We start from the raw sequence: 57,671 nt of genomic DNA on the forward strand, positions 1-57,671 counted from the left end.
GTACCAATCATGGTGTCTGACGAGAAGATCGAGAAACTCCATGACCTGATCGATGAAGCGTGGTCCCGCCGGCCAAGTGAGGATATGGCTAGGTTGAACAGCTTGACATGGCGGGTATTGCTCCTCGCTACGGAGTGGGTCGGAGCACCGAATAAGGCCACACTTGATGCGTTTGAAACGGTGGTTCGAACACTCCAATCAACCATTCGGGCAGAGCGAGCTTGGATGAGAGCGAGCGTTCGAAATGCCCTTGAGCGCGCTCTCGATATCGCCACAGACCTACTTGCGATCCGCGAATCGGGTGTGGATAAGGGAAACGCACTTCTCGCCCATCTCGAAGAAGAGAGCGACACGGCGATTGTCGCCCGGAACACCGTGGCCAAGAATCAGGTAGGATGGTTCTTGGATACGGCGGACATTGAGTGTCCCGTATATCTGCCGTACAAGATGTCACACGAGACGTACGATTCCATCGTATTGTGCTCGTGGCCGGGAAGGAGTCGTATGTCGAGAATCGTGGCGCAGTATCCGAGTCGACGCATTGCTGTCCTATGCTATCCCTTCGAAGAACGCTGGCTATCTCTATATGCTAACCGGTGGATCAAGGAATGGAAGAGATTCCGAAGACCAGTGCGAGAGATCACTCGGATGACCGGACTGAACGGATGGTCAACGGCTAAGGAATTCGACCGGCCGAAAAGTGTACCAAGGGTACAGGACGGCGACAGACATCGAACTGATCCCGTATCGTCTCTCTTGGCGAGTCGCAAGAAGACGAGTCATGAAAAAGTCGAACATTATCAGGTCCGGGAAGCACGGTACGTCGGATTCGAAGGGGATGGCTACTCGTATCTCACCGATGCACACAAGGTGCCGCTTCTGACAGACTTGATCCTGGGTTACAGGCCCGACGTGCACCGCATTCCACTGGTATCGGCCAAGGAACTCGTGGTAGGCGACTTCGTGTTGTTCAGGGAGCGTGGCGACCGTGACATGATTGCCGCGGTAGCGGAGCAAGAGATCGGAACTGGGGCCTACGCCTCTCTCCGCAACCTGGCGAAGCGTTGGCGACCAGCGGTAGCGTCACTCGGTCACAACTTCGAGGACATTTACACGGTCTTGCGTCGCGCTGGGCTCCGTCGTCAGCCGGCTACGGTACGCACTTGGTTGTACGATGATGACCGGATCGGTCCTCAGGACAAGGCAGACTTGGAGACGATCGCAAGGGCGAGCGGGAGGAAGCAACTCCTCGGCGGGTTGGAGGACACTTGGAACGCCATCGTCAGACTGCGAACGGAACACCGCCAAGCGGGATCAACACTGAGTAGACTCCTACTGTCAGAGTTGCCTTCCTACATCGAGACCACCCTGTCAACACCCTGCCGGATCAAGCTGACTCTGGGCAACGCATGGGTCGTTGAGGTAGAGGAGGTCGCCGCTGCGATGGAGAGTCGCCCTCAATGGGAGGTGAACAGTTTCCTGTTGGACGACGAACACTAGAGGACGCTATGAGCCGCATGATCCCCCCAAGGGTGCATCCGGACACCCCTTCCTCGGAACACCAAGTCTACCGTCGCCTGAGGAACGACCCCGGCACAGAGGAGTGGACCGTGCTCCACTCACTGGGCCTAGCTCGTCGCGGGGAGAAGCCCTTTGGCGAAATCGATTTCGTGGCTCTTATCCCCGGATCGGGCGTTGTTTGCTTGGAAGTAAAGGGTGGAGGAGTGCGTTGCCAAGATGGAATGTGGTATACTCGTGACCGGTACGGACGTGAACACCGCCTCTCGCGTTCCCCAATCGCTCAAGTGCGCGATGCCGTCTTCGGACTTCGCTCCGCGGTACGACAACAGTTCGGCAACTGGTCGGAGCTAGCTTCCCTCCTCTACAGTTCAGCGGTCGTTCTTCCTGATGTCAGCAGGTTTCCTGACAGTCCCGATCATGATTCCGAGGAAGTGATCGATGTCGACGCCCTCAGAGAACCGATCTCGCGATCGATCATGACAGCGGTCGCGAATGATGCGAGACGCCTCAAGAAGACCAAGCAAATGCGTTTGGCCACGCCGAAGAATCTCAGACTGCTACGCAACTACTTGCGTCCCAATTTCGACGTCGCGCTTGCTCGCTCCACTGTGATTCGGCGATCCGAGGAACGCATCGTGCAGCTAACGGAAGAGCAGTACGATGCACTCGACCTCCTTGAGCGCAATCCTCGTTGCGTCGTAGAGGGAGCTGCCGGCACAGGTAAGACTCTTCTTGCTCTCGAGTTGGCTCGCCGGGTCGTTTCAGATGTGAACAAGATTCTGCTGGTTTGCTACAACCGTCTCTTGGGTGAGTGGCTCTCGCAAAGGGTTGGCGAGATATGTCCGGAACGCACCGTGGCGGCAGGAAGCTACCATCGTCACATGAAAGACCTGATCCTGAGCAGCGCTGTGGCAGAGGAGTTTCGTGAGGCGGAGCGATCTGCAGGACAGAATAGCGAGGACCTTTTTGATCTTGTATATCCACTCTATGGGCAACTCGCGCTGTCAGAATCACTTGGGTTATGGGATCTCTGTATCATGGATGAAGCGCAAGACCTAGTGACTGAACCCGTACTTGACGTCATCGATGAGGGCCTGACCGGTGGCCTGCGAGAGGGACGATGGGTAATGCTCGGTGACTTCAACCGGCAGGCAATTTATTCGAGATCACACGACGACTGGGGCGAAACCCTATCGAAATATGTAGCGCCAGGGCGCTACACGATCGCACCACTTACACGCAATTGCAGAAATACCTACAGGATTGGGGAAGAGACGGCCTTGCTGTCCGGATTTGACACCTTGCCCTATAGACTAGACGATTCGGACTGTCTTCCGGTAGACTACCGCTACTGGCGGAATCGGAAACACCAAGTATCTCGTCTGAGGGAAGTCTTGGAGGCACTCGCGAGGGACGGGGTTCCCTTGGTGGACATCGTAGTCCTTTCTCCTCGCAAGTTCGAGAATTCAGTTGCTTCAGAGCTCGGTCAACGGATCACACCCGTCGACCATCTCGGGAAGAAGAGGGATCGGATCGCATTCTCTACAATCCACGCGTTCAAGGGTCTTGAGAGTCCCGTAACGGTGGTATGCGACGTAGAGGAGATTGAGGGAGATCGCAACCGATCTCTCCTGTACGTTGGGATGTCCCGGGCGCGAAGCTACCTCATCGTCCTACTACACGAACGCCTCAAGGGCACTGCGGCCGAGGCCATGGATCGAAGGCTGAGAGGACCATTCGGATGACAGACACGGCTACGGGATCGGAGGAAGTACGGAGATTCATAATTGACTCTCTAAGGGCGGAGTTGGTCGGACCGGACCCGGGTTTGCCAGCGGTCCAGACGGGAGTCGGGACCAACAGCGTCAAGGGTGAGGAGATCTTGAGATCGGAAGACCCGCCCAGAATGCGGTACGGCGCCGGGATACTCTTCCCGCGCCAGAGTAGCATCCAAGAACAGGACGATACAGAAGTAGCTGAAGGTGAATCGGCGAAACAAGAAGATCAAGAGTATTTGGGTGGCGATTCCCGCCGGCCATCGTCGGCTCGAGAACTTAGGTCAGAAGCAGACACGGAACAGGAAATCAACAGGGCAAACGAATACCTCCCGAGTGGACTGGGATTGACGGCGGTGGTACGTCTGCCTCCCAAGCTTGTGGTCGAGATCCAAGCTGGCCGGTATGAGCCTGAGATACTGCGCGGGCAGAAGGGACGGCGAGACAAAGACGGCAACGAGCGCCCGTACCAGGCATGGCGGCGTATCCCCATCTGCCAGACCGTCTCCTTCACCCGTGATCAACTGCTTTCCAAGAAGATACACGAGGAGAATGTCGAGACAGGGTCCGCGGTCGTCAAGATGAAATTGCACGTCTTCGTCCGAGATCCTGGTATTCACCGTACGCCACCAGACTCGCACATGATCACCTTTACCTTGATCAACGCTACAACAGCTTACGGGACGAGAAGGAACGACACGTGCCTATTCCAGTGCAGCTTTTCTGTGAGCGGTGAGGGTGACACTTGCTTCCTGGAGTATCCGGATCGTGTCGACTCGACCCCGACAGATCCGTCCTCGTCACGCACGCCGCACGCTGCTGACTTGGAGCGGCACACGATGCGTCTGCTGTATCGCGGACGGAGAGTCTTCGCTGTCGGCCATGGATGCGCCCCTGAATGGAACGAGACGAACTCTGACGCCACCGATCGAATTCGAACGGAGGTGATGCCCGGTTTCGAAATCAAGCCCATCTACCCAACGGAACTCTCGTCCGTTGACCTGAATATGGAGAGACTCGCGGAGGATGAGCGGTTGTCGATTCGAAGTGGCGAACGCTTGGCGAAACTCTATGCCGCTTGGATTGATGATCTCGAACACGCGGTCGATCAAGACGACAGCATTCCGCCGGACTTGCTGCCCGCCGCAAGAACAAACATCTCCCGAGCCAACGCGTGTCTTCGTCGAATGCTCACTGGAATACAATACCTCCGAAAGAGCCGGAACGTGCGCCGTGCCTTTGCAATCATGAACCGAGCAATGCTGATGCAGCAGCTCCACTATCGCCTGTCGACGAGCCCGCGCGGTTGGAAACAACGAGGCAGAAATTTGAAATTGACTCAGCCATATGAGCCCCCTGAATACAAGGACACGACCAACAAGTGGCGCCCCTTTCAGTTTGCCTTCGTCCTTTTGAACATAGCCTCATTCTTGGACCCATCTGACGATCACCGTGCCGTTGTCGATGTCATCTGGTTTCCCACCGGTGGTGGCAAGACGGAAGCTTACCTCGGGCTCAGTGCATTTGCTATCCTCTGGCGCAGATTGCAAAGACCGAAGACCTCGGGGACGGCAGTACTGATGCGGTATACGCTCCGTCTCTTGACGACACAGCAATATCAAAGGGCATCATCACTCATCTGCGCTCTCGAGTACTTGCGTCGGCAACAGCCTCACTACTTGGGTGCCACCCCAGTGACCATTGGCCTTTGGGTCGGAGGAAGCGTAACACCAAACAACGATGCCCAAGCTAAAGCTGCGCTTTCTAGAATGGAGAGGAAGGGGAACAACGAAAACCGCTTTGTATTGGTAGCATGTCCCTGGTGCGGCGCAGGTATGGGAGCGTACCGCTTTAACAAGGTATTTCGCGTTGTCGGCTACCAGAAGGTTCCTTCGTTGCAACGGGTCGGACATGTCTGCGCCGATCCCGACTGCGATTTTCATAACGCGCCGGGTTTGCCTGTTCTCGTCACAGATGACGCCATCTACAAGACCCCGCCCACCCTTCTCATTGGCACCGTCGACAAATTCGCCCTTCTCCCTTGGTATCCAGACGCATCAGCGATCTTTGGACTCCGAAACGGGCATCGGGAAAACCCTCCGCCCGACTTAATCGTCCAAGACGAACTTCATCTCATCTCGGGTCCGCTTGGCTCCATGGTCGGGCACTACGAAACCGTTATCGGCGAACTCTGTACTTCAAACGCCGGGCGTACCCCGAAGATCGTCGCGTCCACCGCAACCATCGCCCGTGCACCAGATCAAGTGAGATCCTTGTACGCACGGGAGTCGTTTCTCTTTCCACCACAGGGACTTGAATGGGGTAATTCCTTCTTCGCCGAAGAGCGCCGCGATCTCTATGGGCGGTACTACTTGGGCGTTTTCGCGACCGGATTATCTTCCCAGCAGACGGCCATGGTCCGAGTCATGTCTGCTTTGCTGCAAGCTCCGCGCTTGTCTCGACCAGCCAGCATCCCCGCTGTGGATCCCTACTGGACACTCATCACCTACTTCAACTCGATCAGGGAACTGGGCTCCGCCGCGACGCTCGTAAGCGCGGACATCAGAGAGTACATGAGGGTTCTTCATCGTCGGATGGGCCTTACAAGACAGTGGAATGCGAAAGGGACGGATGATGATCGACGTCGTTGGATTACTTCACCAACTTTAGAGCTCACTAGCAGAGTGCCGAGTGGAGAAATATCTTCGACACTTCAACGACTCTTCGATTCCTATACCGGTAACCCGGGGTCTGCCGTCGACATCTGCCTTGCAACCAATATGATTCAGGTCGGTTTGGATGTTGGCCGCTTGGGCCTTATGATGGTCGCTGGCCAACCAAAAACGACCGCCGAGTATATTCAAGCCACTAGTCGTGTCGGGCGTCGGCGGGGGCAGCCAGGGTTGGTCGTTGTACTTCTGAATCCCTCCAAGCCACGCGATCGCTCTCACTACGAACATTTTCGCGCATACCACGAGCAACTGGACAGTGCGGTAGAGCCGACCAGCGTTACGCCTTTTGCTGTGCCGGTACGCGATCGTGCGTTGCATGCTTTGATCGTTACCTTGATCCGCTATTGGGGAGACAATAACCTCCGCCGACGCCCGGACGCGCCGCTGCAGGAAGATCTCGTTGATCGCGTTCGGTCGGTCATCCGAAAGCGGATAGAGGAAGTCGATCCAGAGGAGCTGGACGCTGCGCTAGATGATTTTTCCTATATTATTGGTCGGTGGCATGCCACCCAACCAGGACGATACGGGAGGTTTGGTCCACAGGATGAAGAGACACCACTGATGTACCCTTTTGGGACGGAACCACTGCCAGGGTGGGATGCCGCGGCTTGTGAGCCTCCATGGCCCACCGCTTCTTCGATGAGAAGCGTTGATGCGGATTGCGAGTTGGGCGTGATTGGTTACTACTACGATTAATGCGCAAGGGAGTTTTGAAAAATGAGCGGCTATCGACCTGTTCGACGAGCACAACTAATCGGTACCTTCGGTGTTGGAGCGATGGTTGATCTGCCGAATGATGAATCACTGATGGTGGCGGGTCTTGATGTTTGGCCATTCGCGAACGAGACGGTTCCCCCACAATGGGCCGTCATGGAGGAGCGCTTGGCGACTCGACTCGGCGTGAAGGAACTTCGATTGCCACCGGACTATCGGACCGGGAAGGGAACCGCGTACCGGGAAAAGCGCATTCCATCGGTGCGCTTTCCAGGATGGCACTATTGCCCAAGATGCGGTGACATGAAGCGCCTTCCTCTTTTTGCGATGGGACCTAGGCGATGTTCAGGAATCGGAGATTCCGCGTGTTCCAAGATCGTCGAAAAACGGCGGCCATTCTTGATTCCAGTGCGGATAGTATCGGCCTGCGTGCAGGGGCACATTCAAGATTTTCCGTTCGATGAATGGGCGCATGGCGGTGATACGACGGGTCATCGTCTCCGGTATCAGGCTTTCGGGTCATCCGCGTCGCTGAGTGGCGTGCAGATTCGGTGCCTCGAGTGTGGCAAAAAGCGGAGCTTGGCGGGGTCCTTTGAGTACGCATCGGCGTCGGGGGGCGCCTTGAGTGAGATGGGTCAACTCTGTCGGCGTGGTCGTCCTTGGCTGGGGGAAACAGGGAGGAAGGGAGCGTGTGGCCTACACCTGAGGACACTCCAACGGGGCGCCTCCAACGTGTACTTTCCGTACACCGTGAGTTCGATTTATCTACCGCTGTGGGGGAAGGGAGCGGGAAGGCAGGTGATGCGGGTATTGGAAGACTCCTTCTACTGGGAGCTCCTGACCGGAGGTCTCATTGATGGGAAGCGCATTGACCCGTTGCGAGTCGACACAATCGCCAAACGTACCGGCGTCGATCCGGTAGCGTTGCGCCAAGCCGCGGAACAGAAACTCCAAAACAATGCACCGGCGGTACCGACGGAGGAAGATTACCGTAGGGCGGAATACGACGCCTTCATCGCCGGGGAGGGCGGGCGAGATCGCGACCTACTCGTGGACGTTCTCGACGACGCCCTCCTTTCTAACTGGTGTAAGCGGTACATCCGCCGGGTGTGTCTGGTCCGAAAGCTAAGGGAGACACGAGCTCTCGCGGGCTTCACTCGTGTTCTTCCCGCAGAAGGCGGGACAGATCCCAGGCTACAACGTCCCAGCGCGTCGGCTAGGCGATGGCTTCCGGCCACCGTCGTGAGAGGAGAGGGGATCTTCCTAGAGATTCGGCGACGCTCTATCAAGGAATGGCTTGACCGAAAGCCGGAAGCGGAGGAGCGAGCTAAACGATTGGCGGATGCTTACAACGCAAAACGGTTGGAACGAGGGCAGGCTCCTAGAGTGATTTCGGCCAAGTATCTCTTTCTACACACTCTTGCTCATCTCTTGATCAAGCAGTTGAGCTTCGACTGTGGCTATGGAAGCGCATCGCTTAGGGAAAGACTCTATTGTGAAACCGCGGAGGGATCAAGACCGATGCAAGGCTTACTGATATATACAGCATCGGGTGATTCCGAGGGAACTATGGGGGGACTTGTACGCCAAGGTAAACCAGACCGACTCGAACCGGTACTCCTCGAGACAGTTCGCACAGCTTCTTGGTGCTCTGCCGACCCGGTGTGCATCGAGAGTCCAGGGCAGGGTACAGACAGTTCGAACTTGGCGGCTTGCCACAGCTGCGCACTAGTTTCGGAGACCTCATGCGAAGAGGGAAATCGGTTACTGGACAGAGGCATGGTTGTTGGCACCATCAGCGACCCTTCCTTGGGACTGCTTTCCTCTCTTGTTGGCCTGGGGACACCGAACGACATACAGAGGCGAGATGGCTCCTGACCACGGGACACAGGATGGCTGATATATTCGACGCTGAAAAAAGAAGTGAAATCATGTCCAGCATTCGCGGCCGTGACACCAAACCCGAGCTAGTCGTTCGTCGGATCGCCCACAGGCTTGGGTTTCGGTTCAGGCTTCACCGGAAGGATCTCCCCGGTTGTCCCGACATCGTGTTTCCTAGGTATCAAGCTGTGATCATGGTACACGGATGTTTCTGGCACCGACACCAGAATTGCAAATTCGCCTACAGCCCCAAGTCCCGTATTCAATTCTGGGAGAAGAAGTTCGAAGACAACGTTTCCAGGGACCGCCGGAATGAGGGGGCCTTGAATGATCTCGGCTGGAGGACGCTGGTAATCTGGGAATGCGAAACCAAGGATCCAGCGGCCGTGGCGGCACGAATCGTAGCCTACTTGCGGGAATCGAACCGTTGACGGCTAGGCGTCAACTATCTCGGAACATCCCTCAGGCGGCTGGTTGCCCGGTGGAAATATCAATCGACTTCGCTTCCGTCACTGTTGGATCAACGGGGCCACCCGTTACTTGTTGCAAACCGCTTTGCTGACCTGCGGCATTCGTCAAATACCGCCGATACCCTTCCAGCAATCTGCTGTGCAAGATACGGTGGTACCGCATTCCCGACCTGCACATATTGCTGCGTCCGTCCGCCGCAGAAGAAGTAGTTGTCCGGAAAAGTCTGCAGACGAGCAGCCTCTCGAACCGTGAGGCTGCGGCATTGAGCGGGATCTGGGTGAATGAAGTAGTGGCCATCCTTCGAGATGTGACTCGTGACGGTCCGGGAAGGCAGTTCGCGGACCTGCACTCGGAACCGATCAGCGAACTTCCCGGTTGCCCAGTTGACGTGATTGGGCGCAAGCTCCATCGGGAAATCCGCGGACTTCGGTGATCGCCCCTTCGCTCGTGCGAAAGCTGCGGCGAAAAGATAGCGTGCCAAGTCCTCGGCCATATGTCCCCTGGCTTGGTTGTTTGGAAGCCTGCATAGCTTAGTATCGACAATCCAATCGCGAAGACTGCTCGGGCACGACAAGGACTCCGTATCTCCAACCGCGTCACCGTACGGTGGCAGTGGCCCTCGTGTCGTTCTGAGTGCGCTCGCGAGCGCATCATCGAACAGCGACTCATGCTCCTTTGTCATGGCCGGCCAAGGAATGCTCCGAATCAATCTGCACGCCGATGCCACGGCAGCCTTCCATCCCTCACCACTATCACCACGGCTGAGACGGCTGCGAAGTACAGGCATGCCGCCGATCACATCGTCCACCGGAACAGTTCTCGTACCTTTCTGGAGGCGTAGGAGATCAGTCGGAAAAAGGTCCGCGACATCTCTCCTGACACACACTACGAAGACCCGATGTCGCGCCTGCGGCACCCCGTGTTCTTCGGCACGAACGAGGAAGTCCTTGGGATCTTGGTCCTGTTCCCACAGACAGCCACCATTCCGCGGAGTCAAAGCAAATAGCCGATAGCGGAGGGTGGCACCTGCATCCCGCAGACTTGCCATCACGTACCGGAAAATCGGCTGGCCCTGGTGCCGTGCAGAGAGCATCCCCTTCACATTCTCCATGATGGCAACGGCGGGTTGAAGCCTTTCGAGTACGTTCACATAATCACGATACAGGAACTGGCGTTCATCCTTGTTCGGATCATAGGCCGCATTCCCAGCATTGCGAGCTCTCCCGACGAGCGAATATGACTGACAAGGCGGTCCACCAAGAAGCACAGTCCTCCCGCCGTGCCGTCGTCGAATCCGCTGCACCCGCGCCATGACGACACTGGTTGCCTCGGAAGTTCCAAGTTTCAGCCGAAGGGTCTCGTTACCAGCATCGAGCCATTTCTCGGGATAGAGTTTCTTCCAGTTTGGTTCATCCTTGGCTCCGCGGTTCAGGAAATCATAGTATTCGATAGGGAGTTCTGCCGATGGGAACTTCCGTAGGAACGCGCGCAGGACCAGCGTCCGGTGTGCCGATGGCTCCGTCTCGACCGAGAGTGCGATGCGGAAGCGGGGGTGTCCGCCGGACTCCCGATACCCAGCAAACCCTTCGGCAAGCCCACCGGGGCCGGAGAACAGGTCGATGACGGGAACCTCGGGCGTCACCTTTGGTTTCACTCGACCTCGGCGCGTTTCACCGGTAGAGGTCTCCTACACAGATAGGACACGTCATCCACAGCATGGTCGAGTGAATACTGTTCTGGACGGGGCTCGCAGGCAACTCGGCGACTCATGACGGCCGGCTCTCACCACCTCCCCTCCCCCAACCCGAACCCCTCCACCCCCCACTTCCCTGCCTCCCCCAAACAAAAGTCCGCCATCACCCGCCCGATCACGCTGCAGAACTTGTAGCCGTGGCCGGAGAAGCCGGCGGCGATGAACGCGTCGTCCACGGTCGGGTGGCGGTCCAGGATGAAGTGCTCGTCGGGGCTGGTGGTGAACATGCACGCCACCATACGGCGGGTGGGGCCGTTCGCCTCCGGGAAGTAGGCCGCGACTCCCTCGCGTACGCCGGCTTCGTCCTCCGGGGAAATTTCCCGGTCCAGGCGGTCCGGGTCGGGTACGGGCTGCACGCGAAGATGATACTTGCCGATCTTGAACCCCTCGCCGCGGTCGCTGGGGAAGCCGTAGTAGCGTCCCAGCGGGGCCTGCAGCACGAAGATCGGGAACCGCTCCGGCTCGAACGGCGCCGCGTTCAGGGGCTCCGTCCAGAGCATCGTCTGGCGCTCGGGCCGGCACAGGGGCGCGAGTTCCGGCACCAGTCGGCCCGCCCACGCGCCGGCGGTGAACACCAGCTTCCTGGCCTCGTAGGTGCCGCTTGCCGTCTCCACGCGGAAGCCCGACGCGCGCTTCTCCCACCCGCGCACCGGCGACTCGGTCACGATCTCGGCGCCCAGGTCGCGCGCCGCGGCGGCATGCGCCCGGATCGCCACCTCCGAGCGCACGTAGCCGGCGTCCGCCTGGTAGATGGCCCGCAGCGATTCGGGGACCCGGTAGCCGGGGAAGCGCCGGTTGACCTCCGCGCCGTCGAGCTCCTCGAAGGGGATGCCGTGCTCGAGGCACGAGCGCCGGGAGTTCTCGACCTTGGGGCTGTCGGGCGGTCCGATGTCGAGACCGCCGGTCACCACCAGGATCGACTCGCCCGTGGCCTCCTCCAGCTCCCGCCAGTATCGATACGCGGCCCGGAGCAGCGGCACGTACTGCGGTCCCTCGGAGTACGCCAGGCGGATGATGCGCGTGGACCCGTGCGAGGAGCCGAACGCGTGCGGGACCGTGAACTGCTCCAGGCCCAGCACCCTGCGGCCGCTCCGCGCGAGCTGGTAGACCGTGGCGCTGCCCATCCCGCCCACGCCGATCACGATGACGTCGTACATTCTTTCCCTTTCCCCTCATCGGGGCTCCGAGACGCGCACGGTACGCGAAACTGATGATGGCGAAGATGCACTCCCCTCCGCGGCGGCAACAGTCCGGCGAACCCATCCCGGGTCCGGCCCTGGTCACGGGCGCCAACGGCTACGTCGCGTCGTGGGTGGTCAGGCGGCTCCTCGAACGCGGCTTCGACGTCCGCGCCACCGTGCGCGATCCCGCAGATCCCCGGAAGACGGAACACCTGCTGGCGATGGCCGGGGAGCTTCCCGGCACGCCGTCGCTCTTCCGGGCGGATCTGATGGAGCGCGGCGGGTTCGACCGGGCCATGGCGGGATGCGCCCTCGTCTTCCACATCGCCTCGCCCGTCGTCGTGCGCGGAGTCGAGGATCCGGTGCGCCAGCTCATCGAGCCCGCGACCCGGGGCACCCGCCACGTGCTGGAGGCGGCCAACGGGACCCCGTCGGTGCGGCGCGTCGTCCTCACCTCCAGCGTCTCGGCCATCTATGGAGACACGAGGGACCTCGGGCGCATCGAGGCGGACCGCTTCGACGAGAGCCACTGGAACGAGACCAGCAGCGAGCGCCATCTGCCGTACTCGTACGCCAAGACCGAGGCCGAGCGCCTGGCTTGGCGCATCGCCGGGAAGCAGGACCGATGGGACCTGGTCGTCGTCAATCCCGGGCTGGTGCTCGGGCCCTCCCTCGACCCGCACTCAAGCCCGGAGAGCGTCCAGCTCATGCGCGAACTCGGCAACGGCAGCCTGCGCCTGGGCGTGGCCCACGTCGAATTCGGGATCGTCGACGTGCGCGACGTCGCCGAGGGCCACCTGCGCGCGGGACTGATCCCGGAAGCGAGCGGGCGCCACATCCTGGTCAGCGAGACGATGGGCCTCCCCGAAGTCGTCCGGGTCCTGCGGAGCCATTTCGGCAGCCGCTTCCCCTTCCCGCGCTTCACCGCTCCCAAGCTGGTGGCCACGCTGTTCTCGCCTCTGCTGGGGGTGCCGCGGAGGCTGGTCTGGCGCAACGCGGGGCATCCGCTGTGCTTCGACAACGGATACGCGAAGTCGGATCTGGGGATGAGCTTTCGGCCGGCCGCGGAAGCGATCGTGGATCACTTCCAGCAGTTGCTGGATGATGGGTTGGTGGAGGAGCCGGGGCGGTGCCTTTCCATTCACGGTGTGAATGATTATCATTCGCGCTATGAATAATCTCCCGCTCCCCCGCGCTGTTTCCGGCACCCTCGACAGCATGATGCGCGTCATGCCAGCCGTCGTCGTGGCGGGAGCCCGCCAGACGGGAAAGAGCACGCTCGCCCGCGCGTTAGACCGATCACCACAGGCTGACGGGTCCGTACAAGCGGCGGGCGATAGCCGCCGATACCTGTCGCTCGACGATCTGGACGTTCTCGACCTGGCGCGCCGCGACCCCGATGCGCTGGTGCGAGGCAGCCAGCCGGTGACCCTCGACGAGGTTCAGCGCGAGCCGGACCTCCTGAGCGCCGTCAAGCGAGAGATCGACCGGGAGCGTCGACCGGGACGGTTCCTACTCACCGGGTCCGCCAATCTGCTTCTGATGCGGCGGGTATCGGAGTCATTGGCGGGCCGCGCCAGCTATCTCACCCTCTGGCCGATGACGCGCCGAGAGCAACTGGGACTTGGCCGGTGCGGTATCTGGGAGAACCTGGTCAAGTCTCCTGACCAGGATTGGCTCGATGTAGTGACGGAGCATCCCGCGGATCCCGAGGACTGGCGGGCGCTCGCGCGACGCGGCGGTTTCCCCGTTCCCGCCGTCCATCTCGATGCTCCGGCCGAGCGGGCGATCTGGTTCGATGGATACGTGCGGACCTATCTGGAGCGGGATCTGCAGGCTCTTTCGTCGATCGCGGCTCTTCCGGACTTTCGGCGGCTCATGCGCGCGGCGGCCCTGCGCCTTGGTGCGTTGCTCAATCAGACCGAGTTGGGCCGGGATATCGGCGTTCCGCAGCCGACGGTTCACCGCTGGCTGAACCTGCTCGAAACCTCGTACCTGCTCGCGCGGATCCCCGCCTATTCGGTGAATCGCACCAAGAGGCTGATCAAGTCTCCGAAGCTGTACTGGAGCGACACGGGTCTGGCGATGTACCTGTCCCAGGAGGACGGGCCCCGGGGAGCCCACCTGGAGAACCTGGTGCTTCAGGATCTGCTGGCATGGCGAGACTCCCGGCCCCGGCGCGCCGAAGTGTTGCACTGGCGCACGACCACCGGTGAGGAGGTGGACTTCGTGATCGAGGTGGACGGGTCGGTGCTACCCATTGAGGTGAAGGCCACCAGGCGCCCTCGCCTCGGCGACACCGCAGGTCTGCGTGCGTTCCGTGCGGAGTACCACCGGACCACGCGAGCCGGCCTGCTGCTACACGGCGGGGACTCGGTGGAGTGGATCACTCCCGGGGTGCTGGCAGTGCCGTGGTGGAGGGTGATCTGATCCGGCCAATTGTCGGTTAGACGTGCGGCTATGTGTCGGTTAGGCACGCGTCCATGTGTCGGTTAGGCGAGGCCGGTCATGAGCAAGGTAGGTATCGCCGGGGCTGATGTGGCTCAAAACGGGTTTTCTGCGGCCCAGTCGGCGCGGGCAGAGGCCGCCAGGTCAGCCCAGCCCTCGTCCTCGGCAGAGCCCTCCTCGTCAACATGGGCGACGGATGGTCGGTCGACAGGCTTCCGGTCCCCGTGCCGCTCATGGAGACGTTCGCTGGCGCAAGACTCTTGACGCTCGCCGGCCCCCGGCGAGGTTGATGACTTCATTCGGATTCCCTCTTCCCCTACCTCCCCGGCATCTCCACCGCATCCCCCGCATCCGGCCGCACGCCCTCCGCGTACAGTTGCGCGTTGAGCGCGGGCACCCGCGTCTCGATCAGCTCGTTCAGCTCGGGGACGGTCTCGCCCATCACCTCCCAGGCGTGGTCGACCTGCCACAGGTGATCCTCGGTCGGATGCGTCGATGCCTGCTGGATGGCTCTGGCCACGCCTGCGTTCTGGCGGGCCTCCGACACGTCGTCCTCGATCTCCTCCAGCGCTTCGCGGATGGCCTCCAGCTCCTCCTCGATGCCCTCGGGAGGATCGTCGGCGCCGTCGATGAGTTCCTCGGCGTCGTCAAGCTGGCCTTCCAGGCGGCGGATGGCCTGGGTCGCGTCGTTGATCGGCACCGCCAGACGGTGCAGGCTCATAAGAGCGTCCTGGCGCGCCGTGCGGTCGGCCATAGTCATGGGGCGCCGCGGGTCGGCCTGGATCTCGATCGTTGACGAGAAAGACTCACCGCCGACGTCCATGCTCACCGTGTAGACGCCGGGGAGCGCGACCGGGCCCTGGGGCGTGCCGCCTCCGAAGAATCCGCCACCTCCCCCGCCCTGCTGGCCATCGGCCTCGTACGGAGCGTCGAAACGCCAGTCCCACACGACCTCGTTGACGCCGGGCTCGCTCGGGGCTTCGAGGGTGCGGACATGGTTGCCCTGGGCGTCGCTGATGGTCAGGGCGAAGGTGTCTGAATCTTCATCCGAGCGCCCGGCACCGTCGGCGTCCTGATCCGCATCCTGTCCCGAATCCACATCCCCGGACCCATTGCCGTTCCCGTTCCCCCCTTCCTCCTCGTCCTCAGCCGCCATCGGCGCTTCCCACTCATCGCGCAGGTAGTACCGGATCAGCGACCCGCGCGGCGGATTGGGGGCCGAGTAGGTCGCGCCCTGGAACGGCCAGTCGCCCCGCTCCGCCCACATGATCGTAGGCCGCGCCTCCGGGAACACCCGGCCGGCCTCCGCGAGCATCGTCTCGGACAGGTGCTCCAGCGGGGTCACGTCCGCCAGGATGTAGAACGAGCGGCCGTGGGTGCCCACCAGCAGATCGTTGTCGCGCGGGTGCACGAGGATGTCGTCCACCGGCACCGTGGGCAGGTTGTTCTTGAGCTGGACCCACTCCTCGCCCCGGTCCACGGACACGAACACGCCCACCTCGTTGCCCACGAAGAGCAGGTTGGGGGCGCGGTGATGCTCGGTTACGACGTTCACCGACCAGCCGTCGGGCAGCCCGTCGGTGATTCGGGACCAGTTCTGCCCGTAGTCCTCGCTCACGTACACATAGGCCGCGTAGTCGGCGTTGCGGTGGCCGTCGAAACTTGCATAGACGCGCCCCTCGACGTGATGCGAAGGCTCGACCCGGCTCACGTACGTGCGCTCGGGCAGCCCCGGGATGCGGTCGGCCACGTTGGTCCAGGTCGCGCCGTCGTCCCGGCTCACCTGCAGGTTGCCATCGTCCGTGCCCACGTAGAGCAGCCCGGGCGCCAGCGTCGACTCCGCGAAGCTGGTCAGATTGCCGTAGTTGGCGATGCCGTCGTTCGCCGACATCTGCGGCTCGGAGCCGAGAACGCCCATGATCTCGAGCTCCTCGCGGTCGATCTGCTTCGTGAGATCGACGCCCCCGACCTCCTCCCACGACATCCCGTAGTCCCGCGAGCGCATGAGATAGTTGGCGCCGAGGTAGACCGTCGCCGGATCGTGCGGCGAGAGCTGCAGCGGCGAGTTCCAGTTGTAGCGGTAGGTCTTGGCGGTGTCGCCGTTCTCGCGCGGGCCGGTGATGGGCCGCATGGGGATCTTCTCGCCGGTGTTGAGGTCGTACCGGTTCATGTTCCCGCCCTGCGACTCGGCGTAGACGATGGTCGAGTCGGTGGGATCCACGATGGCGAAGAAGCCGTCCCCGTACGCCACCTCGTACCAGTCCTGGTGGCGGATGCCGTGGAACGAACGCGTGTTGGAGGGCCCGCACCACGCGTCGTTGTCCTGCAGTCCACCGCACACGAAGTACGGATCGCGCATGTCGTGTCCGATGGCGTAGAACTGGCCGAGCGGGATGTTGTCGAACATGCGCCAGTGCCCGGTGCCGTCCCAGCTCGCGGCCACGCCGCCGTCGCTCCCCAGAATCAGGTGGTCCGGGTCCGCCGGGTTGATCCAGAGGTCGTGATGATCGACGTGCACCTGGGTGGCGCCGTCACCGCGGAAGGTGCGCCCACCGTCGTCCGACACCATCAGAGCGCTCCCGAGCACGTAGATGCGGTCCACGTTGGTCGGGTCGATGCGCACGTGCGAGTAGTACATCGGGCGCGGGTTGGTGTCCGACATCTTCTCCCATGTGTTCCCGCGGTCGAGCGAACGGAAAAGGCCGTTCCGCGACGGGCCTCCGCCCCCTCCGAAGCCCTGGCCCGGGGTCCTCGGCTGCGCCTCGATCAGCGCGTACACGATGTTCCCGTCTCCGCGGAAGACATCCACCCCGATGCGTCCCTTGTCGCCATCGGGGAGTCCCTCGGTCAGTTCCGTCCAGGTGTCGCCCCCGTCCAGGGTGCGGTAGAGCCCGCTCCCCGGGCCTCCCCCGTTGAAGCCCCAGCCGGTGCGCCGCCGCTGGTACATCCCCGCGAAGATGGTGTTGGGATCGCTCGGGTCCATCGCCATATCGATGGCGCCGGTGTCCTCATCGATGTAGAGGACCTTCTCCCAGCTCTCGCCCCCGTCCTGCGTCCGGAAGACCCCGCGCTCCTCGTTGGGCCCCCACAGATCGCCGACCGCCGCGACGTACACGACATCGGGATTGCGCGGATGGATGAGGATGCGCCCGACGTGCTTGCTCCCCTCGAGCCCCATGTGCTGCCACGTCCCGCCCCCGTCGACCGATTTGTACACGCCGTTGCCCCAGCCCGACGACTGCCGGTTCTGCGGCTCCCCGGTGCCGACCCAGACCAGGTTCGGATTCGACTGGTCGAGCGTGACGGCTCCGATGGAGCTCGTGGGCTGGTCGTCGAAGACCGGCGTCCACGAGGTGCCGTGGTTCTCGGTCTTCCACACGCCTCCCGTGCCGGTGCCGATGTAGAAGATCTGCGGTTTCGATTCCACCACCGCGAGGTCCGCGATGCGCCCGCCCATGAGCGCGGGCCCGAGCTCGCGATACTGCAGATGCGAGATGGCCGTCTCAAGCGCGGATTGGGCATGCGCGTGCCCGGGGGCGAACAGGGCGGCTCCCGCGATCATGGCGCTGGTGAGCGGGTAGGAGAGGAGGCCGCGTCGGCCTCTCGTGGTTGAGCTGCGCTGGGTCTTCATGACTGGCGTTCCGGCTACTGGGAGATACGGCAGACAACGGGGAGAGAGAAGGTACGGAATGGTGCCTCGCAACGCGATTGGACGGGCCATCTGGGTGGCCCATATGTACATCCGGCTGGCCGGGGAGTGGCTGCGAACCGGGGTCGCGTACCGCCCGCTCTCACGCGGCTTCGTCGCCGATCCCTACCCGCTGTACCGCACGCTCCGCGAACGCGACCCGATTCACCGCAGCATCTTCGCCAACCAGGTCGTGGTGTCCCGCTACGCCGACGTCGACCGCATCCTCCGGGATCACAGGACCTTCGGTAACGACTTCAGCAAGGTGACCTCCTCGGAGGGCTCCATTGCGACCCGGAAGAAGCTCACGCCGAGCATGCTCGCGCAGGACCCGCCCGACCACACGCGCCTGCGCGCGCTCGTCAACCGGGCATTCACGCCCCGCCAGGTGGCAAGGATGGAGGATTACATCCGCGCCACCGCGCATACACTCCTCGACAAGGTCGGAGACGCCCGCGAATTCGACCTCATGAAGGCCTTCGCGGTGCCGCTTCCCACCATCGTGATCGCCAGGATGATCGGCGTTCCGGAACGCGATCTCGCGCGCTTCAAGGTCTGGTCCGACGATCTGGCGCGCGCTCTGGAGCCTTTCCTTTCTCCGGAAGAGGAAGAGAGGGTGTATCGTGCCGCTCGGCAGTTCGCGGAGTACTTCACCGCCATCATCGAGCAGCGCCGCCGCGAGCCCCGCGACGATCTCGTCTCGCGCCTGGTCGAGGCCGAGGACGCCGGCGACAAGCTGACCGCCGAGGAAACGAGGGTGATGCTGCGCCTTCTCCTAACGGCCGGCAACGAGACCACTACTAACCTCATCGGGAACGGAATCCGGGCCCTCCTGCGGCACCCCGATCAGCTCGCCCTGCTGCGGGAGCGGCCCGAACTGATCCCTACGGCGGTGGAGGAGCTCCTCCGCTACGACCCGCCGGTCCAACTGGACATGCGCGTAGCACTCCGGGACATGGAACTCGGGGGTCTGGCCGTCAAGGAGGGTACCATGATCACCCTCCTCATCGGATCCGCCAATCACGATCCCCAACGATTCCCCGAGCCGGAGCGACTGGACATCACGCGGTCGGGCCAGGCGAACATCTCGTTCGGGCGCGGCATCCACCATTGCCTCGGCGCGCCGCTCGCCCGGCTGGAGGGACGGATCGCGCTGGAGGTGCTGCTGGAGCGATTCCCCCGGGCTCGGCTTCGGCAGGCGCCCGGCGAGGTACCGGCCAAGCATCGTCCTGAGGGGGCTGGAGCACCTCGACGTGCGGGTGGGCTGAGCGGGCCTGGAGTAGACCGGAGGTGGGCTAGAGTATCGTCTGTCTGACCCCTCCGTGGCGTGTTGCAAAACGCAAAATGCAACAATATGTTGCCTTTTCGATTTGGCAACGCTCTGCAGACGGGCTCGCAACACAAGAAGAGGCAGCACGGCACCGGCGGCGGATCGGCTGCTCCGAGCCCGGCTACAACCGATCACCAGCCTCCTCGCATCCGCATGCGACCAACTGTCCGGATTCCCCGCCTGACCTCCCGGATTGCCGCCCGCCTGAGGGCGGCCCGAAAACGAGCCGGGCTGACGCAGTACCGACTGGCGGGAGACCTGGGGCTCAACCATCGCCAGGACGTCACCCGCATCGAAGATGGGCAACGCTCCCTCACCGCAGAGCAGCTCATCCTGGCGATGGACCTTCTCGGCGTCGATCTGGACTACTTCACCGACCCGTTCCGCCTGGAGGGTGAAGGAGAATTCACGTTCCGGACGGGTCCGGAGGTGGCGAGCGCGGCCGTCGACGAATTCGAAAGCAGAGCGGGGCGGTGGATCGCGATGTATCGGGAGCTGTCCCGGGAGCACGAGCGGAAGCCTCGATGGCTTGAACCGAAACTGGCCCTGGCGCGCCACTCCTCCCTGGAGGACGCGAGCGAGGCGGGTGAGGCGTTCAGCGAACGCATGGGACTCGGAGATTGCCCAGCGGCGGCGCTGCGGTCGGTGCTGGAAGACCGTCTGGACATCCTGGTGCTCGAGGTGGATGCGCCGCCTGGAATCGCGAGTGCCGCTGTCCGCGCTCAAGGAATAAAGTGCGTGCTCGTCAACCACCGTGAGCCCGAGGGGCAGCGGAACTACGGCATGGCTCACGGCCTGTTCCACCTGTTGACCTGGGATGCAATCCCGCCCGCCCGAGTAGAATCCGTTCGCCTGCCGCGCCGCGGGAAGCGATGGCTGGTTGCCCGAGTAGCCGAGAGGTTTGCCACCGCCCTCCTGATGCCCTGGCCCGTTCTGCGGCGGCAGTTGGGATTCGAGCAGGAGCGGAAGGGCATCGTGAGCCCGGGAGAGCCGATGCGCATGACCGCAGAGGACATGATCGCAGCGGACAGGGGTCAGCGGGAGTGGAGTCGCGTGAGGCGATCGCCCGATCTCCCCGCTCGTCTGATCGAGGGTGCCGACGAGCTGCGGGTTTCAGTGGAGACGTACGTACGCCGCCTCCGCCGCCTCTACCTGCTGTCCCGGGAGGAGGTCGACGCGCTCGATGGCCAGCGCCTGGTCGCGAGTCGCCCTGCGCCGGGCAGGGAAGCGGCGATTCCTGCGTTCAGCGCGCAATTCGTCCGATGTGTCGCCGATGCCCTCGACGCGGGGAATCTCTCCGTGAGGCGAGCCGCCTCCGTGCTCGATCTCTCGCTTCCGGAACTGGCATCGCTGCTCACGCGCTACGGTCACGAGGCTGATTTCGAGCCCGCTCCTGATCGGATCGGGAGGACGATGGCGGACGGGTAGGTCGCGTTCCGCTGAACCGAGAGAACCGGCACCCTCCCGTCCCGCGGATAGCGCAGGAAGGTGTCGGCGTCCGCGCCCGCGATGGCGACGCGGATCCGGTGCCCTTCCCGAATCAGCACGGATGTGGCCCAGAGGTCGAAGCTGATTTCGGCGACTTCCCCGGGCACGAACGGCATCGCGTCGGCGCGCAGTTCGGAGCGGTGTGGGCCGTACTTGCGGTAGAGCGGCGGATCGTCCGTGACCGCGCGCATCACGGCGCGCAGCTGCCCTTCGGTGATGTAGCGAACGGTGCCGTCCGGAGCGACATCCTCCAGGTAGACGATGAACGCGCCGTCGGACTCGGTCGAGGCGACGTGCAGGGTGACGACCGGGTGGCCCGTGATCTCCGTGTCGACCTCCATCGGGGCGCTGGTGTAGGTGAGCAGCTTCGCGTCCTCCTCGCGCCGGTCCCCGTAGACCACATCGCCGCCCCCGCCGTTGGTGTACCAGCGGTTGCGTGTGCCCGTGGTGGCGGTGAAGTCCACGGTGTAGCTGTCTTCGGCGTCGGCGGCGGACGGGGCCTCGCGGGTCAGTGTCCCCTCGGCGCCGAAGTACCAGGTGACGTCCTCGAACCCTTCGGGCGGCCAGATTTCCGTACGGGTCCACCGGTCCGCGCCGAGCGTGTAGTAGTTGATTTCGCTGGGCGTCTGTTCGGACCCGCCCTCCTTGAGGTGCGCGTCGAAGAAGGCGACGAGCTCGGTGAACCGCGCGGCCGCGTCGGGAGCGACCGGGGCGTCGTCCGGCCGGAAGGGGTCGGCGTCGTTGCGCGCCCCGTGGTCCCACGGCCCGATGAAGACGTGCTGCGCGTTGGAGATGGTGTTGTAGCGCCCCAGCGTGCCGTTCACGGTGGCGGCGTCCTGCCACCCGGCCCGAATGAACATCGCGGCGCCCGACTCCTCGATCTGCGGGAGGTGGCCGGAGGGGCTCCGCCGGTGCCCGACGTTTGTCTCGTCGTAGCGGCCGAACGGGTCGTCGCGGAATTCGTATTCCAGCGCCGCCCCGAAGGGCACGGTGTTGGCCTCGTGCTCGGTCACCGCCGCGGCGAGGAGGGCGCCGTCCAGGTCCGCGTCCACGGGTTTGACGCCCGTCACCTGGCTGCGACGCAGTTCATCGCACTCCGAACCGTCCACGGCCGAGAGCCCGCAGATGTCGTTCAGGTCCTGCATGCGCGTCCGGTTCGACCAGCTCTCCAGGAAGCCGACGGTGAGGACGCCGCCCGGAAAGACGAGGTGCCCGAAGTTGTCGAAGTCGTTGAAGAGCGGCGCGACCGCCTTGACCGCCGGGTGCCGGTTGACCGCGAGCATCTCCGCGGTATTGCCCGCGTACGACACCCCGTAGGCCCCGACCCGTCCGTTCGACCAGGGCTGCGCCACGATCCAGTCGACGACCTCCCCGTAGTCGCGCACCTCGTCCTCGGCGAGCTCGAAGCGCCGGATGCCGAAGGAGGCCCCGCTCCCGCGCGCGTCGATGAGCACCAGCGCGTACCCTGCCCCGTTCCAGCGCTCGGCCTCGTCGAAGTTGGACGCGAGCTCGAGCGGGACATCGACCAGCCCGCGCGCCCGCCAGTATCGAGTGGCCCGGACCATCGTGGGCAGGCGGGTGCCCGGCTCGATCCCTTCCGGCAGCCAGACATCGACCGCGATCCGCACGTCGTCGCGCATGGGGATGTGGAGCGCCTGGTTGCGCTCGAGGGTGCTTACCGGGCCGATCGCCCCCGCCCCGGTGGACCGGGCGTCGCCGCAGGACGCGGTGAGTGCGAACAGAGCCAGGGCGAGCATCGAAGAAGCTGCGGTCCGCGCTGGAAAGGCTGCGGTTGAATCGTGTCGGCGTTTCATGAGTGGACTCCCGAGTTCCGGCATGATGTTCTAAGCGGTAGCACATCGCCTTGAATCCGGGCAATGCCCCGCCTTGCCATCCCCGCGCCCGCGCCCCGATTATGCCCCCCGTCTATCCTCCCCGTCGCGACCCTGCGGCGCGCCGCTTGCTACGTGCCGGGGCCAGTCCCCCACAACCCTGAGCGCAACCTCCCATGCCTCCCTCCTCTACGCGGCAGGACCTCCGCTATCAGGCTGACGAAACCCCCGGCTGGGGCGTGTCCTTCGGGCTCGGGTTCCAGTACATCCTGCTCAACATCGCCGGCATCGTCATCACGGTGGCGATCGTGGTGCGGGCCGGGGGCGGGAGCGAGACCTATCTGACCTGGGCAGCGTTCGCGGCGCTGATCGTCTGTGGCATCTCGACGATGATCCAGGCGAGGCCGCTGGGCAGGATCGGGGCGGGATACGTCCTGCTGATGGGCACCTCGGGCGTTTTCATAGCCGTTTCGGTCGCGGCCCTGCAATTGGGCGGACCCGCGCTGCTGGCCACCCTGATCGTGGCCTCGTCGCTCTTCCAGTTTCTGATCTCCTCGCGCCTGTCGCTGCTGCGGCGCTTCATTACGCCGACGGTGGCGGGCACGGTGATCATGCTGATCGCGGTCACGGTCATGCCCATCGGCTTCGACCTGCTCTTCGTGGCGCCGGAGGGAGCCGCGCCGGCGGCCGCTCCCCTGACCGCCCTCACGACCATCGTGATCACGGTCGTCATCATCCTCCGCGCCAGGGGGGCGCTCCGCCTCTGGGGGTCGGTGATCGGCGCGGTGGGCGGCTGCCTGGTCGCCGCCGGGTTCGGCACCTACAACATGGAAATCGTGGGCGAGGCGCTCTGGTTCGGAGTGCCGGCGGCGGGATGGCCCGGCTTCGACCTGAGCCTGAGCGCCGGCTTCTGGGCCATGCTTCCGGCGTTCATCTTCGTCACGCTGGTCGGCGCCATCGAGACGATCGGCGACGGCATGGCGATCCAGCGGGTGTCGTGGCGCGAGCGCCGGGCGACGGACTTCCGCGCGGTGCAGGGCGCGGTCGCGGCGGACGGGGTCGGCAACCTGCTGTCGGGTCTGCTGGCCACGGTACCGAACACCACCTACTCGAACAGCGTCTCGATCGTCGACATCACCGGGATCGCCGCGCGCCGGGTGGGCATGTGCATCGGGCTCATCTTCATCGCGCTGGCGTTCTTCCCCAAGGCCACGGCGGTGCTGCTCGCCATTCCGGACCCGGTCGTGGGCGCGTACATCATCGTCCTCATCGCGATCCTCTTCGTGCTGGGCGTCGAGATGGTCACGCAGGAGGGCATCGACTACCGCAAGGCCACGATCATCGGCGTCTCGTTCTGGATCGGCTCCGGCTTCCAGAGCGGCGGCATCCCCGCCGAGTACTTCGGATGGGCGGGTTCGCTTCTGGAGAACGGGATGACCTCGGGCGGGCTGACCGCGATCCTGCTCTCGGTCTTCATGGAGCTGACCGGACCGCCGCGCCGGCGCATGCAGACGAGTCTCGATGTCGAGGCGCTGCCGAAGATCCAGGACTTCCTGGGGCGGTTCGCGTCCCGTGCCGGAATGGACGCGGAGATCGGGCAGCGGCTGGACCTCGCCGCCGAAGAGACCCTGCTGCTCCTGGTCGAGCAGGCGAAGGACGACGACGCGCCGGGCGAGCGGCGGCTGCGCGTCACGGCCCGGGCCGACGCCGGCGGCGCCGAACTCGAGTTTCTGGCGGTGACCGGCGAGGGCAACCTCGAAGATCGCCTGGCGCTGCTCGGGGGGCTCTCGACGGAGCTTCCGGTTGAGCGCGACGTCTCGCTCAGGCTGCTGCGCCATCTCGCCACGTCGGTGCGGCACCAGAAGTATCACGACACGGACATCGTGACCGTGCGGGTGGACCCTGTGGGGGCCAAGGCCTGATTACAGCAGGCTGTTCAACCTGGCGGTGTAGGGGTCCGGGTTCGTAGCCCGGCCCATCACCAGGCGGCCGACACCCGCAGATGGGCGCCCTCGAACCGATCCCGCCCGAAGTGGTCCAGGTCCCAGCGGAGCCCGGCCGTCACCTCGAAGCCCGACCGGAACCGGTGGCCCGCTTCCGTGATCAGTCCCTGATTCTGCGCGGTGAGCCAGGGCGCCCGGGAGCCCGCATCGCGGTCCAGAAGGACATAGGCCAGGCGGCTCGTCCATCCCGCCTCCGGGTACCGGACGAGGGCCGCCCGGGCGAAAACCCCGCGATCTCGGTGCTCGCGGCGAGCGCCCCCGGCCGGCGTGTGCCATTCAGGTCGCCGCACCCGTGCCAGCTCCGTCTCGACCGCCCACAGCGGGTTCAGGCGGGTCCGTGCGCGGGCGCCCACGGTCACCGTCTGCTCGCGCAGAGTGAAGCCGAGCCCGCTCGCGGGGGCCCGCCGCTCGGTGTCCGCCCTCGCCCAGGTGCCGTACAGCGCCAACGCCACGCGCTCGAGCGGCGCGACCTGGAAGAGTGCTCCCAGGAACGCGACCTGTTCGAGCTGGGTGAACGGGGCCCGGCCGGTTGCCGGAAAGGTCACCTGTACCTCGCTTCTTCGGCTCGATCCCGCGTGCAGCTCCGCTCGCCAGCCTGACGCCGCGGCCCTCAGGGTCGTGCGAGCGGCGAGGGGAGCCCCCGCGTAGTCGTAGTGGGCGTCCACGTCGTCCGCCCTCACTCCCAGGCCCTGGAAGATCGCTTCGTTGAAGGCGTCGAGCGCTGCGAGGCGCACCTCCAGCGCCCAGCTCCGGTCTTCCCTGTCTCTCCAGGAGCGTGCCAGCGCGACCTCCACGTCTGCGGACGGCTTGAAGAAGTGGACGCCGAGCCCCACCTGCACGGTCCACGGCGTCCCGAGCATGTCGCGCCAGCGCACGCCGACCCACGGGTAGTCGCGCCGTGCCGAGAGCGATCGCTCTCGGCGGTAGCGTGCCATCAGGTCCACGGGGCCGGAAATGTGGGTCTCCTGGCGCCAGTCCACGACGTTGAGGATGTGCGGATTGTTGAGCGAGGCCCCGGCAACCCGAAAGCCGTTGGGCAGCTCGGCCCAGCGCGCGTCTTCACCGGGATCGAAGAGGCCCGAGCGGACATCCAGCTCGTACTCGTGGTCCATTTCAGGGTTGAACCGCTGGAAGATGCCCTCCTCTGCCAGACGGCCGTAGTAGGAACCATCACGGTCGAGCAAGGACAGCCACACCTGATCCGCCCACACCGCAAGAGTCGCGATGGCCGCCGAGTCGGGGTCGCCCGCGGGGGAAGTCGCGGATCGCTCTGCGTCCGATTGGGCGTGGAGCGACGGCACGGCCAGGAGGGAAACTCCGGCCAGTACGGCGGCCAGACCCAACGCCCCCCAACCACCCAATCCCGGAGGAGGGCCCGCGTCCCTGGCTTCGCCGCGGCGCATGCTCGTCGGAGTCCACATCGGGACCTACCCCGCACGCTTGAGCAGCCTCCCCGGCCGCGCGTCGGTCATCTCCCCCTCGTCGATGACCAGCGTACCGTTCACGAACAGGAAGTCGACCCCCTCCGCATAGCGCATCGCGTTCGAGCCGAATTCGGCCATGTCGCGGAGCTCGGCCGGGTCGAAGACCACCAGGTCGGCGGCCATGCCGGGCGCCACGATGCCGCGGTCGTACAGGCCCAGCCTGCGGGCGGCCAGCGAAGTCATGCGGCGTATGGCCTCCTCCAGGGTGATGACCCCGTCCTCGCGCACGTACTTGGCGATGACGCGCGGGAAGGCCCCGAAGGCGCGCGGGTGCGAGCTGGCGGTGGATGCCGGATTCACCGGCGAGGCGTCCGTGTCGATCATCACGAACGGGGCTCGGAACGCCGCCCACTTCTGCTCCTCGTTCATGCTGAGCGGGTTTACGCTTACGCCCCCGGCCTGCACCAGGTCGAAGAAGGCGTTCCAGGGATCCGTTCCCAGCACCTCCGCGGCCTCGGCCACGGACCGGTTGATGACGTCCGGATTCACTTCGTCCGACGCGGCCACGATGAGGACGTTGTTCCAGTCCATCCCCACGTGCTGATACCAGTTCTCCCACTCGGAGTCGGTTTCGACCTCGTTCCTCAACTGCGCGCGCAGATCGGGGTCGGAGAGCGTCTCCAGGAAGGCCTGGGTGCCGCGGGCGTAGTGCCGCGGATGCAGGAATGACCCCAGCCCGATCCCGTTTCTCACATAGGGATAGATGTCGGCCGTGACGTCCATGCCCGCGGTGCGCACGGAGTCGATGAGGGCAAGCGCCTCATCCATCAGCGGCCAGTTGCGCTGGCCCGCCGCCTTCAGGTGGTAGATGTGCACGGGCACGCCCGCGCCTTCGCCGATGGTGATGGCTTCGCGGATGGCTTCGAGCACCGCGTGGCTTTCGTTGCGCATGTGCGTGAAGTAGACGCCGCCGTATTCGCCCGCGACCGAAGTCAGGGCGATGAGCTCCTCGGTGCTCGCATAGATGGCGGGCGGATAGATGAGAGAAGTGGACACCCCGACGGCCCCGTCCTCCATCCCCTCGCGCACCAGCTCCCGCATTTCCTCGAGCTGCTCGGGCGTCGGCGCGACATCCTCCACGCCCAGGACCACCCGCCGCACCTGGGTGAGGCCGACGTCGTGCACCACGTTGATGGGGATGCCGTAGCTCTCCATGATCGTGAAGTACTCGGAGTACCTGCGCCAGCGCAGCGTGTCGCCGTCGATGACGGGCGGACTCTGCTGGGTTTCGGCGCTCTGGGGCGCGGGCGAGCCCCCCTCGCCGGAGAGGTAGGTGGTGATGCCCTGGCGGAGCTTGCTCTCGGCGCTCGGAGGATCGGTGATGAGCACCAGGCTGCCCTGGCCCATCATGTCGACGAAACCGGGGGTGACGACGCGATCGCCCGCGTCGATGGTCCGTGCGGCGGCGCGGCCCGAGAGCCGGCCCACGGCGGCGATGCGGTCCCCGCGCACCCCCACGTCCGCCCGGAACCAGGGGTTGCCGGCGCCGTCCACTACGCGCGCGTTGGTGATGAGGACATCGAAGGGAGCGTCGGCGGAGGAGGACCCGTCCCCGGCTTGCAAGCAGGCGCCCGCCGCGATGCTCAGAACCGCGACAAGGGAGGCCCGGCAACGGGATGAAAAGCGTTGGCGGCGTTCTTCCATCGGATGCCTCCGGCTCGATTGCGTGACCCGGACATCGTAGAGAACGGGCGCGGAGCCAGCCAGACCGGCACGTTGTAGTAGATATCGCTGCGCCGTGCGCTACTTCTGCAGGAGTCGCCAGCGTGGCCGACCCCCAAGTCGACACTATTCAACACCAGATGTCAGTACCCAACCCTAACCCGGATTCGGCGCATAACGACGTCCTGACGTCGCTTATGGACGAGATCCGCGGGGGATCCGAGCCCGCCCTGGGCCGGTTGATGGACCTGTGCTGGCCCGAGCTCGTGCGCTACGCGGCGAGCCAAGTGGGCGATGCCGACCTGGCGCGCGACATGGCCCAGGAGGCGTTCATCCAGGTCTGGGAACGGCGGCGCGGATGGCGTCCGCGGGGCTCCGCGCGGGTCTACCTGTACCGCATCGTACGTCATCTGGTCATCGACGAGAAACGCAGGCGGGCGGTGCGGCGGCGCTGGCAGGACCGGCAGGGGCGCGACGATGCGATGCGGGGCGGACAGGCCGCGACACCAGCCGACGTGCTCGACGCCAGGCTCCTGGCCGACAGGTTCCGGGCCGCGGTGGCGTCACTGCCCGGCCGCCGGCGCGAAGTGTTCGAGCTCGTCTTCCAGCGGGGCCTTTCCCACGCGGAAGCGGCCGCCGTGATGAACGTTTCGGCGCAGACGGTGGCGAACCAGATGTCGACCGCGCTCAGGACGGTTCGCCGGGCGGTGGCGGCCGATGGCTGAGGCGAGCTCGTGTCTCGTTCGGATAGTAGCTGGCGGCGCGCCGTGCGCTTGTCCGGTGTAGGACAACGGTTCCCGGTGGGAACCCCGGGAGGATCGAGAGAGATGGACGAACTGCTGCTACAGTATCTGCGCGGCCGGACAACCGCCGACGAAAACCGGTCGGTCGAGGCGTGGCTCCGCGAGACCCCGGACGCCGAGGCGGAAGTGAACGACCTCCGCTTACTGGTGGAAGCCGCGCGCGCAGACGACCTGGAGGTGGAGCCCGGCGCCCCGCCCTCGACCGACATGGTGGTCCGCGAGGCAGAAGCCCGGAGAGCCGCCGCCATCCGGCGCGCAGACGACCGGGCGCGCAGACGACCCGCGCGCTCCCGTTTCGGCCTGTTCGCGGGCTGGGCCACCGCGGGCGTCTTCGCGGCGGCGGCCCTGGTCATCTGGGACGCGCGGGAACCGGCCGCGAGCGGCACCGGCGGGGGCAGTCTGGCGTCCCAGGAGTTCATCACGGCGCCCGGCGAGACCGCGATGGTCCGCCTGGGTGACGGCAGCGTGATCCGCCTGGGTCCGGGCAGCCGGATGCGTAACGTGGACGGATCCGCCCGGGCCGTCGTCCTCGAGGGCGAGGCGTTCTTCTCCATCGCCAGCAATCCGGCACAGCCGTTCCGGGTCACCACCGCGGCGGGCACCGCGCGCGTCCTCGGAACGCGCTTTCATCTGACCGCCCAGCTCGACGAGCTCCGATTGGTCGTCGTCGAAGGAACCGTCGCGCTCGGAACCGCGACCGAGGAAGTCCAGGTCGGCGCCGGGCAGGCGGCGAGCATCATCGAAGGCCGCCCCGGCCCCGTTACCGCCGCGCCCCCGATCGAGGAGGCGGCCGCGTGGCTGGAGGGCTTCATCATCTTCCAGGACACGCCGTTGGCCCTCGCCATTCGGGAGGTCGAGCAACGATACGGCGCGGAAGTTGCGGTCGAGGATGCCGTCCTGCTGGAGCGGACGCTGACCATGTGGTTCACTTCCAGGTCTCTGGACGAGGTCATGACCGTCATCTGCAACGTCATCGATGCCCAATGCAGCATCGGTGACGAGGGAGTTCGGATGCGGCTGCGCAACACGGACGAGGGTCGATGATTCCGGAACGGAAGCGCACGATCCGCCGGATCATCTCCCCATCGATCGCGGGCGCGCCCATGCTGATCGCCGCCGTCATCCTCAGCCCCGCAACTGCCACCGCCCAGGACACCGAGCTGACCGCACTCAGGGGCGAGATCGGAGTCGATCCCGAGCCCGGAACCCTGCTCGCCGCCGCCGCCCGCCTCTCCATCGACCGGATGCCTCTGTCCGAAGCCCTGGTCCAGCTCGCGCAGAGTTCCCGGATCCAGATCGCCTTCAGCCCCAGCCTCCTCCCGCCGGACCGCGTCGTCGACTGCGCCTGCGCAACACGGAACGTTGCGCGCACCCTGGACCGGCTGCTCGACGGCACGGAGCTGGGGTACGTGGAACTGGGCGCCCAGGTCATCATCGTGCCCCGGGCGGCACGGGCAGCGTTGCCCCTGGATGCGACCCTCAGCGGCCGGGTGCGCTCCGAGGTCGAGGTCCCGGTAGCCAGCGCGACCGCCCGCCTCAGGCTGGCGGCGGACTCCACCGTCGAGAGCGTGACCGGCACCGACGCCCTCGGCTTTTTCGCCTTCCGCGACCTCATGGCCGGCCGCTACCGCCTGACCATCGGGCGCATCGGCTACGCCCTCCACGATGAGGTGATCGAGCTGGCGCCGGACACGGACCTCGAGCTTGAGATCTCGCTCGCGGAGGAGGCGATCGAGCTGGATCCCGTGGTCGTCGAGGCCCGCCGCAGCCGCCAGCGGGCGCGCTTCGAGGAATCGGCGGGTATCACGGTTCAGGAACTGAGCGGGGAGGAGCTCAGGAACCTGCCGGGGCTGGCAGAGCCGGATCCGGTGCGGGCCGTGAGCATCCTCCCCGGCGTGACCCGGGTGTCCGATTTCACCGCCGTCCTGAACGTGCGGGGTGGTTCGGGCGATCAGAACCTCTTCCTGATGGACCGCGTGCCGTTGTTTCATCCCTACCATCTGATGGGGATATTCTCGGTCTTCAATCCGGACATGGTCGAGCGCGCCGAGCTCCGGTCCGGAGGCTTTCCCGCGGAGTTCGGAGGACGGACATCGTCGGTGCTGCTCGTGGAGTCCGACGTGGGGGACGGCACCCTGGGCGTCGACGCCGGCCTCGGCCTGATCTCGTCGCGCGTGGCGGTGCGGGGCGGTCTCGCGCCCGGGATCCGGGACGGCCTGGGGCTCGCCGCCGCGCGCTGGAAGGTCTCGGCGCGCCGCAGCTACTGGGACCTGGTGACCAGGCTGACCGACTCCGCATTCCCATACACCCTTGCGGACCTCCAAGCCGTCTTCGAGGGCTGGACCAAGGGGGGCGACCGGGTGCGCATCAACGCGTATTCCGGCCGGGACCGGATCGATCTTCGGGAACTCGAGTTCCTGTTCACGAGCATCGAATCCGTCGTGGACGATGTTGGGGACAATCAGGACCCGGGCTGGAACGTCCGATGGCCCTGGGGCAACGATGCCGTCGGCGCATCCTGGACCCATCTCATGCCCGGCGGAGGGACGCTCGAGGTCCACGGCGCATACTCCCGCTTCGGAGCCCGCTTCAACTTCACCGAATACGAAGACACGCGGATCGATACGGAGATCGGCCAGTCTTCGGTCGGGGCCGATCTTGAACTCCGTCCTACGTCGCGCATGCGATGGAAGTCGGGAGTAGCGGCCGCCCATCGGGAAAGCCGCAACGTGTCCGAGGGCGTTCCCCCCAACTTCCAGAACAGCGAGAGCAGCGGCTGGGAGTCGAGCGCGTACACGCAGTTGGCCTGGACCCCGAGCCGCCCGTGGCTGCTCGAGGCCGGGCTCCGATGGGACGGCTGGAGACCGCGGGCGGGCCCGGCCGAAGCCGTGCCGTCGCCGCGCGTCGCCGTCAAGCGTTTCCTGGGCGGCGGCCGCTGGGCGGTGCGCGTGGCCGGAGGACGCCAGACGCAGTTCCTGCACTCGCTGCGCGACGAGCGGCTGCCGATCGGCATGGACGCGTGGGTGCTGTCGGGCGAACACGTGCCGGCCGTGATCTCCGACCAGGTCCAGGCGGGCGTGGAGGGCTTCTTCGGCAGCGACCGCGAGTGGTTCGCGTCCGCCGAGGGCTACGTCCGCACCTTCGACGGCGTGGTCGCTCAGAACTGGGCCGACGATCCGACGGATCCGGCGGACGATCTGCTGACGGGCGACGGCCGCTCCATCGGGATCGACGCCCTGCTGCGCAAGGACGCGGGAAGGACGCGAGGGTGGGTGTCCGTATCGTTTCTGAAAGCCACGCGGTCGTTCGTGGACACGGATTCGGGCCTGCTGCCCCCGCCGATCATCGAATTCCCGCCGATCTTCGACCGGCGCCTCGAGATCGACGTGGCCATCCAGCGCGATCTGCCCTGGGGCGTGGAGGCCGGCCTGCGCTGGAACCTGGGCACGGGCACGCCCTACACGGCCCAACTGGCGAGATTCCGCAAGTACGAGCAGCGGCTGACCGACCTGCGCTATGACTATGCGAGCGTCAGGACCGCGCTGCTCGGACCCAGAAACGGGGCCCGACTTCCCGCCTACCACCGGCTGGACGTCAGTTTGCGCAAGACGCTGCACCCAGGCTGGGGCACCCTGTCGCCCTACGTGAGCGTGATCAACCTCTACAACCGCAACAACGTGTTGTGGCGTCAGCGCCACTACAACCGGGGGAACCTGACGGCCCTGGATAACCACATGCTCCCGATCCTGCCCACCCTCGGCGTGGAGGTGTCGTTCTGATGGGCGCCGGGGCGCGGGATCACGATGCGGGCCGGGCGGCACTCCCGCGGTCGCGGATGCGGACCGGGCGGTCCCGGATGGGCCCTGCCGGGATACGTCTCCTGCTGACGCTGCTGGGGATGATGGTCGGTGCTGCTGGCTGCGACGTGACCGACGTCCCGACGGGTTCGGGACAGAAGACGCTGGTCGTCCTGGCCACGGTCGTGCTCACCATCGACCCTGCCGAGCCCTCTCGGATCGACACCCGGGCGGTCGTGGTGGTCAGCGAGGCGTATCAGCAACTGCTGACGGAAGTGCCGGGCGCTGCCGTGCGCATAACCGGCGCGTCCGGGCGCTCCCTGTCGCTTGCGGCGGAAGAGGATCCGTTGGGGGCGTGCACGGTGCTGCCCGAGGATCTGTATGGGGAGGACGGGCCCCTGGGCACAGTCGGTTCCTGCCATACCGCCGCTGCGCCGTCCGCGGTATTCGCGCCCGGCGAAGTGCTCACCCTCGCCGTGACGACGCCGGACGGCGCCGTGTTGAAGGGGACCAGCCGCATGCCCGACGCGTTCGTACCGCAGGGTCTCTCGGTCGAGGACGGACGCTGCCGGGTGGAGCCCGGCTCCGGCTATCGCTTCGCGTGGGCCCCCGTCGACGGCGCCTGGGCCCATGTCGGCGAGGCGGAGATCACCGGCCTGAGCCCGAGCCTCTGGTCGTCGTCGGATCCACTGTACCTGCCGGTCACCGTGCTCGGCCGGGGACGCGACGTGACCGACATGGTCTTCCCCGGGGACTTCCTGCTCGAGTTGCTGTCCGACGTCGACAACGTGGAGCTGCATCGCACGCTGGACGCGGGGCTTCCCGGCGGCGCACGCGCCGAGGTCACCATCGCGGCCCTGGACCGCAACTGGGCCAACTGGATCCGGGAGGGCCGGCTGAACATCAACGGCGAGACCGTGGTTCCCTCGGTTTTCGGCGACGGCACCGGGATGTTCGGAACTTCGGTGCGCTGGAAGGTCGAGGTGGAGTCGCGCGCGGCGGAAGGGGCGGGGGACGTGCCCCTGTGCGGGTCGGGAGTGGCGGGCTGATGCGCGGCGGGGGCAGGGTGATGCGCGGCGGGGGCAGTCGCCTGATGCATGGCGGGGGCGCGCTGATGCGATGCGGGGTCCAGTTCGCGCCGATGCTGCTCGCCGCCTGGCTCGCGGGAGCCTCTCCCCCGGGGCTCGTTGCGCAGGACACTCACGACGTGGCGCGCCTCACGGGCGAAATCGGCGTCGACCCCGAGCCCGGCAGCCTCCTCGCCACCACCGCCCGGCTCTCCATCGAGCAACTGCCGCTCGCCGAAGCCCTCGTCCGACTCGCGGAGCATTCACGGGTGCAGATCGCCTTCAGCCCCAGCCTTCTCCCGCCGGACCGCGTCGTCGACTGCGACTGCGCAACAAAGAACGTTGCGCGCACGCTCGACGAGCTGCTTGCCCGCACCGACCTGGGCTACGTGGAGCTGGGATCCCAGGTCATCATCGTGCCCCGGGCCCCGCGGGATGTGCTGCCCATGGATGCTACCCTCGGTGGCCTGAGGGGAGCGGGGGTCGCGGTCGCGGCCGCGGATGAGCCGACCGCTGCCCCGGCGCCGGAAGAGGCAGCCGCCTCGGACGCCTACCTCGACGAGACCGCCCGCCGGCTGATCGTGGGTGCGCGCGCCGCCCGCGAGGCGGCCTTGTCGGACATCGCGTCCTATACGGCCGTCGTCAGGGAGCGCAATTCCTTCGAATTTTCGATGCTGGTTCGCGACCGGCCCATCGTGCGGCGGGAGTCGGCCACCCGCGTTCGCTGGTCGAGGAACGAGCCCACGGTTCTGCGGGTGCTGGGATCCCGCATGGAAGTCGGTGGGCAGCGCTTCAAGTCCGGCCGGCCCGAAGGGCTTGCGGCACGGTTTGCCGCCGATCCGGCCCGCGATCCGTTCAGCCTGTTCATCGTTTCCGGCCTGGGTCCACGCGCCGCCGAGTCGTGGTTCGTACCCACGGTGACCCCGCTCGACGAGGGCGCGGAGCGCTTCTACCGGTTCCGCTCGGGAGACACGATTTCGGTGCACTTCGCGGGACGTTCCGTACAGGCGGTGAGCGTGACCGCGCACCCCCGCGCCCAACACCTCGGGCTGGTCTTCGCAGTGCTGTGGATCGACCCGGAGACCTCCGGGGTGGTGCGGACCGCCTACCGCCCCGCCAAGCCCATCGATTCCGAGTTGAGTTTTCGCCGCGGGAGCGGCTCCCTGCTGGACATCGAAGAGGTATATCGCGGCACCGCGCTGGGCGATGTCGAGGTGCCTTCCCCGCCCCGTCCGGGATTGTTCGGCCGGATATTGAACTACGGTCTCAACGCGGCAATGGGCCCGGGGCTGGAAATCGGCGTGGCGGTAGCGGTTGTCGACTATTCCATGTGGAACCTCCGCTACTGGCTTCCGAGGCGCGCGACTTTTGCACATTACATCACCAGCGGAGACCAATGGGATGCCGAGGACTCCGATAGGGTCACGGTGCGGGGGTTTCACGACTGGGAGTTCGACATCGAGCAAGTCTCAACGGGCGCCGCGGATCCACCGGATCCCGCGCGGGCGACCGCGGAGTTGGTCGAGTCCTGGCGCGAGGAGGGAGACACGGTCGTGGTAAAGGACGGTTCGCAACCCGACTCGGGGACCGTGGTGATCGTGGGGCGCGACTGGCGGGCGCTCGGCGCAAGCGCCCATCTGCCTCCATCAATCTGGGAGGATCGCGAAGACGGACTGTATGGGAGCATGGTCGACGAGGCCGGCGAAGTCCTGGATTCCATCGGCATCGCCCCCGGTGCCGGCGACCTGGAAGGCGCCGGGACGGATCCGGACATCCGCCAATGGTATTTTGAAGCGCCGGTATTGACCCCGAGGCTCATGCGCTACAATCCGATAGAGGGTCTGTCGGTGGGCAGCCGGCTGATCCGCGATTTCCCGTGGGGACGGGGCGCGCTGACGGTACGGACGGGAACGCGGCGGCGCGAACCCAGCATCGACCTGGCCGCGGAGTACGGCCGGACCGGTCCCCGCGTGCGATTCTCGCTCTACCATGCGCTTCGGGAATCGGGAGGAACCGTGACCTCGCAGCGTTCGCCACGTTGGGCGTACGTGGCCGATCCTTCCGACTACTACGTCGTCCGCGGAGCCGCCATCCACCTGCTCCCTCCGAGGAGCGACCGATCCTGGACCTCGCTGAGCCTGTTCTCCGAGACGAACACCACGCTGGACGGCGACGCGCGCAGGCGTCACGGAGTCGATCTGTTCTGGAGGCCCTGGTGGGGCGGCCTCACCGGACGCAGGGTGAACGGGGGCGCCGACATATCGCTGCGGGGACTGGTCGGCGACTATCCCAACGTCCGCCTGTCGGTCACGGGCATGCTGGTCCTGCCCCTGCCGGCCGACCTGTCGATGGCGCTCGAGGCCGGTGGCGCGCGCGTCGCTGGAGACCCCGCTCCGGAAGAGATCTGGAGGCTGGGGAGTTCCGGTGACTGGCTGCGCGGCTATCCCCAGACCGTGCTGAGGGGAAGACAGGTCTGGAGGAGCCGGATCGAGCTGCAGCGCAAGGTCAGCCTGGTTGCCCTCTCGGTCTTCCACGACTGGGCGAGGGTGGACGGCGGAAGCCTGCAGTCCGCGGGGCTTGGCGTGTCGGTGTTCAACGGCTTTCTGCGCGTGGATGTGGCACGGCCGCTTGCGCCCTGGTGGTACCCGCACGGAACCCGGGTCCCCGGGAGGCCGCGGGCGGGCGTTGACTGGGCACATGAGCCCGCGTGGCAATGGCATTTTCGTACGACGGCGCCGTTCTGATGAGGTTCGCACCCGGGGGATCCGTGTCGCTCAGGATGACGGTGCTGGCCGGCGTGATTCTCATCTGCGGGTATGCACTGGTGCGGTGGATGGGCTTCTTCAACGACGGTCACGGCGATGTCGCCACCCGTCCGCCTTCGGGGCCCGGTGTCGTCGACCCGCTGAACCGGGCGATTCTGATCGAGGGCGGCACATTCATAAGCGGCAGCGACGACTGGGACACGATCGTCGCGCCGGGCAGTCCGTACTCGAAACGGGACGAGTATCCGCGTCCGCGCACGGTCCGGAGCTTCTGGATGCAGGAGCACGAGGTAACGAACGAGGAGTATCGGCGATTCGACGCGGGGCACGCGTTCTCGAGCGGGGAGGAGCGCCATCCGGTCGTCAATGTCACCTGGCGGGAAGCCATGGCCTACGCCATCTCCGTTGGTGGAAGTCTGCCAACCGAAGCACAGTGGGAGTTTGCGGCGAGAGGCTCCGAGAGACGGAAGTACCCGTGGGGCAACTCGGAGCCTGCGTGCGACCGGGTGCACTACGGCTCCTGCGACCCGAGGGGCCCGATCGAGGTGATGGCCCGGCGGGAGGGCGCAACGCCGGAAGGCATCTACGACCTGGCGGGCAACGTGGCGGAGTGGGTAACGCCCATCTGGTTCGATCCGGGGCGAACGCCCGTGAATGACGACTCGCGCAGATTGCGGGGCGGCTCGTTTCTTTCCCCGCCGTTCGCCCTTCGCGCCGCGGACCGCGTCAGGTACCTGCGCTCCGGCTTCGAGTCGGAGGACATAGGGTTTCGCGTGGTGTGGCCGTTGGAGGGCGCGCGGGACTGACGCTGCCGTTGGCGATGCGCACGCAGCTCAGCTCGTACGGGTTCGACGGGCCCGGGCGCGCGGATGGGCTGATGGGAACCGCGGGTCTTGGCGATGCCGTCCCGGTGAGGCATGTTGGAGCCCATGGACCAGAGCACCGCCGTCCGCCCACCCGCCCACGCCGCCGCCTACGGGGGCCCGAGCTGGCCCGCCCGTGAAGCCTCCCTCGCCGATGAGTTGGGGTCGGTGTGGTCCCGGTGCGGCATCGACAGCGAGTACGCGACCCTGCAGGCGGTGTTGCTGCATCGCCCGGGTGCGGAGCTCTTCGAGGTCGAAGACGCCGACGAGCACCTCATGCTGGAGGCCCCGGACGCCGCGCTGTGCGGCGCGCAGCACGATGCCATGGCGGATGCCTACCGGGCGAACGGCGTGCAGGTCGTGTACGTGGATCCGGGCAGCGCGCCCCCCAACCAGATGTTCTGCGCCGACCTGTTCGTGATGACGCCCTCGGGGGCCATCGTGGGGCGTCCGGCATCGACCGTGCGGGCGGGCGAGGAGCGCTGGATCGCTCGCCGGCTGGCCGACTGCGGAGTGCCGATCCTGCGCAGCGTGGGCGGCACGGGCACCTTCGAAGGGGCCGACCTTTGCTGGCTGTCGCCGGGCGCGGCGATGATCGGGCGGGGCCTGCGCACCAACGGCGAGGGCGCGGCGCAGGTGGCGGCAACCCTGGCGGAGATCGGCGTCGAGACGCTGGTGGTGGACCTGCCGCACACCTCCATGCACCTGATGGGCGAGGTCCGCTTCGCCGACCGCGACCTGGCCTTCGGCCGTCCCGGCCGGATTCCGTGGACGGCGCTGGAGGCGCTCCGCAAGCACGGCTACCAGGTGCGCTTCTTTCCCGACGACCACGAGATGGTGCGCGGTTTCGGGCACAATTTCGTGACTTTGGGACCGCGCAGGATACTGATGCCGGAAGGATGCCCCATCCTGCAGGCGGCCTACGAGGACGCGGGAATCGAGTGCGTCACTGTGGAACTGGGAGAGATCCACAAGTGCGCCGGCGGGATCGGGTGTCTCAGCGGGGTGGTCACGCGGGCGCGGGTCGCGGGGTGACGGAGGGGTCGCCTGGGCCCGCCACCCTCAAGCGCCAGCTCGGGGTCTGGAGCGCGGGCGCGATCCTGGTCGGCGCCATCATCGGCAGCGGCATCTTCGGGGTTCCCGCCGAGATCGCCCGCGAGGCCGGTTCGGTAGGCGCGATCACGCTGCTCTGGCTGCTCGGCTCGGCCATCACCGTGTGCGCCGCGCTCAGCATGTCCGAGCTGGCGGTCATGTTCCCCCGTTCGGGCGGCACCTACGTGTACCTGCGCGAGGCGTACGGTCCCATGCCGGCGTTCGTCTTCGGATGGACGCGGCTGCTGCTCATCCAACCGGCCGTGCTGGGCGGCATCGCGCTCATCTTCGCGGCCTACGTGGACGCGCTCTTTCCCCTCACCGAGGCCGGCGTGCGCGTCGTGGCCGCCCTCGCCATCGTCGTGCTGGGCGCCACCAACGCCCGCTCGGTGCTCTGGGGCGCGGCCGTCCAGAACGTGACCACCTGGGCGAAGGTGCTCGCCATCGTGGGCCTGTCGCTCGCGATCTTCCTGTTCGGCGACGGGAGCACCGGGGCGCTCGCCGGCGCGGCCGCCTTCGCGCCCGCCTCCTGGAGCGGTGCAGGGGTCGCGCTGATCGCCGTGCTGTGGGCGTACGACGGGTGGGGCGAACTGCTCTACGCGGCCGGCGAGGTCAAGGACCCCGGGCACAACCTCCCGCGCGCCCTGATCGGCGGCTCGCTGGTGGTGGCGGCCGTCTACATCCTCGTGAACGCCTCCTACCTGTGGGCCATGCCGGTCGCGGAGCTGGCGGTCTCGGAGCACGTCGCCTCGGACGCGGCCATCCGCATCTTCGGGCCGGTGGGGGCGTCCCTGGTGGCGGGACTGGTGGTGGTGTCGACCTTCGGGGCGCTCAACGCCACGCTGCTCGGCGGGCCGCGGGTGTTCTACGCGCTCGCCGAGGACGGCCTTTTCTTCCGGCCGGTCGGGCGCATCCATGCTCGGTGGGGAACCCCGGCGGCGGCCATCGCGCTGGTGACGGTGCTGGGGGTGGGGTACGTCTCGGTCAGAACCTTCGCCGAGCTGGTCCAGGTCTTCATCCTGGGACTCTGGCCGTTCTACATCCTGGTGGTCTGGGGCGTCTTCCGCCTGCGGAGGCTCAAGCCCGATCACCCCCGGCCCTACCGCACCTTCGGCTATCCCTGGGTCCCCTGGATCTTTCTTCTCGCCTCGATGGCGATGCTGATCAGCGCGTTCGTCGGCGCGCCCGGCTCGACACTCTTCAGCTTCGGCATCATCGCGGCGGGCGCGCCGGTGTACTATCTCTGGCGCCGCGGGGCATGAGCGACGCCGACACACGCCGCTCGGAGCACCTGCCTGAAGGAAAGATCCCACCCCGCGTGCTCCGCGAGGTGCTGCGCCGGCTCGGCGGTGGCGCCGGTCTCGATCCGGGGCCCGCATCCGGCGAGGATGCCGCGGTTGCCGCCGCCGGGAGCGAGCCGCGCATCGTGTTGGCGGCCGATCCGATCACCTTCCCGAGCGCCGACCCCGGCTGGCACGCCGTCATCGTGAACGCCAACGACGTGGCCGCGACCGGGGGAGAACCCCGCTGGTTCCTGTCCTCGATTCTCGTACCCCCCGGGACCGATGCGGCGCGGGTCGTACGGATTGCCGACGGCATCCGGACGGGCTGCCGCGAAGTCGGCGCGATCCCCGCCGGTGGCCACACCGAAGTCACCGCCGCCGTGCGTCACGAGGTCGTCGCCGGGGCCATGATCGGGGTGGCCACCCCGGAGCACGTGAAGCCGAGCGGCGGGGCTCGCGAAGGCGACCTGCTCGTCATCACCAAGGGCATCGCCATCGAGGCCACCGCCATCATCGCAACCGAATTCGCGGAGGATGTGAGCCGGAGACTCGGTGCCGAGTTCCAGGCTCGATCGGCCCGCTTTCTGCGGGATCCCGGGATCAGCGTCGTACCCGAAGCCCACATCGCCGCGCGCACGCCGGGCGTCCACGCGATGCACGATGTGACGGAAGGAGGCGTAGCGACGGCCATCCGAGAGATGGTCGAGGCGGCGGGGCTCGGGGCGATCGTCGAGGAGGCGAAGATCCCCCACTTCGACGAATCAGCGCGATTGATGCGTCGCTACGGCCTCGACATCCTCGGCGCCATCGGCTCCGGAGCACTCCTCGTCGCCTGCTCGGAGGCCGGCACGGACGGCCTCCTGCACCGCCTGGAGGACGCTGGCATCCCCGGACGAGTCGTCGGCCGGTTCGTCCCGCCCGCGCAGGGGATCGTGCTGGACCTCGGGTCGTCGCGGCGAGAGCTGCCGCGCTTCGAGGCCGACGAGATCACGCGTCTGCCCTGACGGCCGCTGTCAGGTGGGTCCGACTCTCTCGCGGTACGGCCGCGCCACCCTATCTTGAACCCACGCGGCCCAACCGCGGACCCCATGCCATCCCTGACCCCCGTGGGGCTCCGAGGCATGACACGGCCGCGCCCCTCCGGACGCCAAGGAGTTCTGCGATGACGACCCCTCGATCCATCACCCGCCGACTCGCCCTCCTGGCCACCCTCGCCACCGTCGCGTGCACCGGCACCAGCGACGACCCCGCCCCCGCAGCCTCCGCCGAATCCGAGGAAGAGATGATCGCCCGAGCCAGCGCGATTCACGAGCGCGTGATCACGCTCGACACACACGTTGACATCAACACATCAAACTTCACCGCCGAGCGCAACTACATAATGGACCTCCCGACGCAGGTCACCCTGCCGAAGATGGAGGCGGGCGGGCTGGACGTGGCGTGGTTCGTCGTCTTCACCGGACAGGGCCCTCTCGACGACGAGGGGTACGCGGCCGCCTACGACAACGCCATGGACAAGTTCAACTCGATCCATCGCCTGGTGGAGGAATACGCCCCGGACCGCATCGAGCTGGCGCTGACTTCGGACGACGTGCGCCGCATCGCGGCCTCCGGAGAGCTGGTGGCGATGATCGGCGTCGAAAACGCGTATTCCCTCGGTCTCGACCTGTCGCACATCGAACAGTTCCATGCACTCGGCACCCGCTACATGTCCCTCGCCCACACCGGTCCGAGCCAGTTATCGGACGCGCACTCCGGCGAGCAGGACGGCAACTTCCTGCACGGCGGCCTGAGTGAGATCGGACGCGAGGCGATCGCGGAGATGAACCGCCTCGGGATCATGATCGATATCTCGCATCCCTCCAAGCCCTCGATCATGCAGACGCTCGAGCTGACCCGCGCACCCGTGATGGCGTCCCATTCGGCGGCCCGCGCGCTCAGCGACGTGAGTCGAAACCTCGACGATGAGCAACTTCTGGCCGTGGGGGAGAACGGGGGTGTGGTGCAGACCGTCGCGCTTCGTCGCTTCACCAACCGCGATAAGGCCGAAACGCGCCAGCAGGCCATAGGGGCGCTTGCACGCGAGATGGCCGCAGAGATGGGCGTCGAGCTCATGGACGACGACGAACTCGCCGAGCGTTCGCAGGTGGAACAGGTCACGTACGCCGAAGCCATGGCCATGGCGCGGCGCCAGGCCACCGAGCGTGTCGACGAGTCCGGAACGGCACCCGACGTCGACGTCTCCGACTTCGTCGACCACATCGACTACCTGGTCGACATGATCGGCCTCGAGCACGTCGGCATCAGCTCCGACTTCGACGGGGGCGGCGGCGTGGAGGGCTGGGACGACGCCTCCGAGACCTTCAACGTCACCCTGGAACTGGTGCGGCGCGGCTACTCCGAGGAGGAAATCGGGATGCTCTGGAGCGGCAACCTGCTCCGGGTGCTCGACGAAGTGCAGGCCATCGCGGCGGAGATTCAGGCGGGAGAGGGATGATCACCACGCGGGCGCGCAGCCTGCCCGGATCTCATGACAGGCGCCAGGAGAACCCGGGACCGGTTACCGCTCGCTGATTCGCGCGGGCCCCTCGGGCCGCCGGGCCAGACTCCAGCTGGTCTGGTACACCAGCCTCACAACCTTCTCCAGCTTCTCCCAGTTGATGCGCTCCGGCACGTCGTCGCGCCGGTGATAGTCGGGATGGAGCCCGGTGTGGTAGAAGAGCGCGGGCACGCCTGCCTGCATGAAGGGCCAGTGGTCGCTCCGGCGCAGCAACTGGATGGGGTGGTTGTCGTAACGGAAGCGCATCTCGAGTCCGACGACCGCGTTCGCCTGCTCGACCTCGGACCTGAGATCCGCGCTGCGCGTCGTGCCCATGATGTTGATGGCGTTGGCGTTGGACTCGCCAGACTGGACGTCCAGTCCCCGGAAGCGATTGCCGCCGCCCACCACCACTTCCTCGTTCCGCCCGATCATGTCCATGTTGAGGACGGCCACGGTCTGCTCCAGGGGATGAAGCGGGTTCTCGACCCAGGCCCAGGCGCCCAGCAGGCCCCTCTCCTCGAAGTCCCACGCGGCGAGCAGCACCGAGCGCCGGGGACTCTCGCCCCTCTGCGCGGCCTCCTGATAGGCCTCGGCGATCTCGATCAGCCCCACCGTGCCGGATCCGTCGTCGTCGGCACCGTTGTAGACCACGGCGCCGTCGGTGCCTTCATGGTCGAAGTGCGCGCAGATGATGATCCATTCGTCGCGCAGCTCCGGGTCGGAGCCCTCGATCAGCCCCACGACGTTGCGCTCGGTGCGCGTCTCCCGGCGCACATCCGCGGAAATGTCGACTCGCACGCCCGGCAGCATCACGGGCTGGATTCCGCCCGCCGCCTCGGCCGAACGGGAGAGCTCCTCGAGGGTGCGCCCCGTGCCCGAGACCAGATTCTCCGCCAGCGCGGGGGAGATGCGCAGGGCCGGGATGCTGATGCGGTCGAGGCGGCTCGCGAGCGTGTAGCGGCCGATGCGCCGGGGGGTCGACGGCCAGTAGCCTTCGGCCTGGGCGCTGAAGTTGACCGGGCCGGGGTGGTTGTGGACGTCGGTGACCAGCAGCACGCCCAGCGCGCCCGCCGCCTCGGCCGCAGCGATCTTGCGGTACGCGGCCGCGGCTTCGGAGTTCACGAGGCCGTCGAAGGCGCTCCCGGGATCCGATTCGGCGGGTTCGTGGTCGACGATGAGGACGATCCGGCCCGCCACCCCGCGATAGTCGTCGTGCCCGAGCCCGGGCGCCGAGATGCCGAAGCCGGCGAACACCACTTCCCCTCCGGCGGTGCCGGTGCCGCTTTCGCGCAAGGGGTAGAAGTCCTGCCCGCGCTCCCGGGAGAGCGTGACCCCGCGGTCGAGCATCACCGTGAGGCGGTTGTCTTCGCCAACCTCCGTCTGCACGACGTTGAAGGAGTGGTAGTAGGAGCCCCCGTCGCCGACCGGCGTGAGCCCCAGCCGCTCGAAGCGCGACTTGATGAACGCGCTCGCGATCCGGCCCTCGGGGGACCCGGCCAGCCGGCCGCCCATCTCGTCTCCGGCGAGGAAGGACAGGTCGGCCCTCAGGTCGGACTGCCGGATCGTCTCGATGGCGGGCGCGGCTTCCTGCGCCACCAGTGCGGGAGAAGACGCCGCAAGGACCAGGCCGGCAAGCGGGCCGAAGGTCAGGATCGGGACAATGGACAGGATCGCCGCAATGGACGGGATCGGGGCGGCCGCGCGACGACCGGCGGCGGCGGATCGGAACCGGCGGAGAGTCGTGCTCGGCATCGGGCGAAGCCTCCCGTTGATGACGCCCCCTATCCCCCCAGCACGTTGAACTGCCGGGTGAACTTGACGATGACGGAACGGGCCAGCGCGCCGCTCTCGACGAAGCGCCCGCCACCGTGGTTCAGCCCCGCCGGGTAGTCGAAGCCCTGCACGTCGTTGTACACGATGAACAGGCCGGTCCCGGCCGTGTTCAGCCACCCGAAGCGCAGGTTGGCGGACCAGCTGTCCACCTGGTTCGAGTACTGCACCAGCGACTGCAGGTAGACGCGCGGGGTGAAGAAGTAGCCGAAGTTCAGCCCCAGCAGCACGGTCTCGAAGTTCCCCTCGGCAAGGCTCACGTCGAAGTAGTTGACGCGCGCCGATGTGCTGAACGACGCGTTCGGCCTGAACGTGACCGAACCGTCGCCGCCCCACCGGCTGCCGCTCAGGAAGCTGCCGATGTTGACGCTCGACGACATCGACAGCCGGGCCGAAGCGTTCGTGTTGAAGACCAGATTGGTCTCCCAGCCCCGGTACGTCCCCTCGGGCACGACCACATCCGTGCCGCGAATCCGGAACGGCTCGTAGAGCCCCTCCGTGACCAGGTTCATGCCGGTGTTGATCTGCGCCCCCGAGGGCCATTCCCAGTGCGTGTCGACGTGGAGGAAGGCCGACTCCTGGAAGCCCCGGTCAACGCCGGTCTTGCGGCTGTGGTAGGTGTTGTACATGACGTGGGGCCGGACTTCGCGGAGCCACGAGGGCCGGATCTTGTACATCACGAAAGCCTGGTAGTAGCGATACCCCCGGCGCGGCAGGAACCCCACCTCCGGGTTGAACCCCTCCCCGATCTCGCGGACGTTGGCGTTGATCTCGAGGTCCCGGCTGGTCCAGCCGGTGGAGAGATCCCAGCCATACTCGCTGCCTGCGGTTCCCGGTCCGTCGGTTCTCGACGCGAAGCTCGAGAAGGTGAGCGCCTCCCCGATGCCCAGCGCGCCGTCCATCGCCCAGGTGCGGTTGAAGTTGCCTTCAGGTCCGCCCTTGTTGATGAACAGGCCGCCGATCCTGGAACGATTGGGCAGCTCCCTGGCCAGCCGCGCCACCGAATACCCCTGCGGGTCCTGGAGCCCCTCGGCTCCACCGGTCTCGATGTGCAGCAGCCCCACGTTCAGCCCCGCGGCCCGGCCGGAGAGCCGCGCGCCCCCCCTGATCGGCACCGGCTGGCCCTCGGCGATGCCGATGGCGCGGCTGAAGAAGAGGTCCGCGCCTCCTCCGCCGACGTTGAAAAACCCGGCATTCTCGAGGAAGAACGGGCGCTTCTCCGGGAAGTTGAGACGGAAGCGCGTCAGGTTGAGCTGCTGGTCGTCGACCTCGACCTGCGCGAAATCGGTGTTGTAGGTCACGTCCAGGGTGAGCCCCTGGGTGACCTGGAACTTGACGTCGCCCCCTACGTTGCCGTCCTGGCCGAAGCCGGTCTCGGTGGCGCTGGTGTAGTCTCGAGCGGTCGAGCCCAGCACGTAGGGGGTCATGGTCGCCAGGCGCTGGAACGGAGGCCGCAGTCCTTCGAGATCGCCGGCGTAGTTGAGGCGGTAGAGGTTGAATTCGCGCGGCACCGGGGTCCAGAACGACTCTTCGTTGAGGCGCCGGATGCGCCGGGCCACGTTGAAGCCCCAGGCCTCCGCGTCGTTCCCGTACCGCAGCGTGTTGAAGGGGATGCGGAACTCGGCATACCAGCCTTCCCCGTCGGTCGTGGTCGCGACGGTCCAGCTGCCGTCCCAGTTCTTGTTGAAGCCGCCGCCGGAGCCCGACTGGAAGCGCTGGCGGGAGTTGAATCCGAATCCGCCGCCCCCGAAGCGGCCGCCGCCGCGCCCTTCGTTCGCAACCTGGCCGTCGTACTCGATGCCGGTCGGGGTGGTGCCGAAGATGAAGCCGTTCTGGTCGTCGTTGTACGTGTCCAGCACGAAGACGATGGCATCGCTCTCGGTCACTTCGAAGTCGCGGATGCGCTCGCCGTAGGTGATGTTTTCGGGCTGGCTGTCGAACGCCCACACGCCGACGTAGAGAGCCTCGGCGTCGAACACGACGCGGACCTCGGTGCGCTCACTGGCGGGCTGCCCGTCCATGGGCTCGCGCTGCGTGAAGCCGGTCATGACGGAGGCCTGCTGCCAGGCGGCATCGTCCAGGCGGCCGTTGACGATGGGCGCCTCGGTAACCTCGGTGGCGGTGGCGATCACCGGCAGCGGGGCCCCCGAGCCCGCGTTGCCATCCGACTGCGCGTTCTGGGCAAGCAGCGGCCCGGCTGCCAGAAAGGCGGCAACGCCGAGTGGAACCATGATGCCCGCACGGCGCCCTGCTCGTGTGGTTCGAGTGATCATCCGTTTCCCCCGGATTCCTGCGATGCCAGTGCCCCTGCCCCTGCCTTCAGCCATCCTGCGACCCTCCGCCGCGACCGCCACGCCACGCGTCCAGCGAGTACCTGCCCGGCCCGTTGGCGAAGAGGAAGAGCCACGTGAAGCAGTAGAACATCGCCAGCTCGCCCTGGTTCATGATGGGCCAGAACCCCTGCGGCAGGTGGGCGGTAAAGTAGGCCACGGCCATCTCACCCGCGAGAATGAACGCCACCGGGCGGGTGAAGAGCCCCATCGCCAGCAGCAACCCTCCCCCGAACTCAAGGATGCCGGCGACGCCGAATCGGCTCATCAGCGACTCCACCTGGTTGCCCCCGAGCGCCCCGAACAGCTTCTGGACTCCGTGCTGCATGAACAGCAGCGCCGCTACGATCCGGAGGACGTTGAGGGTCAACTCGTTGAATCCGCCGCGATTGGTGCCGCTCATCGTCTCCTCCGCCTTACAGTTGTCATCAGCCCTCGAGTGGCGACGTCTGCGCCAGCAACGCCGCGATCAGAATGACCACATGAGCGACGGTCAGCTCCCGGATCGCGTTGCGGCGCAGAGGCCTTGCCCCGCCGACGCCCCACAGCTTCGGCGTGAGAACTCTCCAGTTCACGGCCCCCAGGATCATGACGATCACCACAAGCCCGATCTTGGTGAGCAGGATGCGCCCATATCTCGTCGAGACCATGGCATCCAGCGATGCAACATGAAGCCAGGACGCCAGCGCGCCCGTCCCGACGAGCAGGGCGCCCGAGATGAGCGCGACTTGGGAAAAGAGCGGCAGGACCTCGGCAAGCAGGGCGTTTCCCCGACCGGTTTGTCGGCGTTCCCTGAGTTCGGCGATGAGCACGAAGAACAGTCCCCCGATCCAGCTTCCCGCGGCGAGGACGTGGACGATGTCCGCGGGAATCGAGATCCAGCGCAGGCCCTCCGTGGCCGCCGCGTGTCCGTTGAACGCGGGGAACGCGCACATCAGCCCCGCGAGCGAGCTTGCCACGATCCAGGCTGCGCGCCGGAACTCCGAACCCCGGCCGTCCGATGCCGCGCAGGCGAAGGCAGCGACCGTCACCAGCGCCCCGATCGCCATCAATCGCCAGCTCAACCCCCAGTCCGTCGACAGGAGCACCGAAGTGTCTTCCTGCCAGGGCACGAGCGGATCGCGAAAGCCGCGGAGCTGCCGCCAGAAGAGGAACCCGACACCCGCCACGAGCGCCGTCGAACCCACCAGCCCCACGGTGCGGGCCGCCGCAATGACGGAGTGACGTCGCCGCCCCAGAACCCGGGGCGCAATGAGCCAGCGGCTGGACGCCGCCCCCCAGGTGGTAATGAGCCCGGCAAAGAACAGCCAGCCGACGAGAGCGTCGGCGATGGGCAGAACCTCGAGACCGGCGCCTATGGAACCTGGACGGTAAAGGGGATTTGTCCGCGCACGACGTGACCGTCCGCGGCCATGGCGCGCCAGGAGATCATGTAGCCGCCTTCTTCAAGGGTCCGCCCTACCGCCGCGCTGTACACCTTGTCGTCCTCGGAATCGGGGATCGGCGGCCCGGTCTCGACCATGGCATCTCCCGTCATCAGCCGAATCAACATGGAGTTGTCCTGGGGTGCCTGCGTGAACCACAGGCGCAACGCCTCGGGCGGCGATACCGTCGCCTCCGCGGCCGGCTCGGACTTGCTGAGCGCGAAGTGGACCGCGAGGTGATCCAGGGCACCCGTCAGAATGAGCACCAGCAGCAGCGTGCATCCTGCAAGGGACGCAGCGGCGGACCGGCTGAATCTCATCCCTACCCTCCCAGAACGTTGAACTGCCGCGTGAACTTGACGATGAACGACCGGGCCAGCGTCCCGCTCTCGACGAAGCGCCCCGCGCCGTCGTGGTTGAGCCCGGCCGGATAGTCGAAGCCCTGCACGTCGTTGTAGACGATGAACAGCCCCGTGCCCGCGGTATTGAGCCAGCCGAAGCGCAGGTTGGCTGACCAGCTGTCGACCTGGTTCGAGTACTGCACCAGCGACTGCAGGTAGATGCGCGGGGTGAAGAAGTAGCCGAAGTTCATCCCCAGCAGCACCGTCTCGAACTTCCCCTCCGGCAGGCTCACGTCATAGTAGGTGACGCGCCCGGAGGTGCTGAACGACGCATTGGGCCGGAAGGTGACGGAGCCGCTTCCGCCCCAGCGGCTGCCGGTCAGGAAGCTGCCGAAGTTGATCCGCGACGTGGCCGACAGCCGGGCGGCGGCGTTGCTGTTGAAGACCAGCTGGGATTCCCAGCCGCGGTAGGTCCCCACCGGGACGGTCACCTCGGTGCCCCGGATTGTGAAGGGCTGGTAGATGCCTTCCGTGACGAGGTTGGCGCCCGTATGGATCTGCGCCCCCGAGGGCCACTCCCAGTGGGAGTCGACATGCAGCCGGGCCGATTCCTGAAAGCCCGTCTCGACGCCGCTCTTGCGGCTGTGGTAGGTGAAGTAGGAGACGTGCGGCCGGATCTCGCGAAGCCACGTGGGACGGATCTTGTACATCACGTGGTACTGGTAGTAGCGGTATCCGCGCCGGGGCAGGAAGCCCACTTCCGGGTTGAATCCCTCGCCAATCTCGCGGACCTGACCGGTCAGCGAAAAGCTCCGCATGTTCAGGTTTCCGGAAAAGTCCCAGGCGTACTCGTTGGCGCCGGCTTCCGGGCCGTCGGTCCTCGCCACGAAGCTGCCGAAGGTGACCGCCTCTCCCACGCCCACGGCGGCGTCCACCGCCTGCGTACGGTTGAAGTCGCCCGCGGGGCCGCTCTTGTTGATGAACAAGCCCCCGACGCGCGAGCGATTGGGCAGCTCCCTGGCGAGGCGGGCGACCGAGTAGCCGTGAGCGTCCGCCCCCAGGTCGCTGACGCCGTCGGCTTCGATGTGCAGCAGCCCGACGTTCAGGCCCGCGGCCCGGCCCGACAGCCGCGCGCCGCCCTTGATGGGCACCGGTTGGCCCCGGTGGATGCCTATCGCACGGCTGAAGAACAGGTCCGCGCCCCCGCCCCCCACGTTGAAGAAGCCCGCGTTCTCGAGGAAGAAGGGCCTCTTCTCGGGGAAATTGAGGGCGAAGCGGGTGAGGTTGAGCTGCTGATCGTCGACCTCGACCTGGGCGAAGTCGGTGTTGTAGGTGAGGTCGAGGGTCAGACCCTGGGTGACCTGGAACTTGACCTCGCCGCCGACGTTGCCGTCCTGGCCGAAACCGGTCTCGCTGGCGTTGGTGTAGTCGCGGGCGCTGGACCCCAGCACATAAGGGGTGACCGTCGCAAGGCGCTGGAAGGGAGGACGCAATCCCTCGAGGTCTCCGGCGTAGTTGAGGCGATAGAGGCTGAATTCGCGAGGAACCGGGGTCCAGAAGGACTCCTCGTTCAAACGCCGGATGCGGCGGGCGACGTTGAAGCCCCAGTTCTCGACATCGTTGCCGTAGCGCAGCGTGTTGAAGGGGATGCGGAACTCCGCATACCAGCCCTGGTCGTCGGTCGTGGTGGCGACCGTCCAGCTGCCGTCCCAGTTCTTGTTGAAGCCGCCGCCGGAGCCCGACTGAAAGCGCTGCCGGGTGTTGAAGCCGCCCCCCTGGAAGCGGCCGCCGCCACGGCCCTCGTTCGCCACCTGCCCGTCGTATTCGATGCCGGTCGGGGTGGTGCCGAAGACGAAGCCGTTCTGGTCGTCGTTGTAGGTGTCCAGCACGAACACGACGTTGTCGCTCTGGCGCACCTCGTAGTCCCGGATGCGCTCGCCGTAGGTGATGTTGTCGGGCTGGCTGTCGAATGCCCACACACCCACGTAGAGGGCTTCCGCATCGAATACGACCCGGACCTCGGTTTGCTCGGTGGCGGGCTGCCCGTCCATGGGCTCGCGCTGGGTGAAGCCGGTCATGACCGGGGCCTGCTGCCACACTGCCTCGTCGAGAAAGCCGTCGATGCTCGGGCTTTCCACGACTTCAGTGGCGGTGGCGACCGTCGGAAGAGCCCCTCCTGCCGCGCCGTTCGCGGGCCCGGATTGCGAGTTCTGGGCGAACAGCGGACCGGCGGCAAGAAAGGCCAGGATACATGCGGTCGGAGCGGGACAGGATTTCATGACGTTCCCTTGCCGAATTGGTGGCTGCGCAGTCCTGTAATTTCGCAGAAACGGCGGGCCTTCGCCAGAGATGGGCGGCGGCGTCTGGGCGCGCCACCCTCTCGGAGGTGTCGTCAGCGGGAAGCCCGGCGCACTACTCGGACAACCGACGGAACCAGAATGCTCACCGCGGCGACCCGGCCGGCGAGCGACGCGGCGGCCGCGGCGGTGACGCCTACCAGTCCGAAGGCCTGCACGAGCAGCGGAAAACCCACCGCGATGCACACCACCTCGGTGGCGGTGGCGAGAGTGACGGGCCGGGTGCGGCGGCCCTTGATCAGGATTCCGCGCTCGAGCGAGAGGAAGGCCGACAGGAACGGCAGGGGGATGAAGAGGATGGTGGGCAGGATGGCGAAGGCGGCCAGGTCGGGCGTGAGCCCGGAAATGGTCTCGAACCAGACGCCGGAGAAGGGGGTGAGCCCGAAGACGGCGAGACAGGCGGTGGTGGCGAGCCCCAGCGACACGGCGAACGTCCGCAGCGGTACGAGCTGCTCGTGCCGCGGGCCCAGCAGGGCGATGGTGACTTCCTGATACGCCAGGCACACCGCGCGGAAGACGAAGGTGAGCGAGCCCACCACCGGAAAGACCGCCAGCGACTCGACCGGAGCGGGCGCCCGCCCCATGAAGAAGGTGAGCAGCGGCTGGGCCGCGAAGCCCAGCAGCGAGGTGAGCGCGAGCGGGTAGTAGAAGCGGGAGATGACGCCGTAGTTGAGGGTGTCCGGACCGGCCGGCGACGTGTAGGCGAGGATCCGCGCCACCGATCCGCGCGCCATCCAGCGGCTGGCCGCGGCCTCGGTGCACACCCCGGCGGTCATGGCGCCGGCCGCCACGAGCGTGCCCGGGATGCCCAGCCGGGCAAGCACCAGCGCCGTCAGCGCGATGGCGGAGATGCGGGTCACCGTCCCCGCGGCGACCAGGCGCGGGCGCCCGTCGCGGATGAGCAGTCCCTGGTAGAAGCGCCGGTAGCCGATGGCCGCCGGCCACGGCACAAGCAGCCATAGGGCATCCTCGACGAGCAGCGCCACCTCCCCGGGCAGCGCGAGCACCTGGAGCGCAAGAAGGTCGAACACCGGGGGCAGGAGCACGAACAGCAGCACCCCCGTGGTGCCCGCGTTCAGAAGGAGGGCGAAGCGCCTCAGCTTGCGGAAGCTGTGCGCGTCCTCGGCGAGAGCCGTGGAGGTGGTCATCAGCATGACCACCGGGGACTCCACCAGCATCGCGATGGCGAAGGCGACGCCGTAGGCCGCGAGGTTGATCTTGGCCTCGGGCAGGCGGGCGATGACCGCGGCGAGGAAGGGCCCTTCGACCGCCATCATCAGCCACGTGGCGGCGAGGGGCGCCCAGAAGAGCAGGATGGACCGCTGGGACAGCGGCGCGGGAGCGGTCAACGGGTCTCGAAGCGGGTGATCTCGCTTTCGTATTGCAGCGTGAGGCCGATGTCGTCGAGGCCTTCGAGCAGGCACCGGCGCCGGAAGTCGTCGATCTCGAACCCGAGGCGCCATCCGGCTGCGTCGGCGACGGTGCACGCTTCCAGGTCGACGGTGAGCGCGTAGCCGGGATGCGCGATGGCGCGGGCCAGCACCCCAGCTGCTTCCTGTTCAGGCAGCGCCAGCGGCAGGATGCCGTTCTGGTAGCAGTTGGCCTGGAAGATGTCCGCGAAGCTGGGCGCGATCACGACCCGGAAGCCGTAGTCGGCGATCGACCAGGCGGCATGTTCGCGCGAGGAGCCGCAGCCGAAGTTCCGCCCCGCCGCGAGGATGGCGGCCCCGGCGTGTCCGGGCTGGTTGAGGACGAAATCGGCGCGCGGGGAGCCGTCGGGGTGGAAGCGCCAGTCGTTGAAGAGGAACTGCCCGTAGCCCGCACGCTCGACGCGCTTCAGGAACTGCTTGGGGATGATCTGGTCGGTGTCGACGTCGGCGCGGTCCAGCGGGGCCACGATGCCCTCGACGCGGCGGAGCGGCTGGATGGCGTGGGTGGTGGTGCTCACGCCTGGCTCCTCACGTCGGTGAAGCGGCCCGCCACGGCGGCGGCCGCAGCCATCGCTGGACTCACCAGGTGGGTGCGCGCCCCCCTGCCCTGCCGGCCCTCGAAGTTGCGGTTGGAGGTGGAGGCGCAGCGTTCGCCGGGCCCCGCGATGTCGTCGTTCATCCCCAGGCACATGGAGCAGCCGGACTCGCGCCACTCGAAGCCGGCGTCGCGGAAGACGCGGTCGAGGCCCTCGGCTTCGGCGGCCGCCTTCACCGCGGTGGAGCCGGGCACCACCAGGGCCTGCACGCGCGGGCTCACCTTGCTTCCGCGCGCGACCCGCGCCGCCTCGCGCAGGTCCTCGATGCGGGAGTTGGTGCACGAGCCGATGAAGACGCGGTCGAGCTCGATGTCCTGCATGGGCGTGCCGGGCTCGAGCCCCATGTACGAGAGCGCTCGCTCGGCGGTGGCCCGGCTGTCCGGGTCGGTGAGGTCGGCCGGGTCGGGGACCCGCCCGGAGACGGGGACCACCATGCCGGGGTTGGTCCCCCACGTCACCTGCGGCTCCAGGCCGGCCAGGTCGACCTCCACCACCCGGTCGAAGCGCGCGCCCCGGTCGGTGCGCAGGGTCGACCAGCGCGCCACCGCCTGGTCGAAGGCCTCGCCCGCAGGCGCGCGCGGGCGCCCGCGCAGATACTCAAAGGTGGTCTGGTCGGGCGCGATCATGCCGGCGCGCGCACCCGCCTCGATGGACATGTTGCACACGGTCATGCGGCCCTCCATGGAGAGCGCGCGGATCGCCTCGCCGCGGTATTCCACCACGTGGCCCGCACCCCCCGCCACCCCGATGCGGCCGATGGTGTGGAGGATCAGGTCCTTGGCGGTGAGTCCCGGCCCCAGGCGCCCGCGGTAGCGCACCTCCATGCTGCGCGGGCGCTCCATGAGCAGGCACTGGGTGGCGAGCACGTGCTCGACCTGCGAGGTGCCGATCCCGAAGGCGATCGCCCCGAAGGCGCCGTGGGTGGAGGTGTGGCTATCGCCGCACACGATGGTCATGCCGGGCTGGGTCGCGCCCAGTTCGGGGCCGATCACGTGCACGATGCCCTGCCGCTCGTGGCCCATGTCGTACAGGGTGATCCCGTGCTCGGCGGCGTTCTCGCGGAGCGCCTCGATCTGGCGGGTCGCCACCGGGTCGGCGACCGGGAGGGAGCGGTGGGTGGTGGGCACGTTGTGGTCGACGGTGGCCAGGGTGCGCTCCGGGCGGCGAACCGCGCGGCCGGCCGCGTTCAGCCCCGCGAAGGCCTGCGGCGACGTGACCTCGTGCACCAGGTGCAGGTCGATGTAGATGAGGTCGGGGCGCCCCTCTTCCCGGCGCACGACGTGCTGCTCCCAGACCTTCTCGAACAGGGTGGTGGGTCGGGCGTTCATGCTCGCTCGCCGGTGCGTGTCTCGCTCATGCCCGGTTGGTGACCGCGCCCTCGGACGCGGAGGCGACCAGGCGCGCGTACTTGCGCATGACCCCGGTGGCGGAGCCGTTGGCCGACTGCGCGGACGGGCGCCAGGCGCTGGCCCGCTCGCGGATCTCGTTGTCGGTCAGGTCCACCGACAGGGTGCGCGCCGCCACGTCGAAAGTGACGGTGTCGCCGTCCCGCACGGCCGCGATGGGTCCGCCGTCCACCGCCTCGGGCGCGACGTGGCCGACCATCAGCCCGTGGGTGGCGCCCGAGAAGCGGCCGTCGGTGAGCAGCCCCACCGAGGGCCCCAGCCCCGCCCCGGTGAGCGCCGCCGTGACCGCCAGCATCTCCCGCATGCCGGGCCCGCCGCGCGGCCCCTCCCCCCGGATCACCACGACGTCCCCGGCGGATATTCCACCCGCCTGCACCGCCTCGAACGCGTCCTCCTCACAGTCGAACACCCGCGCCGGGCCGCTGTGGTGGCCGCGCTCGGGGCCGGCCACCTTCAGCACGCAGCCGTCGGGCGCCAGGTTGCCCTTCAGGATGAGCAGCCCACCGTGCGGCTTCACCGGGTCCTCCACGGACGAAACCACCTCCTGCCCGACCGCCTCGGCCGCCAGCGCCGCCTCCTCCGCCACCGTGCGCCCGGTGACCGTAGCCGCGCCGCCGTCGAGCAGCCCCGCGCCCAGCAGGCGGGCCGCCAGCAGCCGCACCCCGCCGGCCGCGTGCATGTCGGTCGCGACGAAGCGGCCCCACGGCTTCATGTCCGCGATCACCGGCGTGCGCGCGCTGATGCGGTCGAAGTCCTCCAGCTCGAGCTCCACCCCGGCCTCGCGCGCGACCGCCAGCAGGTGCAGCACCGCGTTGGTCGACCCGCCGGTGGCCACCGCCAGGGTGACCCCGTTGGTCATCGCCTCGCGCGTGAGGATGTCGCGGGCCGTCACCCCGCGCCGCACCAGGTCGACCGCCAGACGGCCGCAGTCGCGCGCGACCCCCGCCTTGGCCGGATCGGTGGCCGGCACCGAGCCGCTCCCCATCGGCGAGATGCCCATCGCCTCGAAGACGGTCGCCATGGTGTTGGCGGTGAACTGCCCGCCGCACGAGCCCGCGCCCGGGCACGCCGCGCGCTCCAGCTCGTCCAGGTCCTCCTCGCTGATGCGGCCGGCCGCGCACGCCCCGATCCCCTCGAACACGTCCTGGATGGTGACGTCGCGCCCCCGGTAGCGGCCCGGTTGGATCGACCCTCCGTAGAGCATCAGGCTGGGCAGATCCAGGCGCGCCAGCGCCATCACCGTGCCCGGGATGGTCTTGTCGCATCCGGAGATGGCCACCACGCCGTCGAACCCGTAGGCGTCCCCCACCAGCTCGATCGAATCCGCGACCAGCTCCCGGCTCACCAGCGAGGCCTTCATGCCCTCGGTCCCCATCGTGATCCCGTCCGAGATGGCGATGGTGTTGACCTCGAGCGGCATCCCCCCCGCCTCGCGGATCCCCTGCCGCACGGAGTCGGCCAGGTCGCGCAGGTGGGCGTTGCACGGCGTGGTGTCGGTCCAGGTGTTGGCGATCGCGATCAGCGGCCTGGAGAAGTCGTCGTCCTCCATGCCGACCGCGCGCAGCATGGAGCGCGCCGCCGCGCGGTCCCGCCCGGCGACCAGCGCCTGGCTGCGGAGGGGCAGTTGCCGCGGCTTCATCCCCGGACTAAAGCCAGGCCATGTGCGACCGCAGCTTTCTGCCCACCGTCTCGATGGGATGCTCGGCGCCTTCCACCCGCATGCGGTCGAACGCCTCGCGTCCGCCGCGCGCTTCCTCGATCCACTGGCGCGCAAAGGCTCCGGACTGGACATCCGCCAGGATCTCCTTCATCGCCGCCCGCGAGGCATCGCCCACGACCCGCGGACCGCTGACGTAGTCGCCGTACTCGGCGGTGTCGCTGACCTCGCGGCGCATCCCCGAGATGCCGTGCGCGTACGCCAGATCCACGATCAGCTTCAGCTCGTGCAGGCACTCGAAGTAGGCGAGGGCGGGGTCGTAGCCGGCTTCCACCAGCGTCTCGAAGCCGGCCTGCACCAGCGCGGTGAAGCCCCCGCACAGTACCGCCTGCTCCCCGAACAGATCGGTCTCGGTTTCCGCCGCGAAGGTGGTCTCGAGGATGCCCGCGCGCGCGCATCCCAGCCCCGCCGCATACGCCCGCGCGAATTCGGTCGCGCCGCCGGTGGCATCCTGATGGACCCCGTAGAGCGCCGGCACCCCGCGCCCCGCGACGAACTCCTCGCGCACGCGGTTCCCCGGCGACTTGGGCGCGATGAGGATGACGTCGGTATGCTCCGGCGCCACGATCTCGCCGTAGTGCACGTTGAAGCCGTGGGCGAAGACGAGGGTATCCCCGGCGTTCAGGTGCCCTTCGATCTCGGCCTCGTACACGTCCCGCTGGATCGTGTCGGGAATGAGAATCGAGACGACCGTGGCCCCGGCCGCGGCGTCGGCGACGGAGGCCACCCCGAGCCCGTCGGCCCGCGCCTTGTCCGCGGACGAACTTCCCTCGTAGAGACCCACCACGACGTCGGCTCCCGAGTCCCGCAGGTTCAGGGCGTGCGCATGCCCCTGGCTGCCGTAGCCGATGACGGCCACGGACCGTCCCTGAAGGAGTTCGGTGGAAGCCCCGTTGCTTCCCATCGTCGCCTCGCTCATCTGCCGGTATCCTCGTTCTGGGCGCGCGCCCGTGCGCGCGATTGCTCTAATGGTGGAAAAAGGTCCGGTGACCCGGAGGGATCATCCGGATGCGCCGGGCTACCTGTAGGCCCGGTCCGCCGATCTGCCCTGGACCCGCGACTCGCCCTCCTCGCCCTTGATCCTGCGCAGGATCGAAAGCAGGGCTTCGTCGGTCACGTCGATGCGGCGCTCCGCGAGATCGGTGCAGTAGCGGGACGCCTCGGCCATCTCCTCGTCGGTAAGGTCGTGCCCGAGCTTCTCGTAGCGGTGGCGCAGCGCGTGCCGCCCTGAGTGCTTGCCCAGCACGAGCTGCGTCGGAGGCGCGCCCACCGTTTCCGGGGTCATGATCTCGTAGGTGGCCCGGTCGCTCAGCATGCCGTGCTGGTGGATGCCCGCGGCGTGCGCGAAGGCGTTGTCGCCCACGATCGCCTTGTTGGGCTGCGGCATGACGCCGATGGTCTCGCTCAGCAGGCGGCTTGTCGGATAGAGCTTCTCGGCGTTGACCTCGGTGAAGTGCTCGTTGATGTCGGCGCGCACCTTGAGCGCCATCACGATCTCCTCGAGCGATGCGTTGCCCGCGCGCTCGCCGATGCCGTTGATGGTGCACTCGATCTGCCGCGCCCCGGCGTCGAGCCCCGCCAGGCTGTTGGCCACCGCGAGCCCCAGGTCGTCGTGGCAGTGCACCGAGAGCACCACCTCGTCGCCCAGGCCGGGCACCCTGGCCACCAGCTCGCGCAGGGTGTCGCGGAACTCGGCCGGGAAGGTGTAGCCGACCGTGTCCGGGATGTTCACCGTGGTGGCGCCCGCCTCCACCGCCGCGGTGATCACGGCGCACAGGAAGTCGAGATCGGTGCGGGTGGCGTCCTCGGCGCTGAACTCCACGTCGTCGGTGAAGCGGCAGGCGCGCTCGACCGCCGCCGCCGCCCGCTCCAGGCACTCCTCGCGCCCGATGCCGAGCTTGCGCTCGAGATGGATGTCCGATGTCGCGATGAAGGTGTGGATGCGCGACCGGCGTGCTCCCTTCACCGCGTGCCCGGCCCGGTCGATGTCGCCCGCGGTGGCCCGCGCCAGCGCGGCGATCACCGGCTCGCGGATCTCGCGTGCGATGGTCCCGACCGCGTCGAA

The 57,671-nt window shown here is 66.8% G+C and carries 37 protein-coding genes (2 of these 37 cut by a window edge); 19 read left to right on the forward strand and 18 right to left on the reverse strand.

The window, feature by feature from the left end:
* The 4 genes from OXU32_12865 to vsr all read left to right on the forward strand — a co-directional run.
* Nucleotides 1–1,500: the 3' portion of a DrmE family protein gene (locus tag OXU32_12865; GenBank protein ID MDE0074841.1), read on the forward strand. The gene continues 1,062 nt to the left of window position 1, outside the view; 1,500 of the gene's 2,562 nt are visible here — the last part of the coding sequence; the start codon falls outside the window, past its left edge; the stop codon is at nucleotides 1,498–1,500.
* A 110-nt stretch (nucleotides 1,501–1,610) separates the two neighbouring features.
* Entirely contained in the window at nucleotides 1,611–3,266 is a 1,656-nt protein-coding gene (locus OXU32_12870; GenBank protein ID MDE0074842.1) for an ATP-binding domain-containing protein, read from the forward strand.
* Between the two features lie 161 nt (nucleotides 3,267–3,427).
* Nucleotides 3,428–6,724 carry a hypothetical protein gene (locus OXU32_12875; GenBank protein ID MDE0074843.1) on the forward strand — a complete coding sequence of 1,099 codons (3,297 nt, stop codon included), beginning with the start codon at nucleotides 3,428–3,430 and terminating at the stop codon, nucleotides 6,722–6,724.
* Nucleotides 6,725–8,634: 1,910 nt separating this feature from the next.
* Nucleotides 8,635–9,054, forward strand: a complete 420-nt coding sequence (vsr, locus tag OXU32_12880) for a DNA mismatch endonuclease Vsr (protein MDE0074844.1) — start codon at nucleotides 8,635–8,637, stop codon at nucleotides 9,052–9,054.
* Between the two features lie 89 nt (nucleotides 9,055–9,143).
* Here the strand turns inward: vsr and OXU32_12885 are convergent, their stop codons facing one another.
* Nucleotides 9,144–10,748, reverse strand: a complete 1,605-nt coding sequence (locus OXU32_12885) for a DNA cytosine methyltransferase (protein MDE0074845.1) — start codon at nucleotides 10,746–10,748, stop codon at nucleotides 9,144–9,146.
* Between the two features lie 128 nt (nucleotides 10,749–10,876).
* On the reverse strand, nucleotides 10,877–12,004 hold the full coding sequence (gene solA / locus OXU32_12890; protein MDE0074846.1) for an N-methyl-L-tryptophan oxidase: 1,128 nt from the start codon (nucleotides 12,002–12,004) through the stop codon (nucleotides 10,877–10,879).
* 53 nt (nucleotides 12,005–12,057) lie between these two features.
* On the opposite strand from solA, the gene OXU32_12895 reads away from it, so the two are divergent.
* Nucleotides 12,058–13,206, forward strand: a complete 1,149-nt coding sequence (locus OXU32_12895; GenBank protein MDE0074847.1) for an NAD-dependent epimerase/dehydratase family protein — start codon at nucleotides 12,058–12,060, stop codon at nucleotides 13,204–13,206.
* A gap of 52 nt (nucleotides 13,207–13,258) precedes the next feature.
* Complete coding sequence (locus OXU32_12900) at nucleotides 13,259–14,458, forward strand: ATP-binding protein (GenBank protein ID MDE0074848.1); 1,200 nt, start codon at nucleotides 13,259–13,261, stop codon at nucleotides 14,456–14,458.
* Nucleotides 14,459–14,792: 334 nt separating this feature from the next.
* Here OXU32_12900 and OXU32_12905 read toward each other — a convergent pair whose 3' ends face one another.
* Complete coding sequence (locus OXU32_12905) at nucleotides 14,793–18,107, reverse strand: hypothetical protein (protein ID MDE0074849.1); 3,315 nt, start codon at nucleotides 18,105–18,107, stop codon at nucleotides 14,793–14,795.
* A 58-nt stretch (nucleotides 18,108–18,165) separates the two neighbouring features.
* On the opposite strand from OXU32_12905, the gene OXU32_12910 reads away from it, so the two are divergent.
* Nucleotides 18,166–19,479, forward strand: coding sequence for a cytochrome P450 (locus OXU32_12910; GenBank protein ID MDE0074850.1), 1,314 nt, complete (start codon nucleotides 18,166–18,168; stop codon nucleotides 19,477–19,479).
* A gap of 168 nt (nucleotides 19,480–19,647) precedes the next feature.
* Nucleotides 19,648–20,922: an XRE family transcriptional regulator gene (locus OXU32_12915; protein MDE0074851.1), complete on the forward strand. Its 1,275-nt coding sequence runs from the start codon at nucleotides 19,648–19,650 to the stop codon at nucleotides 20,920–20,922.
* On the opposite strand, the gene OXU32_12920 is transcribed toward OXU32_12915, so the two are convergent.
* On the reverse strand, nucleotides 20,862–22,739 hold the full coding sequence (locus OXU32_12920; GenBank protein MDE0074852.1) for a CocE/NonD family hydrolase: 1,878 nt from the start codon (nucleotides 22,737–22,739) through the stop codon (nucleotides 20,862–20,864). The genes OXU32_12915 and OXU32_12920 overlap by 61 nt on opposite strands.
* Nucleotides 22,740–22,990: 251 nt before the next feature.
* On the opposite strand from OXU32_12920, the gene OXU32_12925 reads away from it, so the two are divergent.
* Complete coding sequence (locus OXU32_12925) at nucleotides 22,991–24,736, forward strand: hypothetical protein (GenBank protein MDE0074853.1); 1,746 nt, start codon at nucleotides 22,991–22,993, stop codon at nucleotides 24,734–24,736.
* 56 nt (nucleotides 24,737–24,792) lie between these two features.
* On the opposite strand, the gene OXU32_12930 is transcribed toward OXU32_12925, so the two are convergent.
* Nucleotides 24,793–26,220, reverse strand: a complete 1,428-nt coding sequence (locus OXU32_12930; GenBank protein ID MDE0074854.1) for a hypothetical protein — start codon at nucleotides 26,218–26,220, stop codon at nucleotides 24,793–24,795.
* A gap of 24 nt (nucleotides 26,221–26,244) precedes the next feature.
* On the reverse strand, nucleotides 26,245–27,945 hold the full coding sequence (locus OXU32_12935; GenBank protein ID MDE0074855.1) for a D-aminoacylase: 1,701 nt from the start codon (nucleotides 27,943–27,945) through the stop codon (nucleotides 26,245–26,247).
* A 122-nt stretch (nucleotides 27,946–28,067) separates the two neighbouring features.
* Here OXU32_12935 and OXU32_12940 point away from each other — a divergent pair, with 122 nt between their 5' ends.
* The 10 genes from OXU32_12940 to OXU32_12985 all read left to right on the forward strand — a co-directional run bounded on the left by OXU32_12940 (nucleotide 28,068) and on the right by OXU32_12985 (nucleotide 42,130).
* Complete coding sequence (locus tag OXU32_12940; GenBank protein ID MDE0074856.1) at nucleotides 28,068–28,688, forward strand: sigma-70 family RNA polymerase sigma factor; 621 nt, start codon at nucleotides 28,068–28,070, stop codon at nucleotides 28,686–28,688.
* 102 nt (nucleotides 28,689–28,790) lie between these two features.
* A complete protein-coding gene (locus tag OXU32_12945) occupies nucleotides 28,791–29,810 on the forward strand; it encodes a FecR domain-containing protein (protein ID MDE0074857.1) in 1,020 nt (339 codons plus the stop codon).
* Complete coding sequence (locus tag OXU32_12950; GenBank protein MDE0074858.1) at nucleotides 29,807–32,545, forward strand: TonB-dependent receptor; 2,739 nt, start codon at nucleotides 29,807–29,809, stop codon at nucleotides 32,543–32,545. Before OXU32_12945 ends, OXU32_12950 begins: the two co-directional genes overlap by 4 nt.
* A gap of 77 nt (nucleotides 32,546–32,622) precedes the next feature.
* A complete protein-coding gene (locus OXU32_12955) occupies nucleotides 32,623–33,612 on the forward strand; it encodes a hypothetical protein (protein MDE0074859.1) in 990 nt (329 codons plus the stop codon).
* Nucleotides 33,612–36,374, forward strand: coding sequence for a hypothetical protein (locus OXU32_12960; protein MDE0074860.1), 2,763 nt, complete (start codon nucleotides 33,612–33,614; stop codon nucleotides 36,372–36,374). The genes OXU32_12955 and OXU32_12960 overlap by 1 nt, the downstream gene beginning before the upstream one ends.
* A complete protein-coding gene (locus tag OXU32_12965; protein ID MDE0074861.1) occupies nucleotides 36,374–37,201 on the forward strand; it encodes an SUMF1/EgtB/PvdO family nonheme iron enzyme in 828 nt (275 codons plus the stop codon). The genes OXU32_12960 and OXU32_12965 overlap by 1 nt, the downstream gene beginning before the upstream one ends.
* A 123-nt stretch (nucleotides 37,202–37,324) precedes the next feature.
* Nucleotides 37,325–38,293, forward strand: coding sequence for an arginine deiminase family protein (locus tag OXU32_12970; GenBank protein MDE0074862.1), 969 nt, complete (start codon nucleotides 37,325–37,327; stop codon nucleotides 38,291–38,293).
* Nucleotides 38,290–39,612, forward strand: coding sequence for an amino acid permease (locus OXU32_12975; protein ID MDE0074863.1), 1,323 nt, complete (start codon nucleotides 38,290–38,292; stop codon nucleotides 39,610–39,612). The genes OXU32_12970 and OXU32_12975 overlap by 4 nt, the downstream gene beginning before the upstream one ends.
* Complete coding sequence (locus OXU32_12980) at nucleotides 39,609–40,637, forward strand: AIR synthase-related protein (GenBank protein MDE0074864.1); 1,029 nt, start codon at nucleotides 39,609–39,611, stop codon at nucleotides 40,635–40,637. Before OXU32_12975 ends, OXU32_12980 begins: the two co-directional genes overlap by 4 nt.
* A 158-nt stretch (nucleotides 40,638–40,795) precedes the next feature.
* A complete protein-coding gene (locus OXU32_12985; protein MDE0074865.1) occupies nucleotides 40,796–42,130 on the forward strand; it encodes a dipeptidase in 1,335 nt (444 codons plus the stop codon).
* A gap of 63 nt (nucleotides 42,131–42,193) precedes the next feature.
* Here the strand turns inward: OXU32_12985 and OXU32_12990 are convergent, their stop codons facing one another.
* The 12 genes from OXU32_12990 to OXU32_13045 all read right to left on the reverse strand — a co-directional run.
* Complete coding sequence (locus tag OXU32_12990; protein ID MDE0074866.1) at nucleotides 42,194–43,927, reverse strand: M28 family peptidase; 1,734 nt, start codon at nucleotides 43,925–43,927, stop codon at nucleotides 42,194–42,196.
* A gap of 29 nt (nucleotides 43,928–43,956) precedes the next feature.
* A complete protein-coding gene (locus tag OXU32_12995) occupies nucleotides 43,957–46,278 on the reverse strand; it encodes a DUF5916 domain-containing protein (protein ID MDE0074867.1) in 2,322 nt (773 codons plus the stop codon).
* Between the two features lie 46 nt (nucleotides 46,279–46,324).
* Nucleotides 46,325–46,738 (reverse strand): DoxX family protein, encoded by a 414-nt coding sequence (locus tag OXU32_13000; protein ID MDE0074868.1) that lies wholly within the window; start codon nucleotides 46,736–46,738, stop codon nucleotides 46,325–46,327.
* Between the two features lie 25 nt (nucleotides 46,739–46,763).
* Nucleotides 46,764–47,522, reverse strand: coding sequence for a CopD family protein (locus tag OXU32_13005; protein ID MDE0074869.1), 759 nt, complete (start codon nucleotides 47,520–47,522; stop codon nucleotides 46,764–46,766).
* 167 nt (nucleotides 47,523–47,689) lie between these two features.
* Nucleotides 47,690–48,079: a copper resistance protein CopC gene (locus tag OXU32_13010; GenBank protein ID MDE0074870.1), complete on the reverse strand. Its 390-nt coding sequence runs from the start codon at nucleotides 48,077–48,079 to the stop codon at nucleotides 47,690–47,692.
* Between the two features lie 2 nt (nucleotides 48,080–48,081).
* Complete coding sequence (locus OXU32_13015; GenBank protein MDE0074871.1) at nucleotides 48,082–50,379, reverse strand: DUF5916 domain-containing protein; 2,298 nt, start codon at nucleotides 50,377–50,379, stop codon at nucleotides 48,082–48,084.
* Between the two features lie 113 nt (nucleotides 50,380–50,492).
* Entirely contained in the window at nucleotides 50,493–51,806 is a 1,314-nt protein-coding gene (locus OXU32_13020) for a hypothetical protein (GenBank protein ID MDE0074872.1), read from the reverse strand.
* Nucleotides 51,803–52,384: a 3-isopropylmalate dehydratase small subunit gene (leuD, locus tag OXU32_13025; GenBank protein MDE0074873.1), complete on the reverse strand. Its 582-nt coding sequence runs from the start codon at nucleotides 52,382–52,384 to the stop codon at nucleotides 51,803–51,805. The genes OXU32_13020 and leuD overlap by 4 nt, the downstream gene beginning before the upstream one ends.
* Before the next feature lie 17 nt (nucleotides 52,385–52,401).
* On the reverse strand, nucleotides 52,402–53,811 hold the full coding sequence (gene leuC / locus OXU32_13030) for a 3-isopropylmalate dehydratase large subunit (GenBank protein ID MDE0074874.1): 1,410 nt from the start codon (nucleotides 53,809–53,811) through the stop codon (nucleotides 52,402–52,404).
* A 25-nt stretch (nucleotides 53,812–53,836) separates the two neighbouring features.
* Entirely contained in the window at nucleotides 53,837–55,528 is a 1,692-nt protein-coding gene (gene ilvD / locus OXU32_13035) for a dihydroxy-acid dehydratase (protein MDE0074875.1), read from the reverse strand.
* 7 nt (nucleotides 55,529–55,535) lie between these two features.
* On the reverse strand, nucleotides 55,536–56,525 hold the full coding sequence (ilvC, locus tag OXU32_13040) for a ketol-acid reductoisomerase (GenBank protein ID MDE0074876.1): 990 nt from the start codon (nucleotides 56,523–56,525) through the stop codon (nucleotides 55,536–55,538).
* Between the two features lie 99 nt (nucleotides 56,526–56,624).
* Nucleotides 56,625–57,671, reverse strand: partial view of a 2-isopropylmalate synthase gene (locus OXU32_13045; protein ID MDE0074877.1) — the 3' portion only. Its footprint extends 159 nt past the window's final position; the window shows 1,047 of its 1,206 coding nt (coding positions 160–1,206); its start codon lies beyond the right edge, outside the window; the stop codon is at nucleotides 56,625–56,627.

The sequence above is a fragment of the Gammaproteobacteria bacterium genome (assembly GCA_028819075.1).
In the GTDB taxonomy this organism is placed as follows: Bacteria; Gemmatimonadota; Gemmatimonadetes; order Longimicrobiales; family Gaopeijiaceae; genus BD2-11.

Excerpts from the sequence above, each read along its gene's own strand:
- OXU32_12875 (MDE0074843.1), top strand. The coding sequence starts at position 3,428 with ATGCGGTACGGCGCCGGGATACTCTTCCCGCGCCAGAGTAGCATCCAA.
- vsr (MDE0074844.1), top strand. The coding sequence starts at position 8,635 with ATGGCTGATATATTCGACGCTGAAAAAAGAAGTGAAATCATGTCCAGC.
- solA (MDE0074846.1), bottom strand. The coding sequence starts at position 12,004 with ATGTACGACGTCATCGTGATCGGCGTGGGCGGGATGGGCAGCGCCACG.
- OXU32_12895 (MDE0074847.1), top strand. The coding sequence starts at position 12,058 with ATGATGGCGAAGATGCACTCCCCTCCGCGGCGGCAACAGTCCGGCGAA.
- OXU32_12900 (MDE0074848.1), top strand. The coding sequence starts at position 13,259 with ATGCCAGCCGTCGTCGTGGCGGGAGCCCGCCAGACGGGAAAGAGCACG.
- OXU32_12905 (MDE0074849.1), bottom strand. The coding sequence starts at position 18,107 with ATGAAGACCCAGCGCAGCTCAACCACGAGAGGCCGACGCGGCCTCCTC.
- OXU32_12910 (MDE0074850.1), top strand. The coding sequence starts at position 18,166 with ATGGTGCCTCGCAACGCGATTGGACGGGCCATCTGGGTGGCCCATATG.
- OXU32_12915 (MDE0074851.1), top strand. The coding sequence starts at position 19,648 with ATGCGACCAACTGTCCGGATTCCCCGCCTGACCTCCCGGATTGCCGCC.
- OXU32_12920 (MDE0074852.1), bottom strand. The coding sequence starts at position 22,739 with ATGCTCGCCCTGGCTCTGTTCGCACTCACCGCGTCCTGCGGCGACGCC.
- OXU32_12925 (MDE0074853.1), top strand. The coding sequence starts at position 22,991 with ATGCCTCCCTCCTCTACGCGGCAGGACCTCCGCTATCAGGCTGACGAA.
- OXU32_12930 (MDE0074854.1), bottom strand. The coding sequence starts at position 26,220 with ATGCGCCGCGGCGAAGCCAGGGACGCGGGCCCTCCTCCGGGATTGGGT.
- OXU32_12935 (MDE0074855.1), bottom strand. The coding sequence starts at position 27,945 with ATGGAAGAACGCCGCCAACGCTTTTCATCCCGTTGCCGGGCCTCCCTT.
- OXU32_12945 (MDE0074857.1), top strand. The coding sequence starts at position 28,791 with ATGGACGAACTGCTGCTACAGTATCTGCGCGGCCGGACAACCGCCGAC.
- OXU32_12950 (MDE0074858.1), top strand. The coding sequence starts at position 29,807 with ATGATTCCGGAACGGAAGCGCACGATCCGCCGGATCATCTCCCCATCG.
- OXU32_12955 (MDE0074859.1), top strand. The coding sequence starts at position 32,623 with ATGGGCCCTGCCGGGATACGTCTCCTGCTGACGCTGCTGGGGATGATG.
- OXU32_12960 (MDE0074860.1), top strand. The coding sequence starts at position 33,612 with ATGCGCGGCGGGGGCAGGGTGATGCGCGGCGGGGGCAGTCGCCTGATG.
- OXU32_12965 (MDE0074861.1), top strand. The coding sequence starts at position 36,374 with ATGAGGTTCGCACCCGGGGGATCCGTGTCGCTCAGGATGACGGTGCTG.
- OXU32_12970 (MDE0074862.1), top strand. The coding sequence starts at position 37,325 with ATGGACCAGAGCACCGCCGTCCGCCCACCCGCCCACGCCGCCGCCTAC.
- OXU32_12980 (MDE0074864.1), top strand. The coding sequence starts at position 39,609 with ATGAGCGACGCCGACACACGCCGCTCGGAGCACCTGCCTGAAGGAAAG.
- OXU32_12985 (MDE0074865.1), top strand. The coding sequence starts at position 40,796 with ATGACGACCCCTCGATCCATCACCCGCCGACTCGCCCTCCTGGCCACC.
- OXU32_12990 (MDE0074866.1), bottom strand. The coding sequence starts at position 43,927 with ATGCCGAGCACGACTCTCCGCCGGTTCCGATCCGCCGCCGCCGGTCGT.
- OXU32_12995 (MDE0074867.1), bottom strand. The coding sequence starts at position 46,278 with ATGATCACTCGAACCACACGAGCAGGGCGCCGTGCGGGCATCATGGTT.
- OXU32_13000 (MDE0074868.1), bottom strand. The coding sequence starts at position 46,738 with ATGAGCGGCACCAATCGCGGCGGATTCAACGAGTTGACCCTCAACGTC.
- OXU32_13010 (MDE0074870.1), bottom strand. The coding sequence starts at position 48,079 with ATGAGATTCAGCCGGTCCGCCGCTGCGTCCCTTGCAGGATGCACGCTG.
- OXU32_13015 (MDE0074871.1), bottom strand. The coding sequence starts at position 50,379 with ATGAAATCCTGTCCCGCTCCGACCGCATGTATCCTGGCCTTTCTTGCC.
- leuC (MDE0074874.1), bottom strand. The coding sequence starts at position 53,811 with ATGAACGCCCGACCCACCACCCTGTTCGAGAAGGTCTGGGAGCAGCAC.
- ilvD (MDE0074875.1), bottom strand. The coding sequence starts at position 55,528 with ATGAAGCCGCGGCAACTGCCCCTCCGCAGCCAGGCGCTGGTCGCCGGG.
- ilvC (MDE0074876.1), bottom strand. The coding sequence starts at position 56,525 with ATGAGCGAGGCGACGATGGGAAGCAACGGGGCTTCCACCGAACTCCTT.